At 32.1% G+C, this 57,671-nt stretch carries 45 protein-coding genes, 7 tRNA genes and 1 riboswitch (1 of these 53 running past the window's edge); of the genes, 31 read left to right on the top strand and 21 right to left on the bottom strand.

Annotation, left to right across the window (positions count from 1 at the left end):
- Both gyrA and B4G36_RS01480 read left to right on the top strand, forming a co-directional pair.
- Positions 1-2,339 carry the 3' portion of a DNA gyrase subunit A gene (gene gyrA / locus B4G36_RS01485; protein WP_291061439.1) on the top strand. It extends 235 nt beyond the left edge of the window, so the window shows 2,339 of its 2,574 coding nt (coding positions 236-2,574); its start codon lies off the left edge, out of view; it ends in the stop codon at positions 2,337-2,339.
- 3 nt (positions 2,340-2,342) lie between these two features.
- Positions 2,343-3,539 (top strand): tetratricopeptide repeat protein, encoded by a 1,197-nt coding sequence (locus B4G36_RS01480; protein ID WP_291061437.1) that lies wholly within the window; start codon positions 2,343-2,345, stop codon positions 3,537-3,539.
- Between the two features lie 82 nt (positions 3,540-3,621).
- Here B4G36_RS01480 and surE read toward each other — a convergent pair whose 3' ends face one another.
- Entirely contained in the window at positions 3,622-4,389 is a 768-nt protein-coding gene (gene surE, locus B4G36_RS01475; RefSeq protein WP_291061435.1) for a 5'/3'-nucleotidase SurE, read from the bottom strand.
- Between the two features lie 193 nt (positions 4,390-4,582).
- Between surE and B4G36_RS01470 the strand changes: the two genes are divergently transcribed.
- Both B4G36_RS01470 and B4G36_RS01465 read left to right on the top strand, forming a co-directional pair.
- On the top strand, positions 4,583-6,655 hold the full coding sequence (locus B4G36_RS01470) for a carboxy terminal-processing peptidase (RefSeq protein WP_291061433.1): 2,073 nt from the start codon (positions 4,583-4,585) through the stop codon (positions 6,653-6,655).
- On the top strand, positions 6,655-7,767 hold the full coding sequence (locus tag B4G36_RS01465) for an ABC transporter permease (protein WP_219033706.1): 1,113 nt from the start codon (positions 6,655-6,657) through the stop codon (positions 7,765-7,767). The genes B4G36_RS01470 and B4G36_RS01465 overlap by 1 nt, the downstream gene beginning before the upstream one ends.
- Before the next feature lie 272 nt (positions 7,768-8,039).
- On the opposite strand, the gene B4G36_RS01460 is transcribed toward B4G36_RS01465, so the two are convergent.
- From B4G36_RS01460 to B4G36_RS01450, 3 genes are all read right to left on the bottom strand, one after another.
- Complete coding sequence (locus tag B4G36_RS01460) at positions 8,040-8,423, bottom strand: HU family DNA-binding protein (RefSeq protein ID WP_280036721.1); 384 nt, start codon at positions 8,421-8,423, stop codon at positions 8,040-8,042.
- A 145-nt stretch (positions 8,424-8,568) separates the two neighbouring features.
- A complete protein-coding gene (locus tag B4G36_RS01455; protein ID WP_291061430.1) occupies positions 8,569-9,837 on the bottom strand; it encodes a serine hydrolase domain-containing protein in 1,269 nt (422 codons plus the stop codon).
- A gap of 88 nt (positions 9,838-9,925) precedes the next feature.
- Positions 9,926-10,669: a TrmH family RNA methyltransferase gene (locus tag B4G36_RS01450; protein ID WP_115001648.1), complete on the bottom strand. Its 744-nt coding sequence runs from the start codon at positions 10,667-10,669 to the stop codon at positions 9,926-9,928.
- 4 nt (positions 10,670-10,673) lie between these two features.
- On the opposite strand from B4G36_RS01450, the gene B4G36_RS01445 reads away from it, so the two are divergent.
- From B4G36_RS01445 to B4G36_RS01410, 8 genes are all read left to right on the top strand, one after another.
- The gene (locus tag B4G36_RS01445) at positions 10,674-13,277 is read left to right on the top strand and encodes a BamA/TamA family outer membrane protein (RefSeq protein WP_291061428.1); all 2,604 of its coding nucleotides are present in this window, start codon (positions 10,674-10,676) and stop codon (positions 13,275-13,277) included.
- 37 nt (positions 13,278-13,314) lie between these two features.
- Positions 13,315-14,382 carry a class II fructose-bisphosphate aldolase gene (gene fbaA / locus B4G36_RS01440; RefSeq protein ID WP_291061426.1) on the top strand — a complete coding sequence of 356 codons (1,068 nt, stop codon included), beginning with the start codon at positions 13,315-13,317 and terminating at the stop codon, positions 14,380-14,382.
- Between the two features lie 43 nt (positions 14,383-14,425).
- Positions 14,426-15,274, top strand: a complete 849-nt coding sequence (accD, locus tag B4G36_RS01435) for an acetyl-CoA carboxylase, carboxyltransferase subunit beta (RefSeq protein WP_115001651.1) — start codon at positions 14,426-14,428, stop codon at positions 15,272-15,274.
- 88 nt (positions 15,275-15,362) lie between these two features.
- A tRNA-Gly gene (locus B4G36_RS01430) sits at positions 15,363-15,435 on the top strand.
- 35 nt (positions 15,436-15,470) lie between these two features.
- Positions 15,471-15,554, top strand: a tRNA-Leu gene (locus tag B4G36_RS01425).
- A 29-nt stretch (positions 15,555-15,583) separates the two neighbouring features.
- A tRNA-Gly gene (locus tag B4G36_RS01420) sits at positions 15,584-15,656 on the top strand.
- Positions 15,657-15,680: 24 nt separating this feature from the next.
- Positions 15,681-15,764 (top strand) — tRNA-Leu (locus B4G36_RS01415).
- 90 nt (positions 15,765-15,854) lie between these two features.
- A complete protein-coding gene (locus B4G36_RS01410; protein WP_291061424.1) occupies positions 15,855-17,102 on the top strand; it encodes a YaiO family outer membrane beta-barrel protein in 1,248 nt (415 codons plus the stop codon).
- On the opposite strand, the gene B4G36_RS01405 is transcribed toward B4G36_RS01410, so the two are convergent.
- From B4G36_RS01405 to B4G36_RS01390, 4 genes are read right to left on the bottom strand one after another with little or no spacing between them, the layout of a single operon-like run.
- Positions 17,099-20,527 carry a sulfatase-like hydrolase/transferase gene (locus B4G36_RS01405; protein ID WP_291061422.1) on the bottom strand — a complete coding sequence of 1,143 codons (3,429 nt, stop codon included), beginning with the start codon at positions 20,525-20,527 and terminating at the stop codon, positions 17,099-17,101. The genes B4G36_RS01410 and B4G36_RS01405 overlap by 4 nt on opposite strands.
- A 2-nt stretch (positions 20,528-20,529) precedes the next feature.
- Complete coding sequence (locus B4G36_RS01400) at positions 20,530-21,594, bottom strand: HEAT repeat domain-containing protein (RefSeq protein ID WP_291061420.1); 1,065 nt, start codon at positions 21,592-21,594, stop codon at positions 20,530-20,532.
- A 4-nt stretch (positions 21,595-21,598) separates the two neighbouring features.
- Entirely contained in the window at positions 21,599-21,955 is a 357-nt protein-coding gene (locus B4G36_RS01395; protein ID WP_291047135.1) for a response regulator transcription factor, read from the bottom strand.
- 11 nt (positions 21,956-21,966) lie between these two features.
- The gene (locus B4G36_RS01390) at positions 21,967-25,890 is read right to left on the bottom strand and encodes a response regulator (protein WP_291061418.1); all 3,924 of its coding nucleotides are present in this window, start codon (positions 25,888-25,890) and stop codon (positions 21,967-21,969) included.
- Positions 25,891-26,035: 145 nt separating this feature from the next.
- On the opposite strand from B4G36_RS01390, the gene B4G36_RS01385 reads away from it, so the two are divergent.
- From B4G36_RS01385 to cobC, 4 genes are all read left to right on the top strand, one after another.
- On the top strand, positions 26,036-26,680 hold the full coding sequence (locus tag B4G36_RS01385; protein WP_280062815.1) for a hypothetical protein: 645 nt from the start codon (positions 26,036-26,038) through the stop codon (positions 26,678-26,680).
- A gap of 9 nt (positions 26,681-26,689) precedes the next feature.
- Positions 26,690-26,810: riboswitch (cobalamin riboswitch) on the top strand.
- A 100-nt stretch (positions 26,811-26,910) separates the two neighbouring features.
- Positions 26,911-27,930 (top strand): nicotinate-nucleotide--dimethylbenzimidazole phosphoribosyltransferase, encoded by a 1,020-nt coding sequence (gene cobT, locus B4G36_RS01380; RefSeq protein ID WP_291061416.1) that lies wholly within the window; start codon positions 26,911-26,913, stop codon positions 27,928-27,930.
- Positions 27,924-28,700, top strand: coding sequence for an adenosylcobinamide-GDP ribazoletransferase (locus tag B4G36_RS01375; RefSeq protein WP_221854148.1), 777 nt, complete (start codon positions 27,924-27,926; stop codon positions 28,698-28,700). The genes cobT and B4G36_RS01375 overlap by 7 nt, the downstream gene beginning before the upstream one ends.
- Entirely contained in the window at positions 28,685-29,245 is a 561-nt protein-coding gene (gene cobC, locus B4G36_RS01370) for an alpha-ribazole phosphatase (protein ID WP_291047139.1), read from the top strand. Before B4G36_RS01375 ends, cobC begins: the two co-directional genes overlap by 16 nt.
- Position 29,246: 1 nt before the next feature.
- Here cobC and B4G36_RS01365 read toward each other — a convergent pair whose 3' ends face one another.
- Together B4G36_RS01365 and B4G36_RS01360 are read right to left on the bottom strand one after the other, a co-directional pair.
- Positions 29,247-29,963 carry a DUF2071 domain-containing protein gene (locus B4G36_RS01365; RefSeq protein ID WP_291047140.1) on the bottom strand — a complete coding sequence of 239 codons (717 nt, stop codon included), beginning with the start codon at positions 29,961-29,963 and terminating at the stop codon, positions 29,247-29,249.
- 3 nt (positions 29,964-29,966) lie between these two features.
- Positions 29,967-30,341, bottom strand: coding sequence for a hypothetical protein (locus B4G36_RS01360; protein ID WP_125350484.1), 375 nt, complete (start codon positions 30,339-30,341; stop codon positions 29,967-29,969).
- A 142-nt stretch (positions 30,342-30,483) separates the two neighbouring features.
- Here B4G36_RS01360 and B4G36_RS01355 point away from each other — a divergent pair.
- From B4G36_RS01355 to B4G36_RS01345, 3 genes are all read left to right on the top strand, one after another.
- A tRNA-Gly gene (locus B4G36_RS01355) sits at positions 30,484-30,556 on the top strand.
- A 32-nt stretch (positions 30,557-30,588) separates the two neighbouring features.
- Positions 30,589-30,672: transfer RNA gene (locus B4G36_RS01350), tRNA-Leu, on the top strand.
- Between the two features lie 26 nt (positions 30,673-30,698).
- Positions 30,699-30,771 (top strand) — tRNA-Gly (locus tag B4G36_RS01345).
- A gap of 119 nt (positions 30,772-30,890) precedes the next feature.
- Here B4G36_RS01345 and B4G36_RS01340 read toward each other — a convergent pair.
- A complete protein-coding gene (locus B4G36_RS01340) occupies positions 30,891-31,202 on the bottom strand; it encodes a DUF3817 domain-containing protein (protein ID WP_125350851.1) in 312 nt (103 codons plus the stop codon).
- A 108-nt stretch (positions 31,203-31,310) separates the two neighbouring features.
- On the opposite strand from B4G36_RS01340, the gene B4G36_RS01335 reads away from it, so the two are divergent.
- The 7 genes from B4G36_RS01335 (at position 31,311) to B4G36_RS01305 (ending at position 40,280) form a co-directional block, all read left to right on the top strand.
- Positions 31,311-32,939, top strand: coding sequence for a hypothetical protein (locus B4G36_RS01335; protein ID WP_291061414.1), 1,629 nt, complete (start codon positions 31,311-31,313; stop codon positions 32,937-32,939).
- Between the two features lie 360 nt (positions 32,940-33,299).
- The gene (locus B4G36_RS01330) at positions 33,300-34,493 is read left to right on the top strand and encodes an aminopeptidase C (RefSeq protein WP_291061412.1); all 1,194 of its coding nucleotides are present in this window, start codon (positions 33,300-33,302) and stop codon (positions 34,491-34,493) included.
- Between the two features lie 113 nt (positions 34,494-34,606).
- Entirely contained in the window at positions 34,607-36,175 is a 1,569-nt protein-coding gene (locus B4G36_RS01325; RefSeq protein ID WP_291061410.1) for an NAD(P)/FAD-dependent oxidoreductase, read from the top strand.
- Between the two features lie 70 nt (positions 36,176-36,245).
- Positions 36,246-36,452: a hypothetical protein gene (locus tag B4G36_RS01320; protein ID WP_125349604.1), complete on the top strand. Its 207-nt coding sequence runs from the start codon at positions 36,246-36,248 to the stop codon at positions 36,450-36,452.
- Positions 36,452-36,919: a hypothetical protein gene (locus B4G36_RS01315; protein WP_291061408.1), complete on the top strand. Its 468-nt coding sequence runs from the start codon at positions 36,452-36,454 to the stop codon at positions 36,917-36,919. The genes B4G36_RS01320 and B4G36_RS01315 overlap by 1 nt, the downstream gene beginning before the upstream one ends.
- Positions 36,919-37,296, top strand: coding sequence for a fluoride efflux transporter CrcB (gene crcB / locus B4G36_RS01310; protein WP_291061406.1), 378 nt, complete (start codon positions 36,919-36,921; stop codon positions 37,294-37,296). Before B4G36_RS01315 ends, crcB begins: the two co-directional genes overlap by 1 nt.
- Before the next feature lie 71 nt (positions 37,297-37,367).
- Positions 37,368-40,280: a M16 family metallopeptidase gene (locus tag B4G36_RS01305; protein WP_291061403.1), complete on the top strand. Its 2,913-nt coding sequence runs from the start codon at positions 37,368-37,370 to the stop codon at positions 40,278-40,280.
- Between the two features lie 85 nt (positions 40,281-40,365).
- On the opposite strand, the gene B4G36_RS01300 is transcribed toward B4G36_RS01305, so the two are convergent.
- The 3 genes from B4G36_RS01300 to B4G36_RS01290 form a co-directional block, all read right to left on the bottom strand.
- The gene (locus B4G36_RS01300) at positions 40,366-41,565 is read right to left on the bottom strand and encodes a helix-hairpin-helix domain-containing protein (protein ID WP_291061401.1); all 1,200 of its coding nucleotides are present in this window, start codon (positions 41,563-41,565) and stop codon (positions 40,366-40,368) included.
- A 133-nt stretch (positions 41,566-41,698) separates the two neighbouring features.
- Positions 41,699-41,920 carry a PspC family transcriptional regulator gene (locus B4G36_RS01295; RefSeq protein WP_038332996.1) on the bottom strand — a complete coding sequence of 74 codons (222 nt, stop codon included), beginning with the start codon at positions 41,918-41,920 and terminating at the stop codon, positions 41,699-41,701.
- On the bottom strand, positions 41,921-43,192 hold the full coding sequence (locus B4G36_RS01290) for a DUF2851 family protein (RefSeq protein WP_221854141.1): 1,272 nt from the start codon (positions 43,190-43,192) through the stop codon (positions 41,921-41,923).
- A 105-nt stretch (positions 43,193-43,297) separates the two neighbouring features.
- Between B4G36_RS01290 and B4G36_RS01285 the strand changes: the two genes are divergently transcribed.
- The 4 genes from B4G36_RS01285 to B4G36_RS01270 are packed head-to-tail and all read left to right on the top strand — an operon-like array spanning position 43,298 to position 48,010.
- Positions 43,298-43,927 carry a TetR/AcrR family transcriptional regulator gene (locus B4G36_RS01285; RefSeq protein WP_221854140.1) on the top strand — a complete coding sequence of 210 codons (630 nt, stop codon included), beginning with the start codon at positions 43,298-43,300 and terminating at the stop codon, positions 43,925-43,927.
- Positions 43,917-45,212, top strand: coding sequence for a TolC family protein (locus B4G36_RS01280; RefSeq protein WP_221854139.1), 1,296 nt, complete (start codon positions 43,917-43,919; stop codon positions 45,210-45,212). The genes B4G36_RS01285 and B4G36_RS01280 overlap by 11 nt, the downstream gene beginning before the upstream one ends.
- A gap of 11 nt (positions 45,213-45,223) precedes the next feature.
- Complete coding sequence (locus B4G36_RS01275) at positions 45,224-46,417, top strand: HlyD family secretion protein (RefSeq protein ID WP_221854138.1); 1,194 nt, start codon at positions 45,224-45,226, stop codon at positions 46,415-46,417.
- A 21-nt stretch (positions 46,418-46,438) separates the two neighbouring features.
- Positions 46,439-48,010 carry a DHA2 family efflux MFS transporter permease subunit gene (locus B4G36_RS01270; RefSeq protein WP_291061397.1) on the top strand — a complete coding sequence of 524 codons (1,572 nt, stop codon included), beginning with the start codon at positions 46,439-46,441 and terminating at the stop codon, positions 48,008-48,010.
- 235 nt (positions 48,011-48,245) lie between these two features.
- Here B4G36_RS01270 and B4G36_RS01265 read toward each other — a convergent pair whose 3' ends face one another.
- The 7 genes from B4G36_RS01265 to B4G36_RS01235 form a co-directional block, all read right to left on the bottom strand.
- Positions 48,246-48,947: a DUF6261 family protein gene (locus B4G36_RS01265; RefSeq protein ID WP_291061395.1), complete on the bottom strand. Its 702-nt coding sequence runs from the start codon at positions 48,945-48,947 to the stop codon at positions 48,246-48,248.
- Between the two features lie 547 nt (positions 48,948-49,494).
- Positions 49,495-49,641, bottom strand: coding sequence for a hypothetical protein (locus B4G36_RS01260; protein ID WP_291061393.1), 147 nt, complete (start codon positions 49,639-49,641; stop codon positions 49,495-49,497).
- 77 nt (positions 49,642-49,718) lie between these two features.
- Complete coding sequence (locus tag B4G36_RS01255) at positions 49,719-49,937, bottom strand: hypothetical protein (RefSeq protein WP_291061391.1); 219 nt, start codon at positions 49,935-49,937, stop codon at positions 49,719-49,721.
- Positions 49,938-50,023: 86 nt separating this feature from the next.
- On the bottom strand, positions 50,024-51,115 hold the full coding sequence (gene prfA / locus B4G36_RS01250; RefSeq protein ID WP_291061389.1) for a peptide chain release factor 1: 1,092 nt from the start codon (positions 51,113-51,115) through the stop codon (positions 50,024-50,026).
- A 110-nt stretch (positions 51,116-51,225) separates the two neighbouring features.
- Entirely contained in the window at positions 51,226-52,746 is a 1,521-nt protein-coding gene (locus B4G36_RS01245; RefSeq protein WP_284584112.1) for a T9SS-dependent choice-of-anchor J family protein, read from the bottom strand.
- Between the two features lie 176 nt (positions 52,747-52,922).
- Entirely contained in the window at positions 52,923-55,109 is a 2,187-nt protein-coding gene (locus tag B4G36_RS01240; RefSeq protein WP_291061385.1) for a glutamine synthetase III, read from the bottom strand.
- A 263-nt stretch (positions 55,110-55,372) separates the two neighbouring features.
- Positions 55,373-55,786 (bottom strand): DUF4293 domain-containing protein, encoded by a 414-nt coding sequence (locus tag B4G36_RS01235; RefSeq protein WP_291061383.1) that lies wholly within the window; start codon positions 55,784-55,786, stop codon positions 55,373-55,375.
- 175 nt (positions 55,787-55,961) lie between these two features.
- Here B4G36_RS01235 and rho point away from each other — a divergent pair, with 175 nt between their 5' ends.
- On the top strand, positions 55,962-57,599 hold the full coding sequence (gene rho, locus B4G36_RS01230; protein WP_280036679.1) for a transcription termination factor Rho: 1,638 nt from the start codon (positions 55,962-55,964) through the stop codon (positions 57,597-57,599).
- Positions 57,600-57,671 lie beyond the last annotated feature (72 nt).

The raw sequence follows: 57,671 nt of genomic DNA, 5'->3' as shown, positions 1-57,671 counted from the left end.
ACGGCGACAGTTCTGTTTACGACACAATGGTACGTATGGCGCAACCTTGGTCTTTGCGTTACTTATTAGTTGACGGACAAGGTAACTACGGTTCTGTAGATGGTGATCCACCTGCTGCAATGCGTTATACTGAAGCAAGACTTCAAAAAATTTCAGACGAATTATTAGCTGATTTAGATAAAGAGACAGTTGACTTTCAACTAAACTTTGACGATACTATCCAAGAACCTACTGTATTACCTACTCGTGTTCCAAACTTATTAGTAAATGGTGCATCTGGTATTGCGGTTGGTATGGCAACAAATATGGCGCCACATAACTTAACAGAAGTTATTGACGGAACAATTGCATACATCGACAATCGTGAGATTACAATTGACGAATTAACACAATACATCAAAGCGCCAGACTTCCCAACAGGAGGTACTATCTATGGCTATGATGGTGTAAAACAAGCTTTCGAAACTGGACGTGGACGTGTTGTTTTACGTGCAAAAACTAATTTCGAAGAAGTACATGGTCGCGATTGTATTATCGCTACAGAAATTCCTTACCAAGTTAACAAGGCAGATATGATTGCAAAAACTGCTGAGTTGGTAAAAGATGGTAAATTAGATGGTATTTCTGAGATTCGTGACGAATCTGACCGTAAAGGTATGCGTATCGTTTATGTCCTTAAAATGGATGCGGTTCCTAACGTCGTTTTAAATAAACTATATAAATTTACTCAATTACAATCATCTTTCAGTGTAAATAATATTGCGTTGGTAAAAGGTAGACCAGAGCAATTAAATTTGAAAGACATGATTTATCATTTCGTAGAACACCGTCACGAAGTGATTGTTCGTCGTACGGAATACGAATTGAGAAAAGCACAAGAAAGAGCTCATATCTTAGAAGGTTACATGAAAGTAATCGGAACACAAGATGATCTTGATCGTGCAATTAAAATCATTCGCGAATCTGCAACACCAGACGAAGCGCGCACAGGGTTAATGGAAGCTTTCGAGTTATCAGAAATTCAAGCACGTGCAATCTTAGATTTACGTTTACGTACATTAACTGGTCTTGAGATTGATAAAATTCGTGAAGAGTACGAAGAAATCATGAAAATGATTAACCATTTGAAAGATATTTTAGCAAACGAAGATTTACGTATGCAAATTATCAAAGATGAGTTATTAGAAATTCGTAAAAAATATGGTGACGAACGTCGTACAGATATCGATTACGCAGGTGGAGACTTAAATATCGAAGATTTAATTCCTGATGAGCAAGTTGTTTTAACGATTTCTCACATGGGTTACATCAAACGTACACCACTTTCTGAATATCGTAAACAATCTCGTGGAGGAGTTGGTAATAGAGCCGCTACAACACGTGACGAAGATTTCTTAGAATATATGGTTTCGGCATCTAACCACCAATACATGTTATTCTTTACAGAAAAAGGAAAATGTTATTGGATGCGTGTGTACGAAATTCCAGAAGGTTCTAAAACATCAAAAGGTCGTGCAATTCAGAATTTGATTAACATCGAGCCAGATGATAAAGTAAAAGCATATATCCTTACACACGATTTAATGAACGAAGAATACGTAAATAATAATTACGTAATTATGGTAACTAAAAATGGTATCATCAAGAAAACATCTTTAGAAGCTTATTCTCGTCCACGTGTTAACGGTATCAACGCAATTACAGTTCGCGAAGGTGATACATTATTAGAAGCTTTATTAACAGATGGTAAATCTCAAATTATGATCGCTTCTAAATATGGTAAAGCTATTCGTTTCGAAGACGAGAAAGTTCGTCCAATGGGTCGTACTGCTTCTGGAGTTCGTGGTATCAATTTAGGAGATCAACCAGATAATGAGGTTATTGGGATGATTGTTGTTACTGATGTAGAAAAAGAAACTGTATTAGTTGTTTCTGAACAAGGTTACGGAAAACGTTCTTCTATCGAAGATTATCGTGAAACAAATCGTGGAGGTAAAGGTGTAACAACACTTAATATTACTGATAAAACTGGAAAATTAATCGCGATTGAAGCCGTTACAGACGAAGATGATTTAATGATCATTAATAAATCTGGAGTTGCTATTAGAACTGGTTTAGATGAAATTCGTGTAATGGGTCGTGCAACACAAGGTGTTCGATTGATTAACTTGAAAAAGAACGACGAAATCGCAGCAATTGCAAAAGTACAAGTTGAAGAAGAATTGGAAGACGAAGTAGAACTTGATGAAGAGGGAAATCCAATTGTTATAGAAAACACAGACGAAAACAACGAAACTCAGACAGAAGAAACTACTGTCGAGGATCCAAATAATGAATAATCAATGAAAAAATTATTATTTAGTTTAGGTTTAGTTTTAGCAATGTCAACGTCATTTGCTCAAACTAATACAGAAGAATTAACAACAGAACCTACCGTTTTAGCTGAAAAATACAATAAATCAGCAAAAGAAAACTTAGCAAAAGGTGATGTTACAAAAGCAAGTCAAGATTTAGCAAAATTATCTAAATACGAAAACGGTAAAGTTTGGCAAGTCAAAAATAAAGACTCTAAAAAAGACGAATTTTACTATTCTCAAGCCGATTTAGATAAAGCTACAGCTGGTGGTAATTACGCAAAAGCAAAAGAAGTTGCTTTACAACCAAAATATGGTTTTTTGTTGCAATCTGAAGTTTCTAATTTAGCAAACAAAGAATTAGACGCTGCAAACAAAGCAATGGACGCAAAACAATTTGCTGAAGCTGGAACAAAATTCTTAAATGTTTTCAACTTAGTTGAAGCTTTAGGTACAAAAGAAGATATCTACAAATATCAAGCAGCAATCTGTTTTTACAACGCAGCTGATTATGACAAATCGTTAACGATTTTGAAAGAATTAGCAGCAAAAGGATTCACTGGGAAATCAGCTAATCAAACAAAAGATTACAACCGTGATATGTATGTTTTAGCACTTAATGGATTGTACAATGCGAAAAAATACGATGCTATCGTAGAAGAAGCAACTACAAAATATCCAAAAGATGCTGATATCAACAATATCGCAACTGGAATTTACCAAGTTTCTGGAAACTCTGATAAAATGATAAAACGCATCGAAGAAGCGATTAAAATTAATCCAAACGATGCACAAAATTATTACAACTTAGGAGTTTTATATTTAGATGACGCTTCTAAAGCAGAAGAATCTAAAAACTTGTTCAAAAAAGCGATTGAATTAAATCCTAAACATTTCGAGTCTTACAACAATTTAGTTTTAGCTATTTTACAACCAGACAAAGAAATTGTTGAAACAATGAACAACAATTTAGGAACATCTAAAAAAGAGAAAGAAATTTACAATGCAAACGAAGTAAAACGCAAAGCTTTGTTTACAGAAGCAGCTCCTTATCTTGAAAAAATGTACGAAATTCAACCAGAAAATCGTCAAGTTATTCGTAACTTAATTCAAGCTTACAAAACTTTAGGAAACGATCAAAAAGAAAATTTCTATCGTGACGCTGAGAAAAAATTAGTAAAATAATTATTTCAATATTTTAAAAAGAAAGGACTTCAATTGAAGTCCTTTCTTATGCTTTATAATTCTGAATGTAGATTTAACGAACTTAGAACAAATCCCAATTTCTTAAATCTGGTAAAAAATGATGGGCTGTCAAATCATAACGAACTGGTACAACAGAAACATAACCCTCCTCTAAAGCACGTTCATCCGTATCTTCACCTTTATCAAGATTTTTAAATTCTCCACTCATCCAATAATACGTTCTTCCACGTGGATCTTCACGTTTATCAAATTTTTCTTCCCATTTAGCATCAGCTTGGCGACAAACTTTTATTCCTTTTATTTCATGTCCTTTCAACTTCGGAATATTAACGTTCAACACGACACCTTTTGGTAATTTATGTTTTAAAACTTGATCAATAATTGTTTTAATAAAATCTTCTCCAGCTTTAAAATCTGCATTATAAGCAAAATCACACAACGAAAAACCAATCGCAGGAATCCCTTCTATTCCAGCTTCTACAGCTGCAGACATTGTTCCCGAATAAATCACATTCACCGACGAATTCGATCCGTGATTAATTCCCGAAATACACAAATCTGGTTTACGAGGTAAAATTTGCGAAACAGCCAATTTCACACAATCCACTGGCGTTCCAGAACACGCATACTCTTTTACATCTTGATCAACTTCTATTTCATCACAAAACAATGTCGAATTTATTGTCACCGCATGCCCCATTCCACTTTGCGGACTATCTGGCGCAACAACATAAACTTCTCCAAATCCTTTTGCAATCTCTATCAACGCTCTTATTCCAGGCGCAGTTACTCCATCATCATTTGTAACTAAAATTAGCGGTCTTTCCATATTTTATTCTTACTTTTATTCATCATTTTTACAAATGTAAAAAACTTCCTTCTAATTTCTTTTTTGTTTTATATTTGAAGGAGTCTTAAATTATTAATTTATATAATACCAACGCAATATGTTAATTAAAAAAACGTATGTATTACTATCGTTTTTATCAATGAGTTTGCTTGCTTTTTGCTTTTGCAAACCCATGCTAGACACAGATGAAGAAAGAGAAAAGTTAATCGTAAAAAATACACGAAACACCCTAACTTACCTACATTACAAACCTGCTACTGTAGATGATAAATTTTCGGAAAATGTTTTCAATAAATATTTAGAATACATTGATCCAAGCAAACGTTTTTTATTGCAATCTGATTATGATCTATTCAAAAAAGATTATCACAATTTAGATGATTATTACAAATCAGAAAACTTAGGTTTCTACAATTCTACTGTCGATACAATCTACAAACGTATTGCTGAAGCTGAAAAATATTCGATGGATGCCTTGTCAAAACCTTTTGATTTTAATCAAAAAGAGAATTTCAACATCGATTATAAAACATCAAAATTCGCGAAAGATAAGAACGAATCAAAAGATTTGTGGCGCAAATATTTGAAATATAACGTGATGTTAGAAATCATTTCAATGCAAGACGAATTAAAAGGTCAAAAGAAAGATACATTAGACAACTCTTCTTCTATAAAACCTATAAAAGATCCTTTGGCAGATGAGAAAAAGAAAATCACAAAAGATACGCCTTTTGCAGAAGTAGAAAAGATGGCGCGTGAAGAAGTTAAAGACTTGATTTCTGACTATTTCCGTCGTATAAAACAAACAAAACGCGAGAACTATTTTTCTATTTACATGAACTCGTTCACAGAACAATACGATCCGCACACAACATACTTCTCTCCAACAAGTAAAGAGGATTTCGAATTCGAAATGTCTGGACAAATGGAAGGAATTGGAGCCAAAATACAAGACAAAAGAGGTTACGCTACAATTGCTGAATTAATTGTAGGCGGACCAGCTTGGAAGAGTAATAAATTAGAAGTTGGAGACAAGATCATTAAAGTTGCACAAGGGAAAAATGGTGAAGCTAAAAACATCGTTGGAATGATTTTGAGCGATGCTATTCGCTTGATTAAAGGGAAGAAAGGAACAGAAGTTGTTTTGACTATTCAGAAAAAAGACGGTTCTCAGCAAACAATCTCTTTGATTCGTGAAGTAATTGAATCAGAGGAAGTATTTGCTCGCTCATCTGTTATTACGGACGAGAAAGGAGATAAATACGGAATCATCTATTTACCTGAGTTCTACACGCCGATGGGAAAAGAAGGCGGACGTTATCCTTCGGATGATATCAAGAAAGAAATTGAAATCTTGAAGAAAGAAAACATCAAAGGTCTTGTTTTCGATGTTAGAAATAATGGAGGAGGTTCTCTTGAAGAGGTAGTTAAAATCTCTGGATTATTCATCAATCAAGGACCAATTGTTCAGGTGAGACGTTCGGACGGAATGCTTAAAATTCACGAAGACAAAGATAATTCTATCGCATACGACGGACCTTTAGTAGTAATGGTTAACGAGCTTTCTGCATCTGCGTCAGAGATTTTTGCTGCAGCAATGCAAGACTATGGTCGCGCTGTTATCGTGGGTTCTCCGCAAACCTTTGGTAAAGGTACTGTACAAACAATCTTGCCTTTAGACCGTCAGTCGGGAAGTGATGAATTAGGAGCTATTAAGTTAACAATACAAAAATTTTACCGAGTAAACGGAGGGTCTACACAATTGAAAGGAGTTCAATCGGACATTGCATTAGTTGATCAATTCACTTACGAAGATATCAGCGAAGCTTCTCGTCCAGAAGCCTTGAATTGGGATCAAATCAAACCATTGGTTATTGCAAAATGGCCTTCTGCTTTCGATTTAGCGAAGATTAAAGCGAACAGTAAAACTCGTTTGGCAAACAATGCTCACTTAGCATTAATGAACGAAAGTTTCAAGTTCATCAAATCAATGGAAGATGTAAAAGAGATTCCTTTGAACTTAGAAGACTACAAAACGTACCGTAAAACACGCGAAGATAAAATCAAGAAATTCGAAGCTTTAGACAAGTATAAAAACAATTTCAAATTTACAATGAATCAAAACGATTTGGCAACTACTAAAACAGATACTGTTCTAAAAGCTAAACGTAACAATTGGTTCAAAGGAATGCAAAAAGACTTTTATTTAAACGAAGCTGTTAACGTTTTAAGAGACATTAAATAATGGAACAAGAAAACGGTTCATTTTCTCAAATCATATTCAATAAATTAAGAAAGAACACCCTTGGTGTTCTTTCTTTTAGTGTAATAGTATTAGCTGCAATCATTTCTATTTTTGCTTATGTCTTTGCGTCCGACAAAACGGAAAATGCAAACAGACAGGACCTAACCATTGCATATTCACCTATAGGTTATCAGCAAAAAACAATCGAAATCCCTTTACCTAATTATTCAGGAAAAACGAACTTTTCTGATTTTATATTCGGGAAAGAAATCGATACCGAACAAATAAGTATTACATCTTACAAAAGAGATGGACAAAGCATTACTTATATTCCATATATAGGGAACGGACTAAGTGGTGAAGCAATAAAGATAGATTTGTTAACTTGGACAAAGCATAACATCAAAACGCAAGATATAGAGAAGGATTTTATCTATACAAAAACCTATTTACTTGGAACAGATTCTTACGGAAGAGACTTTTATTCTAGATTAATCATCGGGACAAGAATTTCTTTTCTTATCGGGTTTATCGCTGTTTTCATTTCATTAGTTGTCGGAATTTCCTTGGGCGCTCTTGCAGGTTATTACAAGGGACGAACAGATAACATTATAATGTGGTTGATAAACGTTGTGTGGTCTATCCCAACATTACTATTGGTTATTGCAATTACCTTAGCTATTGGAAAAGGATTTTGGCAGATATTTATCGCAGTTGGACTAACGATGTGGGTAGAAGTTGCACGTGTAGTTCGCGGACAATTCCTATCATACAGAGAAAAAGAATTTGTAGAAGCAGCAAAAGCTTTAGGATTTTCGGACACAAGAATTATCTTCAACCAAATATTACCTAACGTTGTTGCACCTATTATCGTTATATCTGCTGCCAATTTTGCTTCGGCAATTTTAGTAGAAAGCGGTCTTAGTTTTCTTGGAATTGGCGCACAACCTCCTACTCCGTCTTGGGGAAATATCATAAAAGAACATTATAATCATATTATTTTAGGGAAACAACATTTGGCAATTCTACCGGGATTAGCTATTATGTTATTGGTTCTTGGGTTTAATATCTTTGGGAATGTATTGCGAGATATTATGGATATTAAGCAGTAAGAAGCTTATTTTTTAAGATGATTATTAAATAAACATACAGAGTCATTCTGAACTTATTTCAGAAACACATCCTTAATAATATAAAGTTTTTTTAGAAGTATTTATAAAAAGTATGCGAAGCTGAAATGAATTCAGCTTGACATACAAATAAAAATCTCCCTACCTTTTATATAAAACCTAAGGAGGTTTTAAACAAAACGTCAAGTGATTTTAATGAAAACCACTTGACGTTTTTTATTTACTTCAATTAGAAATTAGAAAAATTATCTCAACTATTTCTTTTTCTCATACTTTAAAGTAGCTAAAGTATCTCGTAAATCGAGACCAGGTCTAAAAAGTATTTTAGCACTTTTTATAGAAGCAGAATTTACTTTGTTCATTGCATCCATTCCTTCGCTACTAATACTTATTTGAAAAGAACCAAAATCTCCTAAGCGAACAATCTTTCCATCAGACAAATGTTTCGATAACATTTTAGCCAAATCAATCAATGTTGCATACACATCACTCTCACTAACAGATGAGGTTTGCGCAATTTCTTTACTCAAATTTCGAAGTGATACTTCACCATCTGCAATAGAATTTGCGTAGAACTTTTTAGGCGCCATAGGATCTCCTGGGTAAGCCTTCTGAATAACGTTGTATTTTACAGCCATAATTAAAAGTATTTACATATTAATAGTTAATTATCTCTAAGTTAATACTTTATATTTAATTAACAAAATAAAACTATTGATTATCAATAAAATACATTATATCATAAAAATAAAAAAGGCTTTCTTATATAAGAAAGCCTTGCTATTATCTTGAAACTTTGGTCGAAAGTTTTGCTGTTGTTTTTGGTACAATTGGTTTTTGATGCAATCTCATCGAATCTTTATTTGGTGCTTTTAGCAGATAAGTTCCTGTAAGTCCAGCCAATTTAAATGCACTATATATATTCTTATTCTGCTTGTTTCCTAATGCAATTACCGTAAATTGATTGTTAACATCGTGTACAAAAACTGTGTTATTCCCGTGCCACCAACCATTGTGATACAATAATTTTTTACCATTGTCATATTCTAACAAGCGCATTCCAAGCCCATAATTTTTGAAACCTTTCTGCTCGTAACTATATCCTTTGAAAGCTTCTTTCTTGATCTTCTTCGGTAAGAAATCGTCTGAATACATGGCAACATCTAACTTATACAGATCTCTTGGCGTTGAGTAGATATTTTTGTCTCCATACGTGCGGTCAAAATCATCCCAAGCCCACTCGTAACCATTGTATTTGTAAGAACGAGCTACTGTATCTTTATCGCGATCATACTCAAAAACAAAGGTGTTATTCATCTCAAGAGGGTCAAAAACCATGTATTTCATTGCTTTCGGATAAGATATTTTCATAATCTTTTCGATTACTAAAGCAAGGAAAGCGAAGTTGGTGTTCGAGTAATAAAACCCTTTGTCTGCGGGACGAATTTGTTTAACGTCAAATTCTCTAAAGATATCTAACACATCTTGATTAGAAATTGGTTTCTCGCGATCCATCATTACCTTCTTGTTATTCCACAAAACGTTGGCATAATTTGGCAAACCACTGCGGTGATTTAGCAAATTACGAACCGTGATATCATCGTAAGGAAAACCTTCTAATATTGTATTTACTTTTTGATCTAATTTGATTTTACCTTTTTCTACAAGCTTAAGAACCGCCATTGAGGTAAAAACTTTCGAGATAGATGCGATGTGAATAGGTGTTTCTGCAGTGATTGGACGCTTATGTCTTTCGTCTGCCATCCCTTGATATTGCTCTAAAAGTACTTGCCCATTCTTCACAACCAACAAACCTCCGCTCACTTTTCCGTCAACCCAAAAGTCTTTGTAATAAGTGTTTAGTTTATTTCTGTAATCATTAAGTTCTGCTTGTGTGTAGTGCATTGGCTTGAAATCTGCCTTCCAATCCAACGAATCAAAGCGCAAAGCATGTGGATCCTTCTTTCTAAGTTCTTCTTTTTGTTCGTTTTTCTTGCTACAACTTCCCATAAAAAGCATGGCAGAAGCAAGAACAACCGCTACATATTTCATGTGTTTTTTCTTAATCTATTTGTTTGTTCGCACTAAAGTATATATTTATTTGTGGAATAATAACCCGTTTAGAAACATTAAGTTTTTTTTATGATTTGTGCGAAAGTTGAGACTTAAACTCGCCTAAGATGACACTTGTTGCAACAGCTACGTTGAGACTTTCGGTAGAACCATTTTTCCCAAAGAACGGAATACTTAGTTTATTTGTCGTTAACTTCTCGATTTCTGGAGAAATTCCATTCGCTTCGTTCCCCATTACCAAGATACCTTCTTGTGGAAGTGTTTGTTCATAAATAGATTCTCCTTCCATAAAAGTCCCGAAAATGTTTCCTTTATAGTCAGACAAGTATTTCTCCAAATCGATATAATGAACTTTCACTCGTGTAAAAGAGCCCATTGTCGACATCACAACTTTTGGGTTGTACATATCAACAGATTCTTTGGTACACAAAATATCCTCTACACCAAACCAATCAGCCAAGCGGATAATTGTTCCTAAATTACCTGGATCTCGAATATCATCCAAAGCAATACTTAAACCATTCAACTTGATGTTTTCGTTATAATTAGGTAATTCACAAAGTGCTAAACCTACATTCGGAGTAGTTAAGAAACTGATCTTTTTCAAGTCTTTTTCTTCAATAAAAGTCTTTTTGATATGTGTAGCTTCTGGCCAAAAGTCTTCAGTTATAAATAATTCTTTAATATTTATAGAACTTTTTATAACTTCCCCAATATTTTTAACACCTTCTACGACAAACAAATTATATTTTTGTCTATATTTTTTAGAACCCAGAGAAGTTATTATCTTAATAACGTTATTTGATAACATATTTATGCAAAAAAAAATTACAACAAATATAACACTTATCTCTTGTTTAGGTTTACTTTTTTATAGCTGTAGTACAACTAAAAAAGTACCTGAAGGAGAATATTTGTTTGTAAAGAACAAATTTATATACGATAAAGAAGATCCCGATATTAAGAAGAAAAAAACTATAATCAACAAAGACTTAAGTGATTATGTAAAACAAAAGCCAGCTGGTAAGTTTCTTGGTTTTTTCCCTCTTTGGCAATGGGTTTACAATTGGTCTCCTACGAAATTTGATGAAACTTTTCAGGAATATTATCGACAAGATGCTTCGGTTCGTAACCAGAAATTATTGGATAGTTTACTAACGAAGAATAACCTGAGCGAATATGTTGGACACAGTTTATGGAAAGAACGTCTTTATTATAGTCAAGGTGAAGCGCCAGTTTTGTTGGATGAACAACAATCAGAATTTTCGGCAAAGAACTTAAATCGATTATTTCATGATAAAGGTTATTTCGATTCGAAAGTAGCAGTTTCCTATGATAAAGATTCTGTTGCAAAAAAAGCAGAAACAATTTATGATATTAAATTAGGTGAACCTTCATATATCGAAACATATGATCAAAAAATATCTGATCAAAAAATAGAAGAATATCTTAATTCTCCTCTTGGAAAACAAACTGTTTTGCATGCTGGAGATCAATATAATTTTGACAAATTTGAGGAAGAACGCGATCGTATCATCGATTTGTTAAAGAATAGAGGTTACTATGATTTTAATGATTCGGGCGAAGATTTATATTTTGAAGCGGATACATTAAAAAGTAACAAACGCCTTGATGTAACGATGTTTATTGATAAATATATTCAAGATTCTTTGAAAACGGATAGTATTACACCTTTTACGCAATACCGTTTTGGGAAGATAAATATTTATGCAGATTCTCGCAGTTTTGTTGATGATGAAAGTAAATTAATCAAAGAAGAATATAAAGATTATAACGTTTTATATACAAAAGAGCCAGAATATCGACCAAAATATTTTACAGATGCATTTGTAATTCGTCCGGGTCAACTATATCGTCAACGACAAGAAATTCAGACAAAACGTAATATTTTCAAGAAAGAAAACATTAACTTACATGGATTCAGAATTAATAAACAAGATTCTATCCTAAATGTAGACGTTTTCTTTACACCAAAAAAGAAATATGACTTGAATCTCTTTGTCGAAAGTTATGCTTCTCGCTATATGAACTTTGCAATTTCTCCCGGAATGACTTTAACTTCGAGAAATCTATTTGGAGGAGGAGAAAATTTAGAAACAACTTTGAAAGGAACTTTAGGTTCTGTCAACAAAGATTTCTCAATGAATAAAGCATTCTTAAATGCTTACGAAATCGCTATCGAAACAAAGTTGAAATTTCCTTATTTATTAACACCAATTAATCTTGATAATATTTTACCAAAACGTTTTACTGCCGAATCTGCTATTCGAATGAATGCAAGTACGCAGAAAAATGTAGGTTTAGACAAAACGACTTATGGTTTTGGTTTTGATATGGATATTTCGAGTTCGGAGTTTCAACACAAAGTTTCTTTGTTTAACACAGAATTTATTAGTAATCGAAAAAAAGATCGCTATTATGAAGTGTTTACAAAAGATAATAATACAAAAAACGAAGTAAAAGATTTATACTACGCATACAATCCTAATGCACCAATTTATCTAACGGACGATGAATTAACAGATGCAATCGAGGCTGACAAAGGATTCCAAAGTTCATTAACTGGAGAAAACGCAAAGTTGTATGTTGATTTTGAGAATATGTTATATAGAAAAGCTAATATTTCCCAAAATGTATTAATCAACTCTTTTATCTATCAATTTACATTTAATCAAGAAAATTCATTTCGACCAAAAAGTAATCCTTGGTTTATTCAAGCGAGAATTGAATTAGCCGGAAATGTATTAAGAGGTTTAGACAAAGCTTTTGGCTTTAATAAAGCTGAACCTGATCGAGACGGAAATCAAGCAGGTTTGATCTTTGGAATTCCTTATTCTCAATTCGTAAAATTTGATGTGGATGTTAGACGAAAATTCAAATTAAATTCAAATTCTAGCGTAGCGGGACGTTTCTTATTCGGAATCATTCAACCATATGGAAACTCAGATGTTGCACCCTTCGTAAGAAGTTATTCGGCTGGAGGAGCAAATGATGTTCGTGGTTGGGCACCGTTAACTTTAGGTCCTGGAAGTAAACCACGTATCGATTCTAAAAATCAAAGTTTAGAATTTGAAAGCATGAAATTATTATTCAATGCTGAATATCGCTTCAATCTTTTTGGAAGTTTGGAAGGTGCATATTTTCTTGATGCTGGTAATATTTGGGGTGTTAATAAAAATCGTCCAGAAACATTATTTAAGTTCAAAGATTTTTACAAAGAATTCGGAATTGGTTCTGGATTAGGTTTCCGTTATCACATTGGTACGTTTGCAATTGTAAGATTTGATTTGGGTTACAAAATTTATGACCCTTCTTATGAATTAGGTGATCGCTGGCAATTTGACAATTTTAATTTGCTTAAACCAAGAATCCACTTCGGAATTAATTATCCTTTCTAAAAAAACATCTATATTTGTTTCACAAAATACTAACATAATGAGCAGAAAATTTCCTGCCGGTGTTGCTACCGGTTCATTAGTTCAAGACATTATCAATGATGCAAAAGCAAATCAATACGCTTTACCAGCGTGTAATGTCATCGGTTCAGATACTATTAACGCTGCAATGGAAGCTGCAGTTGAAGTAAACTCTCCAGTTATTATTCAATTTTCTAACGGAGGTGCTGCTTTTAATGCCGGAAAAGGATTAAAAGGAGAAAATCAACTTTCTGCTATCAAAGGTGCTATTGCGGGAGCAAAACATATTCACACTTTAGCTGAGTCTTACGGAGCTACTGTAATTTTACATACAGACCACTGTGCAAAAAAATTATTGCCTTGGATTGATGGAATTATGGACGCTAACGAAGAACATTTTAATAAATTCGGAAAGACTTTATTTAGTTCTCACATGTTAGATTTATCTGAAGAGCCTTTAGAAGAAAACGTAGAAACGTGCAAAAGATACTTAGAAAGAATGTCTAAAGTTGGAATGACTTTGGAGATGGAATTAGGTATTACAGGTGGAGAAGAAGATGGTGTTGACAATTCTAATGTTGACAATTCTTTATTATACACTCAACCAGAAGAAGTTGCTTACGTTTACGAAAACTTAAAATCTATTTCTGATAATTTCTGGATTGCAGCAGCATTTGGTAATGTACACGGTGTTTACAAACCAGGAAATGTTGTATTGACTCCAAAAATTTTAGATAACTCTCAAAAATACATCAACGAAAAGTATGGTGTAGACAACGCTGTAAACTTCGTATTCCACGGAGGTTCTGGTTCTACGTTAGAAGAAATTAGAGAAGCTATTAGCTACGGAGTTATCAAAATGAATATTGATACAGATTTACAATATGCATTTATGGAAGGAATTCGTAAATATTTTGACGAAAATGCAGCTTATTTACAAGGACAAATTGGAAACCCAGAAGGTCCAGAATCTCCTAACAAAAAATATTATGATCCACGCGTGTGGTTAAGAGCTGGAGAAGCTACTTTCAAAGATAGATTAATCCAAGCTTTCCACGATTTAAATAATGTTAATACTTTAGGATAATCTTTTCATTAAGATTATTCTTACCCAAATAAAAACAGAGAATATGCCTTGGTTTATTAGAAGCAAGAAAAATATTACAACGCCTACAGAGTCTAAAAAAGACGTTAAAAAAGGCTTATGGTACAAAACACCATCAGGAAAAATTATTGAAACTGAAGAACTAAAAGCAAATGCGTATGTAAGTCCAGAGGATGATCATCACGTACAAATTGGTTCTCAAGAATACTTCGATATCTTATTTGATGATAGTAAATTCACAGAATTAGATACAAAAGTAGAAAGTAAAGACCCATTAAATTGGACAGATACAAAACCTTATAAAGATCGTTTAAAAGAGATTAAAAAGAAAACGGGAATGACAGATTCTATTCGCAATGCGACTGGAAAAATTCATGGACGTGACATTACAATTTCTTGTATGGACTTCAAATTTATTGGAGGTTCTTTAGGATCTGTAATGGGAGAAAAAATTGCACGTGCAATTGATTATTCTATCAAAAACAAAACTCCATTCGTAATTATTACACAATCTGGTGGTGCACGTATGATGGAAGCTGCAATTTCGTTGATGCAATTAGCTAAAGTAGAAGCTAAATTAATTCAATTAGCAGATAACAACATTCCTTATATTACAATCTTAACAAATCCATCTTTTGGAGGAATTACAGCATCTTTCGGATCAATTGGTGACGTTATCATGGCAGAGCCAGGAGCATTAATTGGATTCGCTGGACCACGTGTTATCAAAGAAACTATTGGTAGAGATTTACCAGAAGGATTCCAAACTTCTGAATTTTTATTAGAAAAAGGCTTCGTTGATATGATCGTTCATCGTAAAAAGATGAAAGATAAAATAAAAGAAGTAGCTGATATGTTAATGCCTATCAACTAATTAAAATAAGTGCAAATATATTTTTAAAATTTTATTCAAATTTGATTTGGATTATTAGAAATTGATTTTATATATTTGCACTCCAATCGCGAGAATAGCTCAGCTGGTAGAGCGCAACCTTGCCAAGGTTGAGGTCGCGGGTTCGAGCCCCGTTTCCCGCTCTTTGAAATATAAAAATTCATAAAAATCAAATTTTGCCTTGGTGGTGGAATTGGTAGACACGCAGGACTTAAAATCCTGTGTCCATTAGGACGTGCGGGTTCAAGTCCCGCCTGAGGTACTTTTTAATTTGATTTTTACAATTTACACGCGGGAATAGCTCAATTGGTAGAGCGTCAGCCTTCCAAGCTGAATGTTGCGGGTTCGAGTCCCGTTTCCCGCTCTAACTTCTTTCTTAGAAGTGGATGCCTTGGTGGTGGAATTGGTAGACACGCAGGACTTAAAATCCTGTGTCCATTAGGACGTGCGGGTTCAAGTCCCGCCTGAGGTACAACAAAGCTCAAGAATTTATTTTCTTGAGCTTTTTTTATGCTCTAAATAATTATATCTTTATCCTCATAATAAAGTACGTTTTTATCACATGATTCAAAAATCATTTCTAAGAAAGACACTCTTTACTCTTACCTTTTTACCTTTATTTTCGTATAGTCAAGAATTGAAAAGTTCGGATGATTTATTTCAAGAAGCGCGTTACAAAGCTTTCGAAGAAAAAGATTATGCAACTGCCAAGAAACTTGCATTACAAGCTTTAGATCAATCTCCGGAATATACAGATATCGCTGTTTTTTTGGGACGAATATATACATGGAATGATGAAACCGAAGAAGCGAGAAAAGTTTTTCAGAATGTTGAAAAAAACATGGATCCTTCTACCGATTTTTATTTAGCTTACACGTCACTTGAATATTGGAATGATAATTATACAGAAGCCGTTTCTATCATTGATCGTGGATTAATTAAATATCCTAAAAATGAAGAATTATTGTTGTTAAAAGCTAAAGTTCTTAATTCAAGCAATGCTTATGAAGAAGCTTCAAAAACAATCAAAGAATTATTAGCAATTAACCCTAAAAATACAGAAGCGCGCGAATTAGCAAATCGAATCGAAATAAATAATACTAAAAATGCAATTAGTGTGAATTATAATTACTCACATTTTGACAAGCAATTTGTAGATGATTGGCATCAAGTTTCGGTTAGTTATAAAAGACAAACTTCACTTGGTTCGTTGATTTTTAAAGTAAATTACGCAAACAAATTTAAAGATAACGGTGTTCAATACGAAGTAGAAGCTTATCCAAGACTTTCTAAGACATTTTATATGTATGTTGGCGGTGGATATTCGGATAGTGATGGAATTTTTCCTAAATATCGCACAGGAGCCTCTCTTTACGCTAATTTACCTAAAAGTTTCGAAGCTGAATTAGGTTATCGTCAACTTCATTTTTCGGATGATGTTTGGATGTTCACAGGATCTATCGGTAAATATTATAAAAATTATTGGTTCAATTTACGTGCATTTGTAACGCCAAGCAACAACAATATTTCGCATTCGTATACATTCACAACTCGTTATTATACTGGCGATGCAAGCAATTATTTAAGCTTAGCTATTGGTACAGGAATTTCACCAGAAGATTTTAACAACAATCTTTTAGAAGATACAACTTACAAACTGAAGTCCTTCAAAATTGGAGCAGATTATAATTTTTCGATCAGTGAATTAAACTTAATTTCAATTGGTGCGAATTATTACAATCAAGAATATCGTCCAAATCAAAAAGGAAATCAATTTGATGTAAGCGTTTCGTACAGCCGAAAATTCTAATTGATATAACGATTAAATATAGAATCAGGAACCATTTTTTGAGTATTTTTCAAAGAATGGTTTTTTGTTTTAAAGCTTTTCAATCGATTTTTCAACTCTGTTTCCATCTTCGAATTTTGTTCAACATCTTCGGTTAAATTCTTTTCAATTCGATATAACTTCCCTCCTGACAAATGATAATTTTGAAAAATATAATCGTCTAAAATATTTTTATTTTGCATTAACGGAACGCCTTGTTTTCTGTAATTCGCTTTACCGTTTTCTAAATTCTGTCCCATCCAAGTCACATAATTCGGTAATTTCAGTTTATACGAATCTCTAAAATATGTCACAAAAGTTGGTGCAACATCAAAATGCGTCACAATATTTGACATCTTTTTCGGTGACTTTAACAAAGGAGAATAAACAATAATCGGAACATGAAAACGATCAATCTTTGTTTCCATCGGAACTTCTGGCATTCGATGATCTCCAGTAATCACAAAAATAGTTTGATTAAAATCTGAACGTTTTTGATAAGCTTCGAAAAAGTTTTTTACAGCTTCATCAACACTCAAAAAAGTCACCAATTGTTGTTTATATTTTTTTACTGTCGTCAAAGTTGTCGCATCATAATTTCGAGATTTAATCAACGTTTCAAACTGTTTATTATATTTCTCAACATTGTTTATTAAGAAAGGACTATGCGTTGCTAACGTCATCAAAACATTAAAGTATGGTTGATTATTTTCTTCCTGTGTTGCTAAATATTTTTTAAACACTGAATGATCGTCAAATCCCCAAGAAAATCCATTATTCGACGGAATTTTTGCATAATTATTTTCGTAATCATTTTCATCAATAATTGTTTCAACACCCGAATAATTCAAGTATTTTGACATAAAATCGAAATCAACATCGCCACCGTAAAAATACCCCGTTTTATAACCATTACTTTTCAACAAATTATACAAATTGTAATGTTGAGGTAAACTCTTTTGTTCCATAAAACCATTTTCAGCAAATGGCAAAGACCCCGTCAATCCAGGTAAAACTCCATATGTTCTTCCCGTCGTACTTAATCCATTTTCCCAATACAAACTCTTTTTCGAAAGCTTATCAATATATGGTGTAAAAGAACCTAAATATGCACTTTCGTTACTAAAAGCTCGTCCCAAACCTTCAATCACAATAAAAACAACATTCGGTTTTTCTGTTGTTAAATTAAATTGATCCGCGAAGAAATTTTTGTTCTCATCTTGATACAAAAATGGATAATTAATTTTATCAAAATAATGTCGATTATCTTCATTATTTGAACTCGAATTTGAATTTAAAAAATCAATTTCCGAAAGTTTATCTTCTGCATATTGTTCAATCGAGTTTGAGAAAAAATAAGACGATTTACTCAAAATTAGATTAGATGAAAACTCATCATTTTGAGAACTTTTTAAATCCAAATTAATTGGAACAATAAGCGATAAAAAACTCAAAATTATTAATGGTAATTGAAGAATTTTTTGGTTAATTTTTAATCTATAACTGTAAATAAATATCGTTGTTAAAATAGCAATTACAGCAATTGATAAAAGGATACTTATTGTATTGACAACACCTGATGCTCCAATAATTAATTTCAATTCTTCGAACGTATAAGAAAACAAATCTGAACCTAATAAATTGAGTGTTGTTTGAAAATATTTAATCAATAAAATATTCGAAATAATTAAAAAAGAATACGTAAAAATGATCCATTTTTTTGCCCAACTTATCGAATAAAATTGCAGTAAAAAATATTTAAAACTTACCACAAAAATACTATCTAAAGCAAAATCGATATTATGTACGAATAAGTCAAAAAATAAAGTTTGATTAGAAGTTGTTGAGAGATTTTCTTGATAAAGATAAAATTCAAGAATTGATGACAATCCAAAAAGCAACAAATAAACCAACGAAATAAACGTAGTTTGCTGAACTAGATTCATGAATCCAAGTCTCATTTTTTGCCAAATAGACAATTCTTTCGCTTGATTTCTACCAAAACCTTGTCGCGTCATTTCTCCCCACGAATTATTTTTCAGAAAGAAATCCTTCACGCCTTTCACTGCTGACAACACAACCAACGGATGAAATGTAAAAGGCTCTATAAACGCCGTAAAAAATAACTTCGGAATATCACCATTCTTGTAATAAACGTTATACGTCATTAAATCAATCAGAATAGCATAAATCGAATATAAAATTCCATAAAGCAATACAAAAGCCATTAAAGGAAAGAAAATATGCCAATTAATTAAACCTAAAAAGAATAAAACAACGAAAATGATCCAACCAATATATTCGATAATCGGTCCTAAAAATTCGAAGAAAAACCAGTACGGATAACTCATCATTCCAAGTTTTCCATATTTCGGATTGAAAAATAAAATACGATGTTTCCACAATGTTTCTATCGTTCCACGCATCCAACGATTGCGTTGTTTGGTTAAAATTTCTTTACTTTCTGGCACTTCTGTCCAACAAAGAGGATCGGGAATATTTACTACTTTATAGGCCAATTTTTGCTCGTGCATATAACGTCGCATTCGCACAATAAGCTCCATATCTTCACCAACTGTATCGTGATCATAACCGCCACATTGGAGTACAGTTTCACGATCAAAAGCACCAAAAGCACCCGAAATCAGCATCAAACCATTGGCGCGCGACCACGCCATTCTTCCCAAAAGAAATGCACGAATATATTCTAACGCTTGTGCTCTTCCTAAACGAGTTTTTGGTAAATTAACATCGACAATTTTTCCGTCAACAATGGTACAATTATTCACCAAACGAATTACGCCTCCACATGCAATTACTTTTGCTTTTGCTTCATCCATAAAAGGTTTCGCAAGCTTCAGAATCGCATCTTGTTCTAAAATACAATCGACATCAATACAAACAATATAATCGTTTGTTGCAATGTTAATTCCGACATTTAGCGCATCCGATTTTCCTCCATTTACTTTGTCAACAATAATTAATTTCTTGAAAACAGGATTTGTACTTTTATAAATCGAATTAATTGGTTTTGTTTCGATATTTCCTTCAACGAAATAATCAATTTTAATCAAATCATACGCTTCAATTAATCGTTGCAATGAATCATCTTTGGAACCATCATTTACAATAATAATTTCGAGCTGATTATAATACAACGACAATAAAGAACGTACGTTCTCCACAATCGTTGCACCTTCGTTATAAGCGGGTGCAATAAGGCTAAAAGTAGGTGCATTTGGTGATGTTGCAATAATCGAATAATCCGTAAAACTGTTTTTTCGGATATAAGATTTTATCGCTCCTTTTGCATAAAAACCTATCCATCCATAGACTAAAATTAATAGGATTGAATAAAAAAGGAAGCCGTAAATAAAAAAATCGAAAGCCGTTTCTAGCCAATTCATGATTAGTTTTCTTGGATAATTTGATTAATAATTTGTTTTAATTCAGGAGAGTTTGATTGATGTGCAAGTTTTTGTAAATTGGTTTTTGAACAACAATTATTTAACGCTCTTACACTTGCTTTTTTGACAGAAAATGATGGATTTTCCTTTGCTTGAGTTTCTAAAAATGTGTTATTTTCTGGATTTGAGATTTTTTCTAAAGCTTTTAAAATTTGAATTTGAAACTTTTCGTTACATGTTTCATATTGCTCAATCAATAATTTTGAAGTTGAATCATCTTCGATTCTGACTAATGTTTTAATCGTTTCTTCCACAACTTTTTCATCAGAATCGTGCAAATTATCTGCAACCAAATCGTGCATTTGCAACAATTGAAACTTGCGAATTAATTTCATTGTTAGAATTTTCACACTTTGATTAGGTGATTTTAACCAATTTGAAATTATCGTATCAACCTCATCAATATTTGGTAAAATTGTAATTGCATCCAACAATTTCAACTGTTGCCAATCCGTCAATTGTTCCTGTAAATTGTCTAAAAAAAATAAACCTTCGAAACCAGAAAATTTTGCTAAACCATATTGAGCTTCAGATCGAACTAAATCATTTTTATGTTGTAACATACTTTTGATTTTCGGTAAAGTTTCATCATTATTCATCGCCGTAACTTCCTGTATTGCTTCAGCAATTTCATGATTTTTTTGACTATTTAATTTCTGTAAGGATATTTTTTTTAATTGATAATGGTCAAATAAATTTTGAATACTTTCTTTTGAATTTCCAGAAAAATTTTGTTCCGCTTTTAGTAATTTTTTGATAAAATAATGTTTGAATGAACTTGATTTCAAATAATCCGTAAAATCAGTATTCGAATTGGATTGATCATCCAAAATTGTTTCATAAATTTCTTGATCAATAATAGCATTCCACTTATTTTTCTTTGTAATGATTTTATTTTCAATTATACTTGTCAATAACGTATAAATAATTATCAAAAAAAGTAAAATAAGTAGAATGTAAATTCCTACTATTAACTCGGTATAGGTTATAATTTGTAGGATAATCATGCTTTTATTTTAATAATTTCTTGACGCGAACAGACAATTCAATAGGGCTAAATGGTTTCACCATAAAATCATTTGCACCCAAATTAAATGCTTCCACCACCACATCTTCTTGCCCTAAAGAAGACAAAATAATCATTGGTGTTTCGGAATTCTTACTTTTTCTAACAGCACTAATAATCTCCAAACCAGACGCAAAAGGCATCATAATATCGGTAATAATCAAATCAATATCTTCAGCCTCAATCTTACTGATAGCTTCTTTTCCATTTCTTGTTAAAACAACTTTGTAACCTTCTTTTTTCAGTTTGTGTTCTATTGTTTTTAAAATCAATTCATCGTCTTCGGCAATTAAAATCTGCATAATATTGGTTTTTAAATAATTTTTAAATAGTTAATAACTAATTCTATTTCGGTTTTTACTTTAATAATCAGCTGGTTTTCTTGTAGGTAATTGATTGAAGTCGATTTTTCTATTTGTTCGGTTAAATCAGCCAAAATTGTAAGTCCAGCAGTTTTTGCTGTTCCTTTTACTTTATGACCTAATTGATTTAATCCTTCTAAATTTTGTTTGTTGGAATAAGTTTCAAATTCTAGTATAGATTTTTCTAACTCATTAATAATTATTTCTATAAACATTTTTCTAAATGATTCATCATCTTTCGTATAATTATTTATCATAGAAAGATCAAGGTGATTTCCAAAATCGTTGGTTTCATTCTTTTCTTTTTTAGAAAAATCTAACCATTTTTCTAAAACATCAAAAATATCTTTTTCTCGAATTGGTTTTGCTAAAAAATCATTCAATCCAGCATCAAGACATTTTTCCTTTTCGCCTTTTACATTTCCCGCTGTCACTGCTATAATCGGAGTTTCTTGAAAATTGTTTAATAAACGAATAACCTTAGTTGCTTCAATACCATTCATTTCTGGCATTTGAATATCCATCAAAATTAAATCGATCTTATTTTCTTGACAAATTGATACGGCTTCCGCTCCATTCGCAGCCGTATACAAAATAGAATTTGGTGCAATATTTTTGATAATTTGCTGATTCAGAGCCATATTAACTAAATTATCATCTGCAATTAAAATATGAAATTGTTTCGAAAAATCTTGCGAAATTTCTTCTTGATTTTCAATTTCTATGGTTTGAATTTCTTTCGAATCAATAATTGTTTTACGCAACGTATCAAACAATTCTTCCGACTTAATTGGTTTCAATAAACGCGAAGTAATTCCTAATTCTTTTGCTTTCTGAATTAGATATTCATCCTCAGAAGAACTATGCAATAACACTAAAGGAGTTTTTGTATCCTTTGTTACGAAATACTCTTTTATTTTCTGAATTGTTTCCAAACCATTCAAAACCGGCATATGATAATCCATCAAAATAACATCGTAAACATCGCCATTCAAAACTTTCTGTAGCGCTTCCATTCCATTATTTGCAATATCAGATGTTATATTTTTGAACTGTAACATATGTTGCAAAATCATTTGATTACTTTGATTATCATCTACAATCAACACATGATTTATTTCTTCCAAATGATCAAATTGTTGCTCAATATTATATTCGTAATCAACTTCTAAATCAAAGAAAAATGTAGAACCTTTATCTATTTCGCTTTGCAATTCTAGATGACTTCCGAAATAATTTAGCAACTTATTTGAAATTGTTAAACCTAAACCAGTTCCTCCGAAACGTTTACTAACAGTGCTATCCTCTTGAGTAAATGCATCAAAAATCTTGACTTGTTTTTCTGGTTTTATACCAATTCCTGTATCACGAACAGAAAATCTCAATTTTACTTTTTCTCCTTTTACAATTGGTTCAACTTGACTAATTTTTAGTTCTATTTCTCCACTATCCGTAAATTTCACAGCGTTTCCAAGTAGATTAATCAAAACTTGTTTTAGACGAACTTCATCAATCCAAATAAATTGAGGTAAATTATTATCTATATTCAACAATAATTCAATTTTTTTGTTTTCGGCTTGATAAAGAATCACATTGATTACTTGATTTCCTAACTCGAACAAATTATTTTTTTCTATCAAAACATCCATTCGACCGGATTCAATTTTAGAGAAATCTAAAATATCATTTATTATTGACAATAATGAATTTGCAGAATCATTAATAAAATTCAAATATTGTTTTTGAGTCGGATTAAGTGGCGTTTTCAACAATAAATCAGAGAAACCAATCACACCATTTAAAGGTGTTCGAATCTCGTGACTCATATTTGCTAAAAACTCAGACTTTGCCTTACTAGCGATATCCGCATTCTTTTTGGCTTTTTTAAGTTCTTTATTTTTCTTGACAGATTCTGTTATATTTTGCGAAAACATAATCAGACCACCAATCTGTTTTTTGTTGATATACCACGGATGAATCGCCCACGAATAGTGTTGATCTGTATCATATTTTGGTGTGCGATAAATCATATCTTCATTCGAATAATTTTCGCCTTGCAAACAAGCTTCATAAATCGCTTTTCTTTCTGTTGGAACATCGTACATTTCGTAATGAGATTTTCCGATCACATTTTTCTTTTTTATCACAAATTCATCACACCATTGATTACTCAAAGTTAGATAATTCATATCCTTATCAAACATTGCAACAGATGCAGGTACATGATTAATAAATGTTTCGAAAATAGCTTTTTGTCGAGCCAACTCTAACGTATAACGTTTTCTCTCATCAATATCCTGAAAAGTTCCAAAAACGCTAACACATTTTCCATTTACGAACTCTGGAATTCCTTTACATCTTACCCAAATTGTTTTTCCTTTTTGGGTAACTATTTGCAACTCCATATCATATCCGATTCCTTTTTCTACCGCATCTCTAAAAGCTTTCTTTATTTTTGGATAACTACTTTTTGCTTCATAAAAATTGAGTGAAGTTTCTACATTTGGTTCATAATCTAGTTCAACTTCATGGATTTTTTTCGTTATATCAGTCCAAATTAATTTTTGCTTAACTAAATCGTATTTCCAACCTCCAACATTGGCAACTTCGTACGTATGATCTAGTAACTGACGAACACGATTAAGATCTCTTTCCAACAAAGTCCTTTGTGTCATATCAACTGCAGTACTCATTACAACAGGATTTCCTTCGTTATCTTTGTCCAAAATATTATTGTATAACCAATATGTTAACGAACCATCTTTCTTAATCAAGCTCATTAAACCAGAATCTTGCTTTTTACTTAAAATCGTCTCTATATAGATTTGATATTCTTTTTGATTAGATTTTGGGATTAATTTTTTAAGATCCAAATCTTTCGATTCTTCTTCAGTATAACCTATCGATTCTAAACCTTTTTTGTTAATGGATAAAATATTACCATCCAAATCGTGAATCGTCATTAAACCAAGCGAAGAATTGAAAAAATTTCTAAACTTACGTTCACTGTTTTCTAGTTCCTCCTTTTTAGAGTTTTCAAGTGTAATATCTCGTCCAAATAAGAAAATCTCGTTATCATACGAAGTGTTTAATTTAGTATACCATTCAACCATTTTTTCTTCTTTCGTTTCTATTGAACACATCAAACATTTGAAGTCAATAGAACCTGAATTAGTTTTCAAATCAGCCAAAAACATTTGAACTTTTTTCTTATCCTTTTCCGAAACAAAGTCTAAGAAATTTTTTGAACGAATTAATTGGTCATTTTTAACTTCTAAAACTTTTTTAAAAGCTGGGTTAATTGATTTCAATACACCATTAATATCAGCAACTCCAATTAAATTATTCGAAATTTTATAGATATTTTGAAAGTAAGCAGCGTCTTTTTTTCGTTTTTTACTGACCAATAATTTTGTAATATTTTTCCCTAATTGAATCAATAAATTGCGTTGTTTTTCGTCTAACGTTCTTGGATAATGATCGTTTACACATAATGTCCCCAAAACATTTCCATTGTCATCAATCAACGGAACACCAGCATAGAACTGAATATTTGCGGCTTTTACACCAGCAATATTTTTTGCAGGTTCAAATTTCGTCACATCATCAATCACCAAAATTTCATTTTCTACCAAAGAAAATTGACATATCGTTTGTTGACGCGGAACAATATCTACCTCGATTCCACAATTTGCTTTAATCACTTGATAGTTTTCATCAAAAACAGAAACTAACGCAATTGGCGCATTACAAATCAAACTCGCAGCATTTGCAAAAACTTCTAATTCTTCGTCTTTATCATGCGCTTGTAAATTATAATCGTAAACCGCTTGCAATCTTTGCTTTTCGTTCGTTGGGATGGGATAATTTTCCATTTAAATAATAGCTATTTTAAAGGAAAGTAGAGGTGGTTAAAGATATTACATAAATCCAAATATTCGAAATCAATTATTTCTAAAAATCAAACCAACCTTTTTATTCATAAAATCATCTCTATTATAAATCTAAACTTTAAAAAATATGAAAATCACAATTCCAACCCCATGCAAAGAAAAATTACGAGATGATAATTTTTGTACGAAATGTCAACATAAAATCACTGACTTTTCTAACTTCACAAATGACGAAATTTCAAATGAATTTCAGAAAAAAAACGTTCATTGTGGTATTTTTCATCCAAGTCAATTAGGTCAAAATCTTTTCAAGAAAACGATTTCTAATGTTATGATTTTTTCTGCTTTAGGATTAATGAGTACTTCATCAAAAGCTCAAAAACATAATACAGCTTGTCATGATAATCCTTTACCTATCAATAATTCTATAGAAAATGAATCGATTGAATTTAAAATAATTGTTACTAAAAGTTCTAACACAAGAATTCAAGAGTTTTCTACTTTCCGATTATTGATTAATGGTGAATTGATAGAACAAACTTTAAAAGTTGGTGAAGAATACACTATAAAATGTGATATCCAAAAAGGTTTACCAATTGATATTCGATTAGCTTCAAACGAAAAAAACATAGAAATTAATAAAAATTACACAAGCAAAAATCTACCAAAAAAATTAAAATTGAATGTAGCAGATTTCGTAGCGGAAGAAATTATTATGGGAGATATTGAAATAGAACCAAGAATACAAGGAATAATTGCTATTAAAGAATAGTTTTTTGCTTTTATGATTATTTTCTTACCTTGCTAACACAAAAGGGAATCGAGTGCAAATCTCGAGCTGTCGCGCAACTGTAAGTAGAGAAAAACTATAAGCCAGACCACTTTTTAGATGATGCTTTCGCGATTGAAGCTCAATCAAAACTACATGTATTTTATTATTTGTTGAATTGATTGCACTTGATTTCGAAAGCATTTTTTTATTAAAATTTAGTTTAGTATAAAATGCAAAAAGAAGAAATTCAACACATTATTGATCTTAAAACAAAACCGCTAGGAGCCTTAGGTTTATTAGAAAAAACCGCACTTAAAATTGGTTTGGTTCAACAAAAAAAACAGTTAGAATTAATCAATCCACATCTAATTGTTTTCGCAAGCGATCATGGAATTGCGCAATCTGGTGTTAGTGCGTATCCTGCGGAAGTTACACCTCAAATGGTTTTTAATTTCCTAAATAATGGGGCGGCAATTAATGTTTTTTGTAATCAAAATGAGATTGATTTAACCATTGTTGACGCTGGTGTAAATTATGATTTCGCGGATTATTCGGTTTTGAAAAATTGTAAAGTAGCCAAATCAACCAAAAATTTCTTGTACGAACCTGCCATGACCTTCGATCAATTGGAACAATGTTTTGATTATTCGAAGACAATTGTGAACGAAATCGCTCAAAACGGAACAAATATTATTGGTTTTGGCGAAATGGGAATTGGGAACACTTCTTCTTCGTCAATGCTTGTTCATTATTTGACTGATTTACCTTTGGAGCAATGTGTAGGACGCGGAACAGGTTTGAATGATGAGCAATTACAGAATAAAATGAATATTCTAAATGAAGCGAAGAAAACACATGGAAAAATTACTGATCCAAAACAAATTTTAGCCACTTTTGGCGGTTTTGAAGTTGCTCAAATGACAGCTTCAATGCTATCTGCTTACGAACACAATATACTGTTGATGATTGATGGTTACATCGCTTCGGCTGCAATTTTAGTTGCGTCGAAATTAAAGCCAGAAATTTTAAATAACGCTATTTTCTGTCATCAAAGTGATGAATCTGGACACCAATATTTATTGAATTATTTCAACGAAGAACCAATTCTGAACATCAATTTGCGCGTTGGCGAAGGAACCGGTTGTGCGTTGGCTTATCCAATTATCAAAAGTGCGGTAAATTTCTACAATGATATGGCGAGTTTCGAATCTGCAGGCGTGAGTAACAAAGAAACTAAAGTGAAATGCTAAAAAAAGAAATCACTTATTTTTTAACCGCATTGATGTTTTTTACGCGAATTCCGATTCCGTTCAAAATTCCATATAGCAACGAAATCATGAATCAATCACAGAAATACTATGCAGCGATTGGTTTATTGGTTGGCGCTTTTAATGCATTGATTTATATGATTTGTCAATTTATTTTACCTATTGATATCGCCATTATTATCACAATGATTACAAGCGTTTTGTTGACTGGAGCCTTTCACGAAGATGGTTTCACCGATGTTTGCGATAGTTTTGGAGGTGGTTATGGCAAAGAAAAAATCTTGACAATTATGAAAGATAGCCGAATTGGAGCTTATGGTGTAATTGGTGTTATCTTATTGTTGTTATTGAAATTCACATCACTTCAACATATTGCAGAAAATAATTTTTGGTTGATAATTTTCAGCTTGATTGCAGCACATTCGGTTAGTCGCTTTTTTTCTGGAATGATGATTTATACACACGAATATGTGACAGATATCGACAAAAGTAAATCAAAACCGATGGCAAATAAAGCACTTCCAATAAAAAATCTTATCATTAGTTTTCTTTTCTGTCTTGTGCCTTTTATTGTTTTTGGCGAATGGAAATTCTTGTTGATATTACCACTTTGTTACATAGGAAAAGTTTATTTGGGCTGGTATTTCAAAAAATATATTGGTGGATATACAGGCGATTGCTTGGGAACTGTGCAACAAGTTACCGAAGTTTTGTTTTATCTTGGCGTTTTAATTCTATGCAAGTTTCTGTAATTCGACATACAAAAGTTAATGTTCCTTCATCGGTTTGTTACGGACAAACTGATGTGGAATTAGCTGATACTTTTCATCAAGAAGTAGTACAAATTCATACTAAGATCGAAAACGACTTTGAGATAATTTTTTCAAGTCCACTGAGTCGCTGTCAACGATTAGCAGAAACTTTCTCGAATGAAATTATTTTTGATGAACGATTAAAAGAATTCAATTTTGGAGATTGGGAAATGAAATCGTGGAACGAAATTCCTTCGTTAGAAATAGAACCTTGGTACGCCGATTTTGTCGAAACTAAAACACCAAATGGTGAATCGATGCAAGAAATATCAGAAAGACTTTTTAATTTTATGGACGAATTACGAAATACTCAACACGAAAAAGTGCTGATTGTTACACATGGCGGAATCATCCGTTTGATGTGGTGTTATTTGTTGCAAATACCAATCAAAAATGCATTCAAAATACCTATAAATTATGGTGAAATGTTTCAGTTTAATTTAGGAAAAACAAATGAGGAAGATTTTATTTTGAGCAAAGAATAAACTACAAACATTTTATCTTTTCTAACGACTTCCATTCATGTTCGATATTGGTCATCAGAATTGCGTTATCAAACTGAACAGAACCTTTTAGAAAGATTGTTTCATTTTCAAAAAAACTTGATTTCACATGTAAAACTTCCAAAGATTCTACTTCACAATTATAGGTTTCGAGTTTTAAACCTTCAAAATTATTTCCATTCGGAGAATATCCATCTGAACCATTCTCGAAGAATTTTGAAACTTCATTCAACGTTTCGAAAATCGAATTCGAATTAAATTCAACAGATTTTTTTGCATCAATTTCAATTCGTGTATCGTCAGAACTCGTGAAATCTAAATGATAATTATCGTTTTCTTCTATAACATTAAACTTCGCAAAATAATGTTTCCCAGGAAAAACTCGACCACCAACAAGCGTATTCAATTTTAGAGAAGTATCTCTCATCGGGATATATACACCTTCTTTTGTCACACCATTTTCTTCCCATTCAACCGCGATTCGATGCGCTGCATTTTCAGAATTCACTCCTACAAAATCAGGTAAACCTTTTGGTTTTATATCTTTTAATCGAATCAAACAGATTCCAGCAATTGCTTTTCCTTTGTACAATTTTGGACGAAAAGGTTGAGGTAAAATCGTCTCAATATAGTGTGATTCTACACAAAAATTGATTAACATTCTACGTTCTATAATACCATAAATTGTAGGGATTTTCATAATTTATTCTTTGTAAGTTGTTTCTTGTATTTTCCAATAATTCAACGTCAAATTATCACTATATTTTAAATAAAGTTTAATTTCTCCATTTTGATCAATTTTACCAATTTTTTCTTGAATTAAATAAACCTCCATTTTATCTAAAATTTCATCAGGCTTACCAATCAATTTATAAACCTCATTTTTTGAAGTTCCATTTGAATTATATGAATCAAATTTTAAAACATTATTAACCAAATCATCCAACATCTTATAACGATAATTTTGTCCGTAAACTCCTTCCTCAAAAGGAATCCATTTATCTGATTCAAACTTTTTCTTAGAATTACAACTCATCACAAGAAGAAAAACACCACAAAAAATAAATAATTTCTCCATAAAATAATTCAATTCCCTAATTTCTCAAAAAAAATCAACAAGTCAAATATTTCAAAATTAATTTATTAGAAAAAAGTTGTAAAATTTATTCGAAAAACACTTGCAAAAGTAATATTAATGACCTTATATTTGCACTCACAACGCGGGAATAGCTCAATTGGTAGAGCGTCAGCCTTCCAAGCTGAATGTTGCGAGTTCGAGTCTCGTTTCCCGCTCTTTGAAATATTAAATTCAAAAATCAAATTTTGCCTTGGTGGTGGAATTGGTAGACACGCAGGACTTAAAATCCTGTGTCCATTAGGACGTGCGGGTTCAAGTCCCGCCTGAGGTACTTTTTAATTTGATTTGAAAATTTACGCGGGAATAGCTCAATTGGTAGAGCGTCAGCCTTCCAAGCTGAATGTTGCGAGTTCGAGTCTCGTTTCCCGCTCTGTAAAAGCCGAAGATTAATCTTCGGCTTTTTTTATTTAGAAAAATTTGATTCCTAAAACATAAAAAAACCTCAAACAATCACGTTTAAGGTTTTTACTTTTTTATCTAATCGTTGTCTTATTTCGCTTCTTCAGCCAACATTTGTTTATATTTTTTGCCTTCGATTAATCTTTTTTCCGCCCAAATTGTTCCTCCAGGAATAACTGCTGCGATAAAAAAGATCATAAAAATTTTCCAAGACCAATTGTATTTTTCTTTCAATAAATAAACCAATATAATATAAGCTATAAACAATCCTCCGTGTACGCGTCCTGCGTGTGTTACCCATGTAGGATCTTCCCAAATATATTTCATTGGCATTGCGATAAAAAACAAAACTATCGCAGAAATAGCTTCTAAATATCCAGTAATTTTAAATAATTTCAACATTCATCTTAAATTTGAAGTCAAAAATAATTTTTAATTTCCACATGAACACTAATAGATATCAGTAAAACAAATACTTAACATCTATTTTACACGTTATTATAAGCAACAATGCGATTTTTAGGCTACATATTCTTCTTTTTTATCCAAACTATTTTTCTTTTTGGACAAGAAAAAACATATCATTTTTTACGGTATAATGATGATACAAAATCGTATACAAAAGATTTCGAAAGCAAAAATCTTGATTCATCTTTAGATTCGCTTCAAAAAACAGGTTATTATACTTTGACGATTGATTCGATAAAAAATGAAAAAGTTTATCTAAATAAAGGAAAATTGTACCAAACAATTTGGGTGAAAAACAATGAATTGTTCGAAAATAAAAATAATTATTTCCCAACAAATAATTTAGATTCTATTCTAAATAAAATAGCAACAACCAACACTAATCAAGGTTATCCGTTTGCGCAAATAAAACTTGTTCCAAATGGTTTTGAACAAAATGAACAGAAAATTGAATTGGTTTTAGACAAAGGAAATCAGCGAACAATAGATGGTGTAAAATTGGTTGGTTACGAAAAATTATCCAAAGGTTATTTGCGTCATGGACTCAATATAAAAACTGGCGAAGTATACAATGAACAGAAGTTGGCAACAATTTCGACATTAATGCAACAAACCAATTATATTGCAGAAGCGCAATTACCACAAACTTTATTTAAGCCTGATTCTACGATTTTATATTTGTATCCTCGCAAAGTAAATTCAAATTATTTTGATGGTGTTTTAGGTTTTGGAACAGATGATAACGGCGATTTTAGATTGAACGGAAATGTACAACTTTCGTTGAACAACGTGTTCAATAGTTTGGAAGAAATCAGGTTAAATTGGATTGGAACAGCAAACAAAAATACGTCGTTGAATATTGGTGTTAAAGTACCTTATTTGTTCAAATCTGCGATTGGTTCGGAAACGAATTTCAAGCTTTTCAAGCAAGATTCTGTTTTTGTGAATTTAGATTTTTCGGAGCGATTATTTTATCAACTCAACCTCAACTCGAATATTGGTGTAAGCGGAATTATACAATCGTCTAACTTTTTGTTGGAAGATGATTCCTATCTAAAATCGAGCTACGACGATTATTCGAAAATTGGTTTTGGTTTGAGTTATCACTATTTCCTGAAACATCCTTTTCGTTTGATGGAAGGAAAATCGATGTTGAATGTTGCAGTAAATTCGATTCGTAAAAAGGAAAAGAATTTTTCGTGGACAGAAGATTTGGAAAATAAAACCGTCAATCAAGTTGAAGTTGGTCTAAAAACATTTCGTTTATTCGAATTGTCCAAAAAGCATTTCTTAAAAGCTGGTGCAGAATTTAGAGGTTTGCTCACGAAAGACGATGATTTCTCCGAAAACGAATTGTACAGAATTGGTGGTTTTGGTAGTTTTAGAGGTTTTAACGAAGAAAGTATTACAACAAATATGTACGGATTTTTGAGTGCAGATTATCGTTTTGTTCCAAGCGAAGCTTTTTATATTGGACTTTTCGCCGATTATGGTTTTATTGATAACAAACGCGCAAATCTAAATACATCATTGTTAAGTTTCGGAACTGGAATTTCTTTTTTAACGAAGATGGGAATTTTCAATTTGAGTTATGCAGTTGGTAAAACAGACGAAACTTCATTCGACTTCAAAGAATCTAAAATCCATTTTGGGATATTAAGTCAGTTTTAAAAAACATTACAAAGTTTGTTCATCTGTAAACTTACATTTATCTCAATCACATCTGTTTGTAATGTCCGTAAAGAAAATTTTATTACAAACAAGGTTGTTTATAATAAATCTATGACTACATTAGTCTAAAACATGTCCGTTTGTAATAAATGTAAACTTACATTTATCTAAAACACATCTGTTTGTAATGTCTGTAAAGAAACTTTTATCACAAACAAGGTTGTTTTACCTTTCCAAATGTATTGTGTGAATGAATACTATGAAGTTTTATTAAAAAAACTTTAAATTTTTATAGGTTTATTGTTAACATTTTCGTGAAATTAGCTACTTATAAAATACTCACACAAAATAAATTTAAAAATGCGTAAAATTTTTTATCCAGTTTTAACTTCAGCTTTATTTTTAGCTTCAGCTCAATTGGCGTCTGCACAAGACAATTTAGTTAATTCTTTGAACAAAAATGTTAGTGAAAATAGTAAAGAAGCTTTCAAATTTACTGATGTTATCAATTTAGCTAAAACTCCAGTAGAAAACCAAGGTTCATCAGGAACTTGTTGGTCATATTCAGGAAATTCTTTCTTCGAATCAGAAATGTTAAGAATGGGAAAACAACCTATTCAATTGTCTCCAATTTTCAATGCGAGAAATACATATGTTGAGAAAGGAAAACAATATGTACGTATGCATGGTGCAACAACTTTAGGTGACGGAGGTTCTTTCTATGATGTTTTGAATACAATCAAAAAATATGGAGCTGTTCCAACGGAAACTTATACAGGTCTGAATTATGGAACAAAAATTAATCAATTTGGTGAAATGGCTGCCATTCAAGAAGGAGTTTTGAAAGCGGTTGTTGCAAATCCAAATGGTAAATTAACACCAAACTGGGAGAAAGCCTATACAGCTGTTTTGGATAGCTATTTAGGAGAATATCCAAAAGAATTCACATACAACGGAAAAAAATATACACCACGTACATTTGCTGATCAAGTTGTAGGAATTAATCCAAACGATTATGTTGCGATTACATCTTTCAAAGATCACGACTATTACAAACCGTTTGTATTAGCGATTCCTGATAACTGGGCGTACGAATCTTTCTACAATGTTCCGATGACAGAGATGACTGACAACATTGATTATGCTTTGAAAAACGGATTTACAGTTGCTTGGGCAACAGACGTTTCTGAAAAAGGATTTAGCTGGAAAAATGGTGTGGCGTATGTACCAGAAGTTGATTTTGCAGATATGAATGCGCAACAAAAAGCAGATATGTTCAAAGGTCCAAAACCAGAAAAAGTAATTACAGAAGATATGCGTCAGGCTGCTTTTGATGATTACCAAACGACTGATGATCACGGAATGCACATTGTTGGTATTGCGAAAGATCAAAACGGAAAAGATTACTATATCGTGAAAAACTCTTGGGGTTTAACTAACGATTACGAAGGATATCTTTATGTAACAAAAGCTTTTGTTCAATACAAAACAACAAATATTTTAGTTCATAAAAACGGTGTTCTAAAACAAACGTTGAAAAAATTAGGATTATAATCTTAATTTATATAATAATGAAAAGCTGTCTTATGAGACAGCTTTTTTTGTTTAAAAACGAATATTTCAAATGGTTTGATGTACTTTTGCAGTCTAATTTTTAGTCAATAAATATGCCTCAAAATGTAACAATACGCATATCTCCTACAGAAGCTGCAAACGAGAAACTTCTGAAACAACGTTTAGCATCTGCTGTTAAAACAAAACCGGAGAATATCAATGCTTACCAAATTATTCGTCGCTCTTTAGATGCACGAAGCCGAAATATTATTTCCCAATTACAAGTCAATGTTTTTGTAAATGAAGAATTCTCTGATGCTTTCGAGTTTCATCCAAATCTCCAAAATGTAGAAAACAAACACGAAGTTTATATTGCTGGTGCTGGTCCTGCTGGATTATTTGCTGCGTTAGAATTAATAGAACACGGTCTGAAACCAATTATCATCGAACGTGGTAAAAATGTTCGTGATCGTCGTCGTGATTTAGCAGCAATGAATAAAGAAGGAAAAGTAAATTCTGAATCAAACTATTGTTATGGCGAAGGAGGCGCTGGAACTTATTCGGACGGAAAATTATATACACGTTCTACAAAACGTGGAAATATCCTGAAATCTTTGCAATGGTTTGTACATTTCGGTGCAACAGAACGTATTTTACAAGAAGCGCATCCACATATCGGAACAAATAAATTACCTGGAATTATCGCTAACATGCGCGAAGCAATTATCGAATGTGGTGGTGAAGTTTGGTTTGATACAAAACTAACGGATATTATCATCGAGAATAATCAAATCAAAGGAATTGAAATCAATCATGATAAAAAGATAAAAACTTCTTCTTTGATCTTAGCAACGGGACATTCGGCTCGTGATATTTTTAGAATGTTAGATGAAAAGAACGTTTTAATTGAAGCAAAACCTTTTGCCTTAGGCGTTCGTGTAGAACATCACCAAAGCTTGATTGATTCTGCTCAATACCATTGTCCAATTGGAACGGAGCGCAATGAATTTCTACCTCCTGCCTCGTATTCATTAGTTTCACAAGAAGCAGGTCGCGGCGTTTTCTCTTTTTGCATGTGTCCTGGTGGAATTATCGCGCCCGCATCTACAGATGAAGGAGAATTAGTGGTAAATGGTTGGTCGCCTTCCAAACGTGACGGATTTTTTGCAAACTCGGGAATGGTTGTAACTGTTGATGAAAAAGATTTTGCTAAATATGGTTTTACTGAACCTTTGGCTGGAATGAAATTTCAACAAATGGTCGAGCAAAAAGCGTGGCAAGTTGGTGGAGGTAAATTAAAAGCGCCTGCGCAACGAATGACTGATTTTGTTTCAGGAAAATTATCCAATTCATTGAATGATTGTTCTTATTTACCAGGTCTAACATCAGGTTTATTGAGCGAAGTTTTACCAAAAGAAGTTCATCAATCTTTGAAATTAGGTTTCCAAACATTTGGTAAAAAAATGAATGGTTACTATACCGAAAACGCAAATATTGTCGCAACAGAATCCAGAACTTCTTCGCCTGTTCGTATTCCGAGAAATGAAGAAACCTTAGAACATACGCAAGTTTCTGGTTTATTTCCTTGTGCTGAAGGAGCTGGTTATGCGGGTGGAATTATTTCTGCCGCAATGGACGGAGCAAAAGTTGCGATTGCTGTGAAGAATTTTATCGAAAAATAGTTTTATATTTAATACTCAAAATAAAATACAGATGTCAAGCTGAACTTGTTTTAGCTTCGCATCTTTAGAAATGATGAATTTAGAAAAAGTAAATAATTTCAAATTTTTATTGATTTCAGTAGTACTGATTTTGATAGGTTATTCAATCAACTTAATCGGTTGGAATATTGGAACAATTACAATTGCTTATTTTGGATTAGGTTTATTCTTTTTAGGAATTATTTCATTCATCATTTTACTATTTTTAGCTTTAATTAAAATTGTTAATAGAATTTAATGAATCTCTTAAAATCTATACTATTAATTTTTATTTCTTCTATAAGTTTTGCTCAAGTAAAAGTTTTAGAAGATTACATTTCTGTTGAAAATAATTCATCTAAAGTTTCAAATAAAATTATTTCAAACGAAGACTTTTTAAGAGTTCTAATTGATGAATACTATAAACTAACATTTGAAGAAGATTTAATCGATAATGAATTGATTAATTATCAAATTGTAAAAAATGAATTTGATTTCAATAATATTAATCTAAGAAAAAATATCAATCATAAATTTTCTTTTAAATCTAAAAAAAATAATAAATACACATATTCAAATCCATTTATTTCAAAAAATAAAAATTATGCTATCATTTACGAACTTGATAATCCAAATGGATTAAGCGGAAGTGGAAATTTAATTTTATTAAAACTTGAAAATAATAAATGGAAAAAAATAGGAATTTTATATAGTTGGATGGCGTAATGAATCTCTTAAAATCTATACTATTTGTCGGTTTAGGTGGCGCTTTTGGTAGTGTTGCAAGATTTTTAATTTCATACGGAATCGGAAAATATTATTCGCAACCTTTTCCATTTGCTACGTTTTTGACAAATATTATCGGTTGTTTTTTGATTGGCACTTTATATGGATATTCAATCAAAAATGGTTTAGGAAATACCTATTTCAATTTTTTATTGATAACTGGATTTTGTGGAGGTTTCACGACATTTTCAAGTTTTTCGTATGAAAATTTCAACTTAATTCAACAACAAAATTACATCGCACCAATTATTTATATTTTTTTGAGTGTACTCATTGGATTAATATTTACAATGATTGGTTTTAGATTAACAAAATAACTCTATATCGAAAATAGTTTTCTCTTATTCGTTTTAATGTATTACTTTTAAGCAACTTAAAAAATTAATACATGAGGAAATCTATTTTGATCTGCGGAATCATTTTTGGTTCTGTATTTACTCACGCACAATTAAAAACAGTGAAAAAAACTGACAATAAAGGATATACCTACGAAATGGTAGAAAATGATCCTTCAAATACAAGAATTTATACGCTAAAAAATGGTTTGAAAATCTATTTGGCTCAAATAAAAGACGAACCAAGAATCCAAACTCATATAGCTGTAAAAACAGGTTCTAACAACGATCCAGAAGACAATACTGGTTTGGCTCACTACTTAGAGCATATGGTTTTTAAAGGAACTTCAAAAATCGGAACACAAAATTGGGCTGTTGAAAAACCTTTGATCCAACAAATTTCAGATTTATACGAACAGCACAAAGCAGAAAAAGATCCTGCAAAAAAAGTAGAAATCTATAAAAAAATTGATCAAGTTTCGCAAGAAGCATCCAAATATGCTGTGGCAAACGAATACGATAAATTAATTTCATCTTTGGGAGCATCAGGAACTAATGCACATACATCTTTAGAAGAAACAATTTATCATAATAATATTCCGAATAACGAATTAGAAAAATGGTTAACAGTAGAATCTGAGCGCTTTAGAGAATTAACTTTACGTCTTTTTCATACTGAATTAGAAGCCGTTTACGAAGAATTTAATCGTTCTCAAGACAATGATGGACGTTTAGTTTACTATAAACTAATGCAAACCTTATTTCCAAAATCGCATTACGGAACTCAAACAACTATTGGAACTTCAGAACATTTAAAAAATCCATCAATGGTTGCAATTCATAATTATTTCGATAAATATTATGTAGCGAGCAATATGGCTGTGATGTTGATTGGTGATTTCGATTTTGATACGGCTGTTCCAATGATTGACAAATATTTTGGAAATTATGCTACAAAAGCAGCTCCTGCACAATATGTTGCAAAAGAAGAGCCGATTAAAAAAATTGTAACAAGCGAAGTTTTTAGTCCATCTTCGGAACGTGTTCAGTTTGCTTACCGTTTTAACGGAGCAAAAAGTTCTGATGCAAAATATGTAACATTAATTGATTATATTTTAAGTAATTCTACAGCTGGATTAATCGACTTAAATATCAATCAACAGCAAAAAACATTAGGAGCAGGAAGCTCTTCTTCTTTCTTTAGAGATTATGGTATGCATTCTTTTTCAGGATCTCCAAAACAGGGACAAAGTTTAGAAGAAGTACGTGATTTATTAATTGCTCAGATTGAAAAAATCAAAAAAGGGGAATTTGATGATTGGATGATAGAAGCAGTTGTAAATGATTTAAGAAAATCTCGTATGAAAAGCTGGGAAAATACTCGTTCTTTAGCAGCAAGTTTGTACAAATCATATATCAATGATGTTCCTTGGGCAGAAGTTGTCGATCAATATGATGATATGGGTCGTGTAACAAAGCAAGAACTAATGGACTTTGCAAAGAATAATTATACGAATAATTATGTAATTGTTTACAAACGTCAAGGTGAAAACAAGGATTTGGTACGTGTTTCGAATCCTGGAATTACGCCAATTCAATTGAATCGTGATGCTGAATCTACTTGGTACAAAGATTTCATGAAGATCAAATCAAGTGAGATTAAACCAGTTTTTGTTGACTTCAAAAAAGAATTGAACGAAGGTAAAATCAAAAATACAAAATTCACTTCGATTCAGAACAAGACAAACGATATTAGCTCTGTTTACTATATCGCGGATATGGGATCGGACAATAATAAAAAGCTTGGTTTAGCGATTAATTACTTAAATTATTTAGGAACGTCCAAATATTCGCCAGAGAACTTGAAAAAAGAGTTTTATAAAATTGGTGTTGATTATGGAGTTAATCCTGGTACAGAAAGAACTTCTCTTTATATCACTGGTTTACAAAAGAACTTAACAAGCGGAATCAAATTATTTGAACATCTTTTAAGTGATGCCGTTGCAAATAATGAATCGTATCAAGAATATGTGAAAACAATTTTGAAATCAAGAGAAAATTCTAAAAAGAACAAAAACGTGATTTCTTCTTTGTTAAATACTTATGCACAATACGGACCAGATAATCGCTCGAGAGATATTATTTCTGAAGCTGATTTGAAAGCTATTGATCCAAAAGAATTAACGCAAATCATTAAAGATTTCTTTAATTACAAACACCAAATTTTCTATTACGGAAATAATGAAGCAGAAACGAAAAAAGCAATTGAACAACATCATAATTTCGGAAAAAATTTAGATTATCCTAAGAAAAAAGAATATCCACAACCAACTACAGATGGTAAAGTATATTTTGCTCCTTACGATATGGTACAAGCGGAAATTAATTTCTTTGCTCGTGATACTAAATATGATCCAACTTTGTTGACATCTACAGGAATTTTCAATGAGTATTTTGGTGGAGGTTTGTCATCTATCGTTTTCCAAGAAATTCGCGAGTCTAAATCATTGGCTTATTCTGCTGGTTCTTATTACATTAATGCAAATAAAAAAGATAATTACAATTATGTAAGAGCTGTAATTGGAACACAAGCAAACAAATTGCCACAAGCTGTTGACGCAATGAAAGAATTAATGAATAATATGCCAAAAGCAGAAAATCAATTCAATAATTCTAAGCAAGCAGCACTTAAGCAAATCGCTACAAGTCGTTATACAAAAGCAAATGTGTTCTTTTATTGGTTATCATTACAAGATAAAGGTCTAAATTATGATATCAATAAAGATATTTATAATCAAACGTCTAAATTAACATTAGAACAATTGGATCAATTTTTCAAAAAACATATCAAAGGTCAAAACTTCAATGTTGGTTTAATTGGTAAGAAAGAAAACTTAGACTGGCCATCTGTTGAAAAACTTGGACAAGTAAAAGAATTGACTTTAGAAGAATTATTTAACTATTAATAATCAGACATTATAAAAACCAATAAACGCGTTTAGGAAATCCTAAAACGCGTTTATTTTTTAAAACTAACCTATGAATGAATAATCACTCAAACACCAAATAAGGCTCAATTTCCTTAAACTTTTCTTCACTTATTGCATAACATCTTTTTAATGTTTTTGCATCTTTAAAACTCCCACCTAACGAACGTTTAAAATTAAGAATCGTATTTACTTGTTTCTCTGTGAAACCGAGTTTTATCCAATCCTCATGACTCAAATTATTTGGATTAAACTTACCTTTTATTTCTATTTTTTCTGCTACTTTATCTTCACTTTTTGACTGTTCAACTTTTGGCTGCTCAGCTTTATAAATTACATTTTCAGGTAAATCAATATAAGATTCCATTTCTGCATATTTTTCATCCGAAATCATATAACATTTTTTCAATTGTTCTTTCGATTTAAACTGACCTCCCAAAATATTTTTATATTTCATAATTGAAGCAGCTTGTTTAGACGAAAAACCTATTTTTTGCCAATCATTTTCAGAATAACTATTTGGATTAAATTTTACATATTGAATCTTTTTGCCACTTTGTTTTTTCTCATTTTTTTCATCTTCCTTTGATTTTTCTGGTAACAAAATATACGTTTTCATCTCTGCATATTTCGCATCATCAATCACAAAACATTTCCTCAATTGCTCTTTCGAGGTAAACTTTCCTCCAACAATCTGTTTATATTTCATGATTATTTCTGCCTGTTTTGGCGAAAAACCAAGTTTTTCCCAGCCTTGTTGTGGCAAATCATTTGGATTGAAATTTTTGTAAACTATTTTAGTTTTTGGTGATGAATAATCTATAAAACTCGATTTAGATTGTTCTGGTAAAAGAACAAAAGGAGCTAATTCATTATACTTTCCTTCATCGATAACATAACATTTCTTAAGCTGTTCTTTCGATGTAAATTCTCCGCCAACAATTCCTTTATATTTCAAAATGACTTCGGCTTGACGTTCCGAAAACCCTAAATTCATCCAATCTTCTAAAGATAATTCGTTTGGGTTAAAGGGTTTGATTGAATCTTTTACTTGTTTATTTGAAGTAGAATTAAATGTATAATTTTTCGGAGTTTTTTGATAATTTGCTAGCAAAGCTTTATCTGCTTCTGATAATTGATACGTTTCTTTTTCAACTGAAATATGTTGAAAAATCTCAAATAACAAAATCAAAACAAATAATAAATACAAGCCAAATCTTTGCGATTTATTCAGGTAAAAAGTAGATTTTTTTAAATATTTCATCTTGGTTGGAAAAGAAGTGAAAATAATATCCTTATCACACACTCACGATATCGAAAACGATATAACCATCAAATATTTAACAAGTTAAGAAATCTAAAATTAATAAAAGGTTTTAAGTATTTGTAAATATTTTTTACAAATCAAAAACCGATTTTCGTTTGATAACAAAACAATCTTTTACCCAAAAAAAGAATAACATGATAAAATAACCAACAAATGTTAAACCGAAAGTTGCAAAAGTTAAATAAATGAAAATTAAACGTAATTTTGCAACACGAATTCCTAATTTATCTGCAAAACGAGAGATAACATTAAACCATTCTGTTTCAGTAAAATTCCTTATTTGATCTTTCATTTAACGTAAAATTTGTTGTCCGATAGCGCAATTTAAACATTTTTTTTCGGAGCAATATCTTTTTTTGAGTTGAATTAATTGTTGAGAATCTTTTGCGGTTTTATTTTCAAAACCAATTCGTTCAAATTCGGCCAAAATCGAATTATTTTCCGCTTCCATTTCATTTAATAAATCCAAATAAAAATCAATTTCTACCTCATCTTTTTGTCGCTCAAAAGCATAACGAATCGGAATAATAGAATTGATGAGCAAATTATTTATTTTATCTTTTGAAAGATTTTTGAGTTGAAATTTTGATTCGTTCTTAAATGTATAATGCGTTTCCCAAAAAGAATTTAATTCCAAATTTTCGAAGATTTTATAGAATTCTTTCAAATTTTTTGGCTGAATAATTTCAGAAAACAAACTTTGATAATTCACATAAATCGATGCTAATTGCGCCAAACGAATCGTCGGAAAACCAATTGGTCGCATTTTCGAAAATCGAAACAAACTATTTTCAATTGATTCTAATTTATATTTATTTTTCAGGAATTGATATTCGTTTTTTAATTGCTTAGAATAATCATTCTCATAGTTTTCTTCTAAAAAACTGGCTTGTCCAAAAAACAAGGCTTCAACTTTTTGGGCATTAAATTGTATTTTTTGCAAAACTTTGAACGGAAAAGAATTTGCCCAAATCTCAAAAGTTTCTACATTAACTTTTAATCCAAAATTCTTTGCCAAACTTTTGAACAATGTTTCTTCCCAATTCGAATTATTGTGTTCTAAAATTTGTACAATATCGTTTGTTTTTTCTTCGAAACGTTCGATTAAAATTCGTTCAAACCAAAAAGAAAATTGCTTCAAATCAATTGAATTTAAAAATTCTTTACAATAAATTTTATCCAACTTAGAATTAATAATATTTTGATAATTAAAAACAATTTCCGGTTTTACAAAATCTTGTAAAATCAAAGTTTGTACATTACGTTGACGCAAAATATCAACTTCACAATCGTGATTCCATACAACATGCAAAATCACATTTTGATACGATAAATCATTCGAATGTTGATGAAAATTCCAATCCGAAGAATTAACATGCATTTCGACACTTCCAATCCACAATTTATCGCCAATGATGATTTCTGCTTCCAAAAAATCTGGCCCAGAATGATGGTTTAACTTTCCAACTTTCACAATTTCAATGAAATCCCCATGAAAAGTTTGTAAGCTTTGATGTGAAAATTGATTCAATTTCCAAATATGATGTAGAAAAATTTCTTTCATAGACAAAAGTTAATCAATGAATTATAAAAAATCATTAAAATAAATACTTATTTTTTTTAAATTAATTAAACGTTTGTTTAATTTTGCACGTTCAATTTTTTTAAGATGGAATTAAGTGAGAAGCAAATAGAAATTTTGGGCGCGGCTGAACGAGTTTTTGGAAGACGAGGAATTGATGCTGCAAGTGTTCGTGAAATTGCAAAAGAAGCAAACATTAATATTGCGATGATTAGCTATTATTTTGGATCAAAAGATAAATTGGTCGAGAATTTATTTAGTTGGCGTATCACAACTTTCAATGAATCATTGGCCTCAATTTCACAAAATTCGACACTTTCTCCATTTGAAAAGTTACAGTCAATCCTAAAAGCTTATTTGAATAGAATTTTGGATAAACCTGAATTTCATCGAATTATGGCAAGAGAATATTCGAAAAGAGATTCAATTTTAGAAATTGATTGTAAAGTCAATGACTTAAAAACAAAAAATTTAGAATATATCACAAATATTATTAGTGAAGGATATTCTGAAGGCGTTTTTAAACGAAAAGCTCCTGCCGAAGCTGTTGTAATGGTAGTTATTGGTGGAACATCTTATTTGATTTTGAACGAAAAAACATATATGAAACAATGGGGATTATCTTCTCATGAAGAGTTTACAGAACATATTCACGAAGAATATTACCCTTATTTAATAGATTCTTTAAAAGCAATTTTACTATACGATGAAAAATAAAATTTTCTTACCGATTTGTTTAGTTGTTGCTACTTTCGCTCATGCGCAGGAAACCAACGTTTCTTTGCAGGAAGTTATTCAACAAAGTTTGCAGAACAATAAATCTGTGAAAGTTGCCGAAGCTGCTAAAAATACAAATGAGTATAAAGTACAAAGCGCGAAAAACAATCGTTTACCAGACATTTCGTTGAGTGGACAATACATGCATTTGTTTACGACAACAAATGTAGACATCAAACTTCCGATGCAATCTTCTGGTGGAGGAATGGGAGTTGAACCAAACCAATTATTATTAGGACAAGCAAGTGCATCTGTTCCTGTTTTTGCAGGATTTAAAATTAAAAATGCAATCAAAAGCAGTGAATTAATGGTTGATTTATCAAACTTACAAATCGAAGCAACAAAAGAAAATGTGGTTTGGCAAGCTATCAATTTATATTTTGGATTGTACAAAACGCAACGTTCTATCGATGTTTTGAATGAAAACTTAGTGAGAGCAAATCAACGTGTGAAAGATTTTCAAAACTTTTTGGATAACGGAATCATCGCGAGAAATGATTTGTTGAGAGCAAAATTACAAGCATCGAATGTACAAGTTGCAATTGATGAAGCCGAAACGCAATACAAAAACATCAATTACCGATTGAATTTATTGACTGGACAAGACGAAAGTAAAATCGTTCATGTTGATAATGTAGAAACCTTGAAAACCATCAATCAAAATTCTCAAGATTACGTCAATCGTACAGATGTTAAATCATATGATGTAAAAAATCAGATTGCTGATAGTCAAATCAAAATTGCGAAAGCAGCTTATTACCCTCAATTAGCGGTTTCAGCAGGATATATTGCGATGGATATTGATAAAGTTGCTTCGGTTACAAATGCAACAAATGTTGGTGTTGGATTAAAATATGATTTATCTTCTTTGTATAAAAATAAAGCAGAAGTTGAAATTGCAAAAGCTCAGAAATTAGAAAATGAGATGCAAAAAGAAACGACAATTGATAAAGCTAAAGTTGAAATGAACGAAGCTTTTCAAAAGTATGATTTAGCAAAAAAGAAAAATAATGTTTACAAGGAAGCTGTAGAACAAGCAAACGAAAACTACAGAATTGTAAAAGATAAAAATGACAACGGATTGGCTGATACAGACGATTTATTAGAAGCGGATGTACAACAATTGCAAGCAAAAATCAATCAAGTTGTCGGAGATGCTGACGAACAATTAGCGATCTACGAATATTACTATACTACAGGAATTTTATTAGAAAACGTACAATAACACCTCTCGATATGGAAGAAAATAATCAAGAAAAGAAAAAAATAAATTCAAAATTTATCATCGTTTTAGGAGCATTAATCATCCTTGGAGGTGGATATGGAGTTTATAAATATTTACACGGACAAGCGCACGAAATTACTGATGATGCACAAATTGAATCAAAAATAACACCTGTTATTCCTAAAGTTTCAGGATACATTCAGAAGATTTTAGTAGAAGATAACCAAATGGTTCACAAAGGTGATACATTAGTTGTTTTGGACGGATCTGAATTTGCCTTGAAATTGCAACAATCGCAAGATGCTTTATTACAAGCAGAAGGTCAATTAGGAGTTGCTCACGCGGGTGTTTCTCAAGCTGGTGCAGCAATTGGAGTGACAGAAGCTGGTGCAGTTGCAGCAAATACTACAATCGAAACAGCTCAAGCAAGTGTTAATACAGCTCAAGCAAATGTAGAAGCAGCAAAAGTACAAGTTTGGAGAACGAAAAATGATTTTGATCGTTACAATAAATTATACCAAAATCAATCGATCACAAAACAACAATACGAGCAAGCTTTAGCAGCAAAAGAAACAGCAGAAAAACAATTGCGAATTGTACAAGAACAATTAGGTGTTTCTCGTGCTCAATTAGCTTCTACAGCAAAACAAGCGCAAGCTACAGCAAAACAAGTGAACACTTCGAAAGCACAAGCTGATGCTTCAAAAGCACAAATTAAAGTTGCGGAAGCAGCAATTGGTCAAAGCAAAACAAACATCGATAATGCAAAATTATATTTGTCTTATACGTATGTAATTGCGGCTGAAGATGGACAAGTTTCTAAAATTAATTTACAACCAGGACAATTGGTACAAGCTGGTCAATCTTTGTTTAATATTGTGACAACAAATAATATTTGGGTTGTGGCAAACTACAAAGAAACTCAATTAGAAAAAATTAGAGTTGGACAAGAAGCCATCATCAAAGTTGATGCTTATCCAAAACACGAATTCAAAGCGAAAGTAACATCTTTATCTCCTGCAACTGGTGCTAAATTTGCATTATTACCTCCAGATAATGCGTCGGGTAACTTCGTAAAAACAGTTCAACGTCTTCCTATTAAAATCGAATTTATCGATCAAAAAGACGAAATGTTGAAAATGATTCGTCCAGGTATGAACGTGGAAGCTGATATTCTTTTAAAATCGAATACTTCTGCAAAGTAATAACACCTATTCAGAAAAATTATGGAAGAAAATAATTTAGTTGAATATGGTGCAAGACGTGTAATCATCACCATTACCGCCATCATGTGTGCATTGTTAGAGATTGTTGATACAACAATTGTTAACGTTGCAATGAACGACATGAAAGGTAGTTTGGGTGTCTCTTTAACTGATATTGCGTGGGTGGTTACCGCTTACGCAATTGCCAACGTAATTGTAGTGCCGATGACCAGCTGGTTGTCGCAACAATTTGGACGACGCAATTATTTTGCGGCTTCGATTATCATTTTTACAGTTGCCTCATTTCTTTGTGGAAATGCAACAACATTGTGGGAAATTATCTTGTTCCGATTTATTCAAGGACTTGGTGGTGGAGCACTGTTGGTAACTTCGCAAACTATCATTACCGAAAGTTATCCACCCGAAAAACGTGGTTTAGCGCAGGCAATTTATGGAATGGGAGTTATTGTTGGTCCTACGCTTGGTCCGCCTTTAGGAGGTTATATTATTGATAATTGGTCTTGGCCATATATATTTTACATCAATATTCCGATTGGGATTACTGCTGTATTGTTAACGATATCATTTGTTCGTAGTCCAAAATATGCAGAGAAATCAAAACTAAGTCAAGTCGATTTCTTGGGAATTATTTTGTTAGCCATTGCAGTTGGATCGTTACAATATGTATTAGAACACGGACAACAAGACGACTGGTTCTCAGATTCGACAATTGTAACCTTGAGTATAGCAAGTTTCTTCGGATTCATTTTATTTGTTTGGCGAGAATTAGTTTTCAAGCATCCGATTGTAAATTTACGTGTACTGAAAGATAGCAACTTAGCAGTTGGTACTATTTTATCCTTCATCTTAGGATTTGGATTATATGGATCGACATTCATTATTCCAATTTATACACAATCAATCTTAGGATGGACTGCAACTGATGCAGGTTTATTATTAATTCCTTCGTCGTTGATGACTGCATTCATGATGCCAATCATCGCAACAATGTTACAAAAAGGTGTACCACCAAAATACATGGTTGCAGGAGGATTCTTTATCTTTTTCTGTTACAGTTTTTGGTCATACAAAATCTTAACACCAGACACAGGTTCCGAGCATTTCTTTTGGCCATTAATTGTTCGTGGAGTTGGATTGGGATTATTATTTGTACCTGTTACCACACTTTCACTTTCAAGTTTGAGAGGGCAACAAATTGGTGAAGGAGCTGCCTTTACAGGAATGATGCGTCAGTTAGGAGGATCTTTTGGTATCGCGATTATTACAACATTTATTTCTCGTTGGACAGTTGGACACCGAACAAATTTAGTTTCGCATCTTGATACATCCGATTTTGATGTACAAAAACATATTCAGAATTTACAAATGAGCTTCGTGAGCAAAGGTTTTGCCCCAAATGAAGCATTAAACAAAGCCTATAACCTACTCGATTTACAAGTTACTAAACAAGCAACTGTATTAACTTACATGGATGTTTTCTTGTATTTGGGTGTAGTTTTCCTAATCTGTATTCCATTTATTTTGTTCTTTATCAAAAAAGGAGCAGGTAAAGTAATCAGTGCAGGACATTAATCAGAATAATTATTTTTAGTATTTCAGATTTTTTATAAATGTAATAATCCATCTCAGTTCTTGAGATGGATTTTTTTGTTGCATATAATCTAAATTCTGAATAAAATTTCGTCGGTTCGAGAGATTTTTAGAAATGCATAAAAATCGTATCAAAACCTTAATTCTACACTCCCCTAACCCCTCTTAAGAGGGGAATATAATCCCTTCAAGGGATTATAGGGGTGTTTAAAATATCTTAATTTGGATTCTCCCCTTTACTTGCAGGCAACACACTATTTCTTGCAGCTTTCACAATTTCGTTCAAATCGTGGTACAAATTAGACCAATCCGGTACATCTTTCATTGCTGTAATTAGATTGAGGTAAGATCGCAGTACTTGTTCCAATTCTTTTCGAGAAGATGACGCACTCGATATTTGACGAAGATCTGCATTAGCCTCTGCTTGCTCTGCAAATAATATCTCAAAATCGGTATGTTTTGTTTTCAAATCATCAAAAGCTGCTACAAGCGATAAGTTAATAATACGCAATGTATTATCTGGCTTTTCTAATTCTTCGATAAGCTTCTTCAATTGAGCTGTTTCGGCAGAATAACTCAATCTGTCTAAATCCAGTCCAAACATTTGGAAAACTTTGTACAAAGCTTCCGCATCTTGATAGTTCGCGACAGAAGTCAATTTACGATAACCATTCAAGAAAGCCTTCATGTTACTAAATGCAACATCTCTCTCTTTATCCGCTGTCGCCACCTCTTTTCCTTTGCCACTGTAGGTCAACTTTGTGTATACCGTGTCGTAGTTTTGATAACTCGCAATAAGCGACAGCAACAAAGGGTGGTTCTCTACAATGGTGTAATTTCCGGCTTGAGAAGAGTTGATAGTTCGCTGCGCTAATGTCGCTAGATTTTTTGTCGATAATGAAGTTAATGTAATTTTCATAATAATTTATTTTAGGTTATAATTCATTTAATATTAGAATCTTATAAACTTAATCAATATATTATTATCAAACAATAGTTTTAATAACTAAATAAGTAAAACAGATCTGTTTGTAATCAACTGAGGGCTCGGGTAAGGTAAAACAGACCTGTTTGTAATAAACCGAGGACTCAGGTAAGGTAAAACAGACCTATTTCTAATAAACCGAGAACTCAGGAAAGGTAAAACAGACCTGTTTATAATCAACCAAGGACTCGGGTAAGGTAAAACACCCTTGTTTATAATCAACCAAGGACTCAGGTAAGGATAAACATACCTGTTTATAATAAACCAAGGACTCGGGTAAGGTAAAACACCCTTGTTTATAATCAACCAAGGACTCAGGTAAGGATAAACATACCTGTTTATAATAAACCAAGCACTCAGGTAAGGTTCAACTAATAACTAAGCTTTCGTCTTGTCTGTATGACAAAACTATATTACACAGTCATAGAACACAAACTAAAAAACCTTGTCAAGTTTTAAAACCTTGACAAGGAGTTTTTTTCTATCCATTAACTGCTCTAAAAAAAGCGTCTAATTTCTTTTGGTCTAATTTTCCGTCAGTTCGTACACCGCTACAAATATCTACGCCAAAAGGCTGAACAGCATCAATCGCTTCACGAACATTATCAGGATTAAGACCTCCAGCCAAAAATAGAGGAATGTTAAATTCTTCTCTGATTTTTTTGCTAATCGCCCAATTGTATTCGTATAAACTTTTTTATAATGTTAAATAATTGCTTCGGCAGTTGTTTCACTTGTTAATAAAAACGAAGCTAATGTTGGTGGGATAATTTGTGTAATATCTTTGATTAAATCATCACCAATAATACCTGGTCCGCTTGGCATATTACCAACTAAACCTAATCCACTCGCTCCATATTTTATCGCTTGTTGTGCTTCTTCTTTGCTACTAATACAACAAATTTTAACTCTTGTTTTCATCATTTGTTTTATTCTTAATACTATAAATATATAAAAAAACACCTCAATTTCTTGAAGTGTTTTGTATGATCTAAGATTTAGAATTGATGTTAGAAATCTTCTTCCGAACCTTTTAATTTTTCTGCATTTTCTGCCATTTTCAATGCATCAATCATTTCTTGGATATCTCCATTCATAAAGTTATCTAAATTATAAATTGATTTGTTGATACGGTGATCTGTTACACGTCCTTGCGGATAGTTGTATGTACGAATTTTAGCCGAACGGTCACCAGTCGAAACTAATGATTTACGCTGAGCAGAACGTTCTGAATGTTTTTTCTCGAACTCTATTTCATACAATTTCGTACGTAATAATTGTAACGCTTTTTCACGGTTCTTGTGTTGAGAACGCGCTTCTTGACAAACAATTACAATTCCAGAAGGTTTGTGCGTTAATTGAACTTTCGTTTCAACTTTATTTACATTTTGTCCTCCCGCACCAGACGAACGCGCTGTTTGATACTCCAAATCTGCTGGATTAATCACTACATCAACTTCCTCTGCTTCTGGTAAAACCGCAACCGTAATCGCCGATGTATGCACACGTCCTTGCGATTCTGTTTCAGGAACACGTTGTACACGGTGAACACCCGATTCGTATTTCATCGTTCCATACACTGCATTTCCTTCTACTTGCATCACCAACTCTTTGTATCCTTTTCCAGATGCTTCAGAAGTATTTAACACTTCGTGTTTCCATCCTTTTTCTTTGAAATACATTGAATACATGCGGTAAATATCTTCTACGAAAATCGCTGCCTCATCTCCTCCTGTACCAGAACGTAACTCGACAATGATGTTTTTCTCATCTTCTGGATCTTTTGGAATCAACATCATTTTGATTTCTTCCTCTAAAGGTGGAATCGCATTGATTGCTTCGTCTTTTTCTATTTTAGCTAACTCAACCATTTCTGCATCAGAACCATCTTGAATAATTTCTTCTGCTTCCTCAATTACATTGATTAAGTTTTCGTATTGTTTTTGCATTTCAACAAAGTCTTTCAAATCAGAATATTCTTTGTTTAATTTCGCATAACGAGCTTGATCTGTTACGATATCTGGTTGGATGATTAAATCTGCTACCTCATCGAAACGTTGTTTGATTGCTCTTAATTTATCTAATAGACCTAAATCTGCCATATACTTTTATTGGATTGCAAAGATACAATAACTCAAGGGATTCAGAAAATTTGAATAAAAAAAACCGATGATTTCTCATCGGTTTTATCGTTTATAGATTAATCTAATATTTATTTTTTGATTAATTTTTGAGTAAATGTATGTGCTCCATCAGAAACGGTTACCACATAAATACCTGCACTTAAATCAGAAACATTGTAAGAAGCTGCATTTGCAAATGATTTAACTTTACGTCCTGTCATATCTGCAATTGTAACTTTTACTTTGGAAGTATTATAGTTTTGATCTAATTTCAATTCGAATGAATTCGTTACAGGATTTGGATAAAGTGCAACTTTAGATTTGCTTAAATCAGAAGAAAGACCTAAGTTTTCTTTTGTTCCTGTTACTTTAAATTCATCAATCATTAAAACTAATCCATCATCTGTTGTACAATTGATAGCTAAGTAAATTTCTTTTCCTTCGTATGCTGATAAATCAAATTCGTATTTTGTCCAAGTTAATCCTGGAGGTACTATTTCTGTACTATTCAAGAATACAAAATCTTCTACATTTGGAGTTGTTGAAACACCAATGTTAAACTGGTCTGGTCCATAAATTTGATTACCTTGAGCGTATAATTCTAATTTAGCATCTTTTACTTTATCTAAAGAAATTTTTGGAGTTATAGACCAATCATCATTTGGATATGCTGTACCGTTTGCTCCAGATGCAAAGAAATATAATCCTTTATTTCCTTTATAAGTTGGTAAAGTACCATTTTCTGCCGCACTATTGTTAAAAATAATACCTGCTCCTACGTAGTTTTGATTATCAAAAGTCGTATCTTCAATAGCCCAAGTTTGTCCTCCGTCTAAATCAACTTGTTTCCAATCTCCAAAGTCTTCAAATACGAAATCGTCGTAAGCCTCAAAACCATCATAGAATATAACATTGTCATCTTCTTCATCACCACCTCCTGTAGCTGTTGTACTTTTTACGACAGAAACATTGTCTACATTAAGACGATACTGATCTGTTACATCAAAGTGTCTAAATGAAATATAGATTTTTTGTCCTGCGTATGCAGATAAATCAACTGTTCTTTCTGCTTCAGTTCCTGTTAAGTTTTTTTCTGTAAATAATTGTGTTGCTTCAGCAGTTGGATTATTGGTTGTAGAAACATAAACAGCATAGTTTTCTTTTGCATATAAAGGATCTGATCCCCATACGCCATATTTCAATGCAACAGTTTCTCCTGTTCCTACACTTGTTAAATCTATTTCTGGAGATACAATCCAATTGTCTGGTGTTAATGGACCTACATAATTCATATAAGAAGCAGAAGTAATAAGTGGAGAACCTACTGGATTTCCATCATTATCTGTAGATTGAACTGAAGACCATTCGTAGCCATCTCCATCCTCATCATACAATGTCCAATCAGAAATATCTTTGTCGTCAAAGTCATCAGACCATAAAATTGTTTCATCAGCTTTAGCAGTTATATGACTATAAGCTTTTTTTGAAAGAGTAGATTGTTCTTGTTTTGTTTTCGCGGTAGACCCTTCTCTATATTGTTCAGAAATATTCTGCGCAGATAAAATCGTTAAGCCTGATAATGCCGCAATTGAAAATAAAATTTTCTTCATAAGTAATTCATTTTAAATGTTAATATTTTATAAACATATAAAATATATTTTTAAACAACAAAATTATAGTGTTAAAAAAGACTTTTTATAATTATTCAAAATAATTACTTTATAAATTAATTGAATAAAAAAAACCGATGATTTCTCATCGGTTTTGTGAATTATTGCTAAAAATATTATCTCGTAAATAATAATTCTCTGTATTTTGTTAAAACCCAGAATTCGTTATCGACCATTAATTCTAACTTATCAGCATGGTAACGAATTTCATCATAATATGGTTTTACTTTGTCACAATAAGCATGTGCTCTTTCTTCTAAAGATTCAATCACATTTGCTTCTTTACGTGCATCCATCATTAAGTGCAATTTTGCGTTTAATTCGTTTACATGCATCGAGATTTTCTTCAAAATGATTAATTGCTCTCCTGCATATTCTTCATAATCATCTCCAAAAATATCTTTGAATCCTTTAATGTTTTTGATCAATATGTTTTGATATTTGAAAGCTGTCGGAATAATATGATTTCTCACAATATCACCTAAAACACGACCTTCAATCTGAATTTTCTTGATGTAATCTTCTAATTCGATTTCGTAACGCGCTTCAACTTCTGTGTTGTTCATTACATTAAGTTCCGAGAATAAATCCAATGATTTTTGAGAAACTTTTGCTTTTAAAGCAGATGGAGTTGTTTTGTGATTTGACAATCCTCTACGAGCCGCTTCTTCTTCCCATTCTTTGCTGTATCCGTCCCCTTCGAATAATATATTCTTTGTTTCTTTGATATATTCACGTAAAACATTGAAAATTGCTTCGTCTTTTTTCAAACCTGTTTCAATCAACGCATCAACTTCTTTTTTGAAATCGATCAATTGTTTTGCAACAATTGCATTCAACGTTGTCATTGCATTTGCACAGTTTGCAGTCGATCCTACAGCACGGAACTCGAATTTATTTCCTGTAAAAGCAAAAGGAGAAGTTCTGTTTCTGTCAGTATTGTCTAATAAAACATCTGGAATTTTACCTACAACGTTTAATTTTAAATCAGTTTTTTCTTCTGGAGATAATTTCCCTGTCGAAACACCTTCTAATTCTTCCAATACTTTTGTTAATTGCTGACCAATAAAAATTGAAATAATTGCAGGCGGAGCTTCATTCGCACCTAAACGATGGTCATTAGATGCAGAAGCAATAGAAGCACGTAACAATTCCTCGTAAATTGAAACTGCTTTGATGGTATTGATAAAAAACGTTAAAAACTGTAAATTGCTATTTGGTGTTTTTCCTGGCGCTAATAAATTTACTCCAGTATCTGTTGCTAACGACCAGTTATTGTGTTTTCCTGATCCGTTAACTCCTTTGAATGGTTTTTCGTGGAATAACACTTTAAAATGATGACGCTCTCCTACTTTTTGCATCACATCCATTAACAATGAATTGTGATCAACTGCTAAATTCGTTTCTTCGAAAATTGGCGCTAACTCAAATTGATTTGGAGCAACTTCGTTGTGACGCGTTTTTACAGGAATTCCTAACAACATACATTCGTTTTCTAAATCGCGCATATAATTTAAAACACGTGTAGGAATCGAACCAAAATAATGATCTTCTAATTGTTGACCTTTTGCAGAAACATGTCCTAACAATGTTCTACCAGTTTGTAAAATATCTGGACGAGAAGCCGCTAAAGCATCATCAATTAAGAAATATTCTTGTTCCCAACCTAAAGTCGGCGTTACTTTCTTCACATTTTTATCGAAGAACTTCGCTACTTCTGTAGCGGCTTCATCAATTGATAAAAGCGCTCTTAACAAAGGTGCTTTATTATCTAGAGCTTCTCCTGTGTACGAAACAAATACTGTCGGAATACATAATGTTGTTCCAAAAATAAATGCTGGTGAAGTTGGATCCCAAGCGGTATATCCACGTGCTTCGAATGTATTACGAATTCCTCCATTTGGAAAAGAAGATGCATCTGGTTCTTGTTGAACTAATAATGATCCACTAAATTTTTCTACAGGATCTGCTCCATCAAATGAAGTTTCGAAAAATGCATCATGTTTCTCTGCTGTTGTTCCTGTTAATGGCTGAAACCAGTGCGTATAGTGTGTTACACCTTTGCTCATCGCCCATTCTTTCATTCCTAAAGCAACAAAATCTGCCATTTTACGGTCTATTTTAGTACCATAATCCATTGCAGAACGAACGGCTTTATAAGCTTCTGAAGTTAAATGTTGACGCATTGCTTTGTCATTGAAAACATTGCTTGCAAAAATTTCTGATTTTTTCCCTAATTCAGGAACAGCTACCGGTTTGCGATTGCTTGCGGCTTTTAATGCTTCAAAACGAAATGATGTCATAAGAAAATTACTTTGTGTTGTTTTATGATGCAAAAATAAATAAAAATTAAACATAAAATAAAAACACCCTGATTTTTTTAGGGGTTGTATTAAAATTTTATCACAAATAAATTCAACACCCCTTTTTTTTGGTTTTGTTTTTAAAAATTTTCAATATAAAATTAATTTTTATTTAAAATTCGAATAAACTTCTTTAAACGAAAAAAGCAGTTTCAATTGCTTGAAACTGCTTTTAGACACTCATAATATAAAAAGTTTTTGGTCTATCTGAAACGGTCTACTGATTTTACAAGATCATCATCCTTCTTAATCAAACGATTGGCAATTGACAGAAGCACAATCGAAGCTAAAGGAACTAATGCCCAAATACCTTTCTCAGAATTTCCTTCTCCAGGTAATGTTAATAGACAATATACAAAAGAACCAATTAATAAAACATTCAAAATAATGTTTAACCATCCTAAGCTAATTTGTAACTTACGTTTTTTGAAAAACGTAATGGTTAAAAATGAAATTAAAGCTGATGAGAAAAAGGCTAACGAAAAAATGTAATCTCCTTTCTCCGGATTTTGTAACCAATTTAATGGAATATCAAACAGCTTATCAAAATTCATGGCGAATATACTCGAAATTATTCCACTTAAGAATAAATATATACTTTGCTTTCTTTGAATCATTTCTTAAATTTCGAATACAAATGTAAAAAAACTTTTTGAGTTTTTATAATTATTCGTACTATTGCATTAATAAATCTCAAATTTATACGCTTTATAACAATTCTATTGTTATGATTCCCAATTACTTTATTGAATAAAAAAAATATAAACACATTAATACCTTCATTATAGGATTATGTTTGATATCGAAGAATTAAAATCATTCAAATTACCAGATTTACAACAAGTTGCAGAGCAACTGAAAATCGATGGGTATAAGAAATTAAAAAAAGGCGAATTGTTAGACGCTGTTTTAGGTTTTATCAACAGCCAACCAAAGGTTGAAGAAAAAGCTGAAACAAAACCTGCTAAAAAAGATAAAGCTGAAAATCTACCTACAGAAGAAAAGAAACCGAAACGCAAACGAGTTCAGAATTCGGAAGGAGAAGTTCAACAAAAAGAGGCTGTTGCAGAAGAAGTAAAAACTGAAAAAGTTGAAAATATTTCTACCGAAACAGAAAAAAAGGAAGAAAATAATCCTCGCGTTAATAAATTTCAGGAACGAGCAAACAAAAGCCAAGATCTGAAAAAGAATAACCAAAATAATCAGAAGAAAAATAATCAATCTGATAATCGTAATCAAAACGATCAATCTCAACAAAATAATCACCACAACAATCAAAATCAAAAAAATAAATATCGCGCTGCGAATTATGAATTTGATGGAATTATTGAAACTGAAGGTGTTTTAGAGATTTTACCAGATAATAATTATGGTTTTTTACGTTCATCTGATTTTAATTATTTGTCTTCGCCTGATGATGTGTATGTTTCTCAATCTCAAATTAGATTATTTGGATTAAAAACGGGAGATACAATTACAGGAGAAGTTCGTCCTCCAAAAGAAGGTGAAAAATATTTTCCTTTAATCAAAATTAAAGAAATCAACGGTCGTACGCCAGATTATGTACGTGATCGTATCGCTTTTGAGCATTTAACTCCACTTTTCCCTAACGAGAAATTCAATTTAAGTAATTCTAAATCTTTATCAAATCGCGTGATTGACTTATTTACACCAATAGGTAAGGGTCAACGTGGAATGATTGTGGCGCCACCAAAAACGGGTAAAACAACGTTATTGAAAGATATTGCGAATGGAATTGCGCAAAATCATCCAGAAGTTTATTTGATTGTTTTATTAATTGATGAGCGTCCGGAAGAGGTAACAGATATGAAACGTTCGGTAAACGGAGAGGTTATTGCGTCTACGTTTGATGAGGAAGCAAATCGCCATGTAAAAGTTGCAAATATCGTTTTAGAGAAGGCAAAACGTATGGTAGAATGTGGACACGATGTTGTGATTCTTTTAGATTCGATTACGCGTTTGGCTCGTGCTTACAATACAGTTTCGCCAGCTTCTGGTAAAGTGTTATCGGGTGGTGTTGATGCAAATGCATTACACAAACCAAAACGTTTCTTTGGAGCTGCTCGTAACATCGAAAATGGAGGTTCTTTAACAATTATTGCAACTGCATTGATTGATACAGGTTCTAAAATGGATGAAGTTATTTTCGAAGAATTTAAAGGAACAGGTAATATGGAGTTACAATTGGATCGTAAGATTTCGAATAAACGTATTTTCCCTGCGATTGATTTAGTAAGTTCTTCTACGCGTAAAGATGATTTGTTATTAGACGACAAAACACAACAATTGATGTGGGTTCTTCGCAACCACTTATCGGATATGAATCCTGTAGAAGCGATGGAATTCTTACATGATCGTATTAAACATACACGCTCTAATGAAGAGTTTTTAATCTCTATGAATAAGTAATTTATTATAACTTATAATTTTAAAAACCATCTAAAGCTATTTAGGTGGTTTTTTTGGATCAGGGACAAAAGT

Origin of the sequence: Empedobacter sp. UBA3239 (assembly GCF_002362875.1) — a bacterium.
Lineage (GTDB): Bacteria > Bacteroidota > Bacteroidia > Flavobacteriales > Weeksellaceae > Empedobacter > Empedobacter falsenii_B.
Note: the sequence above shows the minus strand (reverse complement) of the source record. Positions and strands in the feature narration are given on the sequence as shown.

Bases quoted from the DNA above. Each gene is read 5' to 3' on its own strand.
- B4G36_RS01455 (WP_291061430.1), bottom strand. From the start codon at position 9,837: ATGAAATATGTAGCGGTTGTTCTTGCTTCTGCCATGCTTTTTATGGGA.
- B4G36_RS01400 (WP_291061420.1), bottom strand. From the start codon at position 21,594: ATGATTATCCTACAAATTATAACCTATACCGAGTTAATAGTAGGAATT.
- B4G36_RS01445 (WP_291061428.1), top strand. From the start codon at position 10,674: ATGCAAAAAAAAATTACAACAAATATAACACTTATCTCTTGTTTAGGT.
- B4G36_RS01255 (WP_291061391.1), bottom strand. From the start codon at position 49,937: ATGATGAAAACAAGAGTTAAAATTTGTTGTATTAGTAGCAAAGAAGAA.
- B4G36_RS01290 (WP_221854141.1), bottom strand. From the start codon at position 43,192: ATGAAAGAAATTTTTCTACATCATATTTGGAAATTGAATCAATTTTCA.
- B4G36_RS01390 (WP_291061418.1), bottom strand. From the start codon at position 25,890: ATGGAAAATTATCCCATCCCAACGAACGAAAAGCAAAGATTGCAAGCG.
- B4G36_RS01235 (WP_291061383.1), bottom strand. From the start codon at position 55,786: ATGATTCAAAGAAAGCAAAGTATATATTTATTCTTAAGTGGAATAATT.
- cobC (WP_291047139.1), top strand. From the start codon at position 28,685: ATGCAAGTTTCTGTAATTCGACATACAAAAGTTAATGTTCCTTCATCG.
- B4G36_RS01335 (WP_291061414.1), top strand. From the start codon at position 31,311: ATGCGATTTTTAGGCTACATATTCTTCTTTTTTATCCAAACTATTTTT.
- B4G36_RS01465 (WP_219033706.1), top strand. From the start codon at position 6,655: ATGGAACAAGAAAACGGTTCATTTTCTCAAATCATATTCAATAAATTA.
- B4G36_RS01300 (WP_291061401.1), bottom strand. From the start codon at position 41,565: ATGAAATATTTAAAAAAATCTACTTTTTACCTGAATAAATCGCAAAGA.
- B4G36_RS01340 (WP_125350851.1), bottom strand. From the start codon at position 31,202: ATGTTGAAATTATTTAAAATTACTGGATATTTAGAAGCTATTTCTGCG.
- B4G36_RS01265 (WP_291061395.1), bottom strand. From the start codon at position 48,947: ATGAAAATTACATTAACTTCATTATCGACAAAAAATCTAGCGACATTA.
- B4G36_RS01270 (WP_291061397.1), top strand. From the start codon at position 46,439: ATGGAAGAAAATAATTTAGTTGAATATGGTGCAAGACGTGTAATCATC.
- B4G36_RS01395 (WP_291047135.1), bottom strand. From the start codon at position 21,955: ATGCAGATTTTAATTGCCGAAGACGATGAATTGATTTTAAAAACAATA.
- B4G36_RS01460 (WP_280036721.1), bottom strand. From the start codon at position 8,423: ATGGCTGTAAAATACAACGTTATTCAGAAGGCTTACCCAGGAGATCCT.
- B4G36_RS01280 (WP_221854139.1), top strand. From the start codon at position 43,917: ATGAAAAATAAAATTTTCTTACCGATTTGTTTAGTTGTTGCTACTTTC.
- B4G36_RS01375 (WP_221854148.1), top strand. From the start codon at position 27,924: ATGCTAAAAAAAGAAATCACTTATTTTTTAACCGCATTGATGTTTTTT.
- B4G36_RS01450 (WP_115001648.1), bottom strand. From the start codon at position 10,669: ATGTTATCAAATAACGTTATTAAGATAATAACTTCTCTGGGTTCTAAA.
- surE (WP_291061435.1), bottom strand. From the start codon at position 4,389: ATGGAAAGACCGCTAATTTTAGTTACAAATGATGATGGAGTAACTGCG.
- B4G36_RS01325 (WP_291061410.1), top strand. From the start codon at position 34,607: ATGCCTCAAAATGTAACAATACGCATATCTCCTACAGAAGCTGCAAAC.
- B4G36_RS01360 (WP_125350484.1), bottom strand. From the start codon at position 30,341: ATGGAGAAATTATTTATTTTTTGTGGTGTTTTTCTTCTTGTGATGAGT.
- accD (WP_115001651.1), top strand. From the start codon at position 14,426: ATGCCTTGGTTTATTAGAAGCAAGAAAAATATTACAACGCCTACAGAG.
- B4G36_RS01320 (WP_125349604.1), top strand. From the start codon at position 36,246: ATGATGAATTTAGAAAAAGTAAATAATTTCAAATTTTTATTGATTTCA.
- B4G36_RS01385 (WP_280062815.1), top strand. From the start codon at position 26,036: ATGAAAATCACAATTCCAACCCCATGCAAAGAAAAATTACGAGATGAT.
- B4G36_RS01295 (WP_038332996.1), bottom strand. From the start codon at position 41,920: ATGAAAGATCAAATAAGGAATTTTACTGAAACAGAATGGTTTAATGTT.
- B4G36_RS01410 (WP_291061424.1), top strand. From the start codon at position 15,855: ATGATTCAAAAATCATTTCTAAGAAAGACACTCTTTACTCTTACCTTT.
- B4G36_RS01365 (WP_291047140.1), bottom strand. From the start codon at position 29,963: ATGAAAATCCCTACAATTTATGGTATTATAGAACGTAGAATGTTAATC.
- B4G36_RS01305 (WP_291061403.1), top strand. From the start codon at position 37,368: ATGAGGAAATCTATTTTGATCTGCGGAATCATTTTTGGTTCTGTATTT.
- B4G36_RS01245 (WP_284584112.1), bottom strand. From the start codon at position 52,746: ATGAAGAAAATTTTATTTTCAATTGCGGCATTATCAGGCTTAACGATT.
- crcB (WP_291061406.1), top strand. From the start codon at position 36,919: ATGAATCTCTTAAAATCTATACTATTTGTCGGTTTAGGTGGCGCTTTT.
- B4G36_RS01315 (WP_291061408.1), top strand. From the start codon at position 36,452: ATGAATCTCTTAAAATCTATACTATTAATTTTTATTTCTTCTATAAGT.
- B4G36_RS01405 (WP_291061422.1), bottom strand. From the start codon at position 20,527: ATGAATTGGCTAGAAACGGCTTTCGATTTTTTTATTTACGGCTTCCTT.
- B4G36_RS01480 (WP_291061437.1), top strand. From the start codon at position 2,343: ATGAAAAAATTATTATTTAGTTTAGGTTTAGTTTTAGCAATGTCAACG.
- B4G36_RS01285 (WP_221854140.1), top strand. From the start codon at position 43,298: ATGGAATTAAGTGAGAAGCAAATAGAAATTTTGGGCGCGGCTGAACGA.
- B4G36_RS01470 (WP_291061433.1), top strand. From the start codon at position 4,583: ATGCTAGACACAGATGAAGAAAGAGAAAAGTTAATCGTAAAAAATACA.
- B4G36_RS01275 (WP_221854138.1), top strand. From the start codon at position 45,224: ATGGAAGAAAATAATCAAGAAAAGAAAAAAATAAATTCAAAATTTATC.
- fbaA (WP_291061426.1), top strand. From the start codon at position 13,315: ATGAGCAGAAAATTTCCTGCCGGTGTTGCTACCGGTTCATTAGTTCAA.
- B4G36_RS01330 (WP_291061412.1), top strand. From the start codon at position 33,300: ATGCGTAAAATTTTTTATCCAGTTTTAACTTCAGCTTTATTTTTAGCT.
- rho (WP_280036679.1), top strand. From the start codon at position 55,962: ATGTTTGATATCGAAGAATTAAAATCATTCAAATTACCAGATTTACAA.
- prfA (WP_291061389.1), bottom strand. From the start codon at position 51,115: ATGGCAGATTTAGGTCTATTAGATAAATTAAGAGCAATCAAACAACGT.
- cobT (WP_291061416.1), top strand. From the start codon at position 26,911: ATGCAAAAAGAAGAAATTCAACACATTATTGATCTTAAAACAAAACCG.
- B4G36_RS01240 (WP_291061385.1), bottom strand. From the start codon at position 55,109: ATGACATCATTTCGTTTTGAAGCATTAAAAGCCGCAAGCAATCGCAAA.